Here is a 50,446-nt window from a genome sequence, read left to right as displayed (position 1 = left end):
CTAAAACCATAGTGGCAAAGGTAATGAGATATTTTGGGAACTGGAATTTTGAAGATCGTTATTCATTAAATTTAAAACACAAAAAAATAGCCTTTAATGCTAACTAAGTTACTGTTTAAGCAAACAAAGCACGTCTTAAAGGCTAACTAACAACTGCTTTAAGGCTAATAAGCAATACCCTAAAGGCTATGCTAGTTAGCCCTAAGGGTCAACTTAGTTATCGTTTAAGACATCACAGTTAGCCTTAAAGGATAACTTGATTATCATTTATACGTATTTAATTTACCATTAAGGCTATTAATCGGTACATATTGCTACTTACTCCATCGATTGATCGCTTGTTTTTGCAAAGGATTATTGAAAATAAAAAGATTTAGAGCGAAGACAGCTACAACTTTTTCTAAAATGCCCAAGCTCCAGAAGCTTCAGGAAAGCTCCTAATTTTGCTTTATAGAAATGATGATTACAGTTGAGTTTTGGGCTCTGAATTGTTATCTTTGCGCCAAATATTTACAAAATGAAGAATCTAGTTGAAGAATTGAAGTGGCGTGGGCTGTATGCCGACAGCATGCCGGGAACGGAAGAGCAATTGCTAAAGGAAGCCACGACGGCCTATATTGGCTTTGACCCGACGGCCGACTCGCTTCATATTGGAAGCATGGTTCAGATTATTTTGCTGGTGCATTTGAAGAATTCGGGACACAAACCGATTGCCTTAGTGGGCGGTGCGACGGGAATGATTGGCGATCCTTCGGGAAAATCGGAAGACCGAAACTTGCTGAACGAAGAGACTTTGGCGAAGAATGTGGCCGGTTTGAAACGTGTGTTGTCGCGCTTTTTGGATTTTGATTCCACAGACAAAAACGCTCCCTTGATGGTGAACAACTACGATTGGATGAAGGAATTTTCGTTTATTGATTTTGCGCGTGAAGTGGGAAAACGCATCACGGTGAACTATATGATGGCGAAAGATTCTGTAAAGAAACGTTTTAGTGGCGAAGGCGAAGGGATGTCGTTTACGGAATTTACGTACCAGCTGATTCAGGGATATGACTTTTACCATTTATACAAAAACCACAACTGTTTGTTGCAGATGGGCGGTTCGGATCAGTGGGGAAATATCACTACAGGAACAGAATTAGTTCGTAGAATGGGTGGCGAAAATGCCAAGGCGTATGCTTTGACAACGCCATTGATTACAAAGGCTGACGGATCTAAATTCGGAAAATCGGAGGGTGGAAACATCTGGCTGGATGCCGATAAGACTTCGGTGTATAAATTCTACCAATTTTGGTTGAACAGTACCGATGTGGATGCGGAGAAATATATTAAAATCTTTACTTTCTTGGATAAGGAAGTGATTGACGGCTTGATTGAAGAGCATAAAGTGGCGCCTCATTTGAGAATTTTACAAAGACGATTGGCAGAGGAAATCACCACTTTTGTACACTCGAAAGAAGAATTGGAAAAAGCGATTCAGGCTTCGAACATCTTGTTTGGAAATTCGTCTTCGGAAGATTTGAAACAATTGGATGCAGAAACGTTCTTGGAGGTTTTTGATGGTGTTCCGCAAGCAGAAATTGCGAGAACAGACATCGAAAACGGAATCAACATCGTGGATGTTTTGAACGAGAAATCAGGTTTCTTGAAATCGAATGGTGAAGCTAGAAGGGCTTTATCAGAAAACTCAATTTCGGTTAATAAAGAAAAAGTGACGGAAGATTTTAGTCTTACTGCAAAGGATTTGATCAACAACCAATTTGTATTGTTACAGCGAGGAAAGAAAAATTATTTTGTTTTGAGGATTGTTTAGATAAAAACAATTTCGTTAAAATATTTGAACCATTAAGGTATTGAGGCAATTAAGCGTGGCTTTATTAAACTTAATATTTTAATGGTTTTTTATTAAGTTATGGTTTCTAAATCGGATTTATAGATTCCCTTTTTTACTTCGGAGTTATTATATTATTGTAAATTGATAAATTAAAACAATACTATTGTTTTCAAATCTTGTAATTTGCCATCCTATTTGCAAAGTCATTTTCCCTAATGAAGAAGAAATTAATCCAGGATACGAAATCTTATTTCACACAAACATTTCAAGACGATGCCCAATATATTTTTCTTTCGCCGGGAAGAATCAACATTATTGGCGAACACGTAGATTATAACGACGGTTTTGTGCTTCCGGCCGCCATCAACAAATACATTTGTTTTGCGGTTTCTAAATCTGGTAACAGCAACTGCACCATCATTGCAAAAGATCTTGACGAAAGGCACGAATTCGACCTTAATGATGCTTTGCAGCCGATTGACAAGATGTGGGCCAATTATATCCTTGGCGTTTTGCATCAGCTTAAAGAACAAACCAATAATCTCGAAGGATTCAATATCGTTTTCAGCAGTTCGATTCCCATGGGAGCTGGGCTTTCCTCTTCTGCCGCTTTGGAATGTGGTTTTGGATATGCGATGCGGAAATTGTTCCATCTGGATTTATCCAAGGAAGACATCGCCTTGATTGGCCAGAAATCCGAGCATACTTTTGTGGGTGTCAACTGTGGCATCATGGATCAATTTGCAAGCGTCTTCGGAAAGAAAAACAAAGTAATCAAATTGGACTGCACGACATTGGAATATGAATACCACAAAGCCGATTTCAAAAATTACTCATTACTTTTATTGGACAGCAAAGTAAAACATACGCACCTTACATCAGGTTATAACACGAGAAGAGAGGAAGTGGAACACGGATTTTCGATCTTGAAACAACAATTTCCATCTATAAAATCATTCCGGGATTGCACCGAAGCGATGGTTTTGGAAACACGCGAACTTTTGGGCGAGCTCCATTTCAAGAGATGCTTTTTTGTGGTAAAAGAGATTCAAAGGGTTTTGGATGCTGTCAATACTTTAGAGAACAGCAACTTCAAGAAACTAGGCGAATTGATGTATGAAACCCACGAAGGCCTTTCAAAGGAATACGAAGTAAGCTGCGAAGAATTGGACTTTTTGGTTGATGCCGCGAAAAATGAAGAATCTGTTTTAGGTTCCCGAATGATGGGTGGTGGTTTTGGTGGTTGCTCCATCAATTTAGTAGAAAAAGGAAGCGAAAAGGAAATCATCAAGACCGTTTCGGAAAAGTATAAGAAAGCTTTTGGCATTGATTTACAATCGTATAAAGTCAAAATATCAAAAGGCATATCGCTTTATAAAAAATAACCTATGGAAACATTCAACAATAACGAACATCCGCATAGACGCTACAATCCGTTGACAGACGAATGGATTTTGGTTTCGCCACATCGTTCGAAAAGGCCGTGGCAGGGACAAAATGAAGCTGTTTCCACAAACGCACTTCCAGAATACGATCCTGAATGTTATTTGTGCGCAAGAAACCAACGGTGGAATGGCATTCAGAATGACAACTATACGGATACTTATGTTTTTGAGAATGATTTTGCCGCCTTGCTTGAAGATGAAGTTCAGGACAATACGCCGCAATCGGATTTGTTCCAATTCAAACCCGAACGAGGCATCAATAAAGTCATCTGCTTTTCGCCAAAGCACAACCTTACGATTCCAGAAATGGATCTTGAAGGAATCCAGAAAATAATCGAAACTTGGAAAGCCGAATACATCGAATTAGGGAGCAAGGATTTCATCAACCATGTACAGATATTTGAAAACAAGGGAAGTATCATGGGATGCAGTAACCCGCATCCACACGGACAAATCTGGGCACAGTCCTCTATTCCTACTCAAGTAGAAAAAACGCAGAAAAGCCTCAAGAATTATTACGAAAAGCACCAAAGAAGTTTATTAAAAGAGTACGTAGAAGAAGAACTTCGGAGAAAAGAACGCATCGTTTCAGAAAACGAACACTTTGTTGTCTTGGTTCCGTTTTGGGCAATTTGGCCTTATGAAACGTTGATTGTAAGCAAAAGACATTTCGGGAATCTCACCCAAATGACGCAAAAGGAAATCTTGGCTTTCGCCGAAATAATAAAAACGATAACCGTAAAATACGACAATCTTTTTCAGACTTCTTTTCCGTATTCTTCGGGAATCCATCAAACTCCAACGGATAACGAAGAGCATCCGGAATGGCATTTTCATATGCATTTCTATCCACCTTTGCTTCGTAGCGCAAGCGTAAAAAAATTTATGGTAGGTTATGAAATGATGGGTGAAGCGCAGCGTGATATTAGTCCAGAAAAGAGTGCGGAGATTTTAAGGAATTTATCCGATATTCATTATACGACTAAAGCTTTTTAATGACATAGGTTACAATTCCCCAAATGACGAGCTGATTTTCGTCGGTTACTCTAATTGGCGAATAACTAGGATTTTCAGGCATCAGCCACAAGCAATCTACATCTACCTTTATACGCTTTACGGTAAATTCGCCATCAATAAGGCAAATGGCGATTTTCTTGTTAGCGGGTTCAATGCTTCTGTCCACCACCAGAATATCCTTGTCCTGAATTCCCGCATCAATCATCGAATTACCATCTACTTGGACATAAAAAGTCGCTATTTTATTTTCAATTAGAATTTTATTCAAGTCGATACTCGTTTCCATAAAATCCAAAGCCGGAGACGGAAATCCTGCCGAAACTCCGTGACTAACATACGGAATTTTGATTTCGCTCTCCAAATCGGGTTTGAAAAAAGTAAGTTTTTGTTTTTTCTCTATTGACATTTCACTTTCAGCATATGGTTAATCCTTGTCGTGTATCTTGGCGACAGCAGGTTCTGTTTCATATCCCACGTTATTTTTCCTTGTGTTCCTAATTTTACCTTTCTTTCTCCTGCTTTTTTATTAATGAGGTCAATGGTTTTCATTAGGGCTAAATGCTTCGGGTTTTCTTCTTCAAAAAGTTGCAACTGCTTCTCACTTTCCTTCGTCAATTGGGTCACGATTACACCTGCTTTGTTAAAACGGTGTCCTTTATTTTCCTCGTATAGTTTTTCCAGAATCTTAACCGCCACATTCGCAATGGTCAAACCCGAATTTGTCGCAAACGGAAGCGTCATTGCCTGCTGGTAATACATCTTTTGATGCTCGGTTTTGTGTTCCATCGTTCCCAACATCACGATAATCGTAGCACAACACGATTCTTGTTTCCTTAATTTTTCCCCACATACCATGGCGAAAGTGGAAACCCTCTCGCGAAGCGAATCGAAATCCGTCAATTGCTTTGGAAAACTCCTGGTGATGGCGATGCTTTTTTTGGTCTCAGGCTGTTCCATTTCTAAAACCGGAATGCCTTTCAGCTCACTTATAAGTCGTAATCCTACAACACCCATTTGGTTTTTAATGAAATCTGTATGATGGGGTTGTATAAAATCAAATGCTGTCATAATTTTCCGAGCCTCCAATTTCTTCTTCATCCGATAACCAATACCCCAAACGTCGCCAATTTTAGTCCATTTTAATGCCTTGATTCGTTTTTCATCGGTATCAATCACATAAACACCTTTTGTTTGTTGAGGATATTTTCGTGCAATCTTATTTGCCATTTTAGAAAGGGTCTTGCTTGATCCAAAACCAACACAAACAGGAATGCTTAGCCATTTCATAATCCTTTGCTTCATTTCCATTCCATATTCTTCAAAACCATCCTCCTTAACACCACTAAAGTTCAAAAAAGCTTCGTCAATGCTGTACACTTCGATATTTGGCGTAAACATTTCCAAAGTCTTCATAACCCTATCACTCAAATCACCATACAAAGCATAATTTGAAGAAAAAACTTTGATATTGTTTTCCTTGAGCATTTCACGGACTTTAAATTCTGGAGCGCCCATTTTCACTCCCAAAGCCTTTGCTTCATCACTTCTGGAAATAATGCAACCATCGTTATTGGACAAAATAACCACAGGTTTCCCTACGAATTCAGGCTGGAAAACCCGTTCGCACGAAGTATAAAAGTTATTGCAATCGACTAAAGCATACATTTTGTAAAATTACAGAATATGCTTTCTAGCGAAGAAATACAAAAGTTAATTTTAGGGCATTGTTGATAAACTCTTCTGATGGACTATATAAAAAAAGCTATCCAAAAGGATAGCTTTTTTTTATAATATTGGAATTATTATTTCTTAATCTACAAGAATAATAATCTTATTGTCATTCATTTCCAAAGTACCAGAGGTAATAGACAAGTGGTGCTTTTTATCAGCTCCAACGAAAAACTTTGCCTCTCCTTCTTTTGTAGCTGTGAAGTTAACCGCTTCAATCTTGATGTCACCTTTAGCAAGGATCGAAACAATTGCTGCGTGATGGTTCAACATTTGAAACTCACCATCAACTCCTGGAACAGTAACAGAAGTTACCTGTCCTGAAAATAATTTTGCCTCTGGCGATACAATTTCTAAAGTCATAATTTTTGAGTTATGAATTATGAATTATGAATTATAAGTTAGAGTAAAAACTCATGACTTATAACTCATAACTTATAACTATATTAAGCTTCCGCCAACATTTTTTGTCCCGCTTCGATAGCATCTTCGATAGTTCCTTTCAAGTTGAAAGCAGCTTCTGGAAGGTGATCTAATTCTCCGTCAATGATCATGTTGAATCCTTTGATGGTATCTTTAATATCAACCAAAACTCCAGGGATACCTGTAAATTGCTCCGCTACGTGGAAAGGTTGAGACAAGAAACGCTGCACACGACGTGCTCTTGAAACTGATAATTTATCTTCTTCAGAAAGTTCTTCCATACCAAGGATCGCGATAATATCTTGCAATTGCTTGTATTTTTGAAGAATTTCTTTTACTCTTTGTGCACAGTCATAATGCTCATCACCTAAGATATGCGGCGTCAAGATTCTTGAAGTAGAATCCAATGGATCCACTGCAGGATAGATACCTAGCTCAGCAATTTTACGAGACAATACTGTTGTTGCATCAAGGTGGGCAAACGTTGTTGCCGGTGCTGGATCCGTTAAGTCATCCGCAGGAACGTAAACCGCCTGTACAGATGTGATAGATCCTTTATTTGTAGAGGTGATACGCTCTTGCATCGCACCCATTTCTGTTGCTAATGTTGGTTGGTAACCTACCGCAGAAGGCATACGTCCTAGAAGTGCAGACACCTCAGAACCAGCTTGTGTAAAACGGAAAATGTTATCAACGAAGAAAAGAACGTCTTTTCCTTGGTCAGAACCAGCTCCATCACGGAAATACTCAGCGATAGAAAGACCTGACAAGGCAACACGTGCTCTTGCTCCTGGTGGCTCATTCATTTGTCCGAAAACGAAAGTTGCTTTAGAATCTCTCATTCCCATTTTATCAACTTTAGAAAGATCCCATCCTCCATTTTCCATAGAGTGCATGAATTCTTCACCGTATTTGATAATTCCTGACTCCAACATCTCACGAAGCAAGTCATTTCCTTCACGTGTTCTTTCCCCTACTCCAGCGAATACAGAAAGACCACCGTGACCTTTTGCAATATTGTTGATCAACTCCTGAATCAATACTGTTTTACCAACTCCAGCACCACCAAACAATCCAATTTTACCACCTTTTGCGTAAGGCTCAATCAAATCGATTACTTTGATACCTGTAAATAAAACTTCAGTAGAAGTAGATAAATCTTCGAATTTTGGTGCCTGACGGTGAATAGAAATTCCATTGTTACCATCTTTAGGCAATTCCCCTAAACCATCAATTGCATCTCCAATAACATTAAACAAACGTCCGTAAACATCTGCTCCGATTGGCATCTTGATTGGATTTCCAGTTGCAACAACTTCGTATCCTCTGCTTAAACCGTCAGTAGAATCCATAGAAATTGTACGAACTGTGTTCTCTCCGATGTGAGATTGTACTTCAAGCACCAATAATGTACCATCTTTTTTAGTGATTTCTAATGAATCATAAATTTTTGGAAGTTCAACATCTTGACCGTTGAAAACAACGTCCACTACTGGACCAATGATTTGAGCAACTTTTCCTATTACTTTTGACATTACTTATGTATTTATTAAATAGCTATTTAGGTTTGTGAAAAACACCTCTTTTTTCAGAGTGCAAAGATAATTTTTTAAAATATAAAATCAATATTATTAAGCTATTTTTTTACTTAGAAATTATGATTTTATTAATGTCCTGCTCAAACACAAAGAATTATTCATTTTAAAAACTAAAAAAGCCATCAACATAGATGGCTTTTAGAAATTTGAAAAACTTTTTTATTGTAAACCTGCAGGATAACTTATAGGGAAATCCCCTGGCTTGTATGATCTCAATGTTGACCCATAAGTCGCATTGATTGATTTAATGAATTCATTTGCAATATAAGCATTTGCTCTAGCCGTCAAGTGAATACCATCCAAACCAAAAGCACCTCCTTGAACGAAAGCACCTGTCATGTGAAAATTATCAAAACGGATACCTCCGTTTGCTACTTGCTTCAATATTGCATTAGCATCAACAAAAGCCAAACCTGCTTGATCAGCTGCGGCTTTTATTATTAAATTGAAAGCATTTGTAGCCAATCTAATTTCTTCTTGTTCTGACGGAAGCAACACCCATTTATCTTGCAAAGGATATGTAATACCATTTATAGATAATTGCCCTGCTGTTGCCGCAGGCACACCTTGCCCAACCAATGCCGCATAATACTGCGTATTAACTGTTCCTATTACACTTGATGCTGGCAAAACAAATAAATCTTTTGGAGTAGCCTGTCTTGATTGTCCAAACTGAGTTGCCAACAAACCTGCCGTTGGTGCCGGCAAGCCTAAGGCCATTAATTTAGGAATAAGCAAAGAAGTCAAACTAGACAATGATTCATCATGAATAACCGAGGCGCTATTTACTGTTGTGGAAAAAACGATTGAACGCTCGGAAGCTTTAGTAGCCGGACTGTCTGCCTCTATACTTGCATAAGCAGCATTCAATGCCGCAAAAGTTGCATTAAGAGTCGGAATTTGCGGTCCAAATGCAGGATTTGCCGGGTTCAATGGATTAAAAGGAACCACTTTAAAATGAGGAACAGCACTCACATCAGGGATATTGGCAACTACACCTTTTGCCCCATTGGAAGTTAATGTTGTTACCAAAGTATTGTATGCTGTTGTAAACATTCCTTCATTAGTGATCGGGTTTGTACCATCCCCACCTGTAGTAGCATATCCTAAAACATCATTATTACCAATCCATAAAGAGAAAAAAGTTGGGTTTTGTGCCATTGCATCGGCAATCACTGATGTCTGGGCACTCGATCTAAATCTTACAAAATAAGGGTTCGCTGTTCCTGTCATTAAACCCGCTACATCACCATAATTAGGTGCTAATAAATGAAAACTTTTTGCCCCTGGAACACCTAAGTTGTTGAACGGACCTGCCAAAGGAATCCCAATTTCAGTAGTTGGAACTGCACCAGGAAGTGGAATTGGCGCCGTACCGTTAAATATTAATCTAGGTCCAGAGATAACATTCCCCCCTAAAAGCAATCCGCCAAAATTATCATTTGTATAAGGAATTTTAAATTCGCCTCCGCCAACAGTAGCAAATTGATCTGCTAATAATTTTGGATATGCATTTTGCTGACCTGCAATGAATAATGCATTATCACTAAATCCTGCAGTAAGTGAATTTCCTAAGGCAACATATTTTGAAAAATCTGCAGAACCTGCCGTTAAAGGCAACTCCTCAACAGATGCACCATTATCGTCAGAGCTACATGCTGTAAAGGTCAAGGAAACCAAAAGCAGCCATTTTATATTTTTTATCATGATCTTTGTTTTTTTATATTATTGACTAAGATTAATTACGGATTGATTGTTAAAGATGCAAATACCTGTTGACCAATCAAACCAGCTCCAACAACTTGCATGTAATCTTTTCCAAATAAGTTTGCCGCTCCAACTTTCAAAACAGATTTAATTGCCGGAATTGCATAATTGATTTGTGCATCAAGAACAGTGTTTTCTGGAACCATACCGTCAGCAAAAGAAGCTTGCCATAAATATTCGCTATTCCATCTTACATTTACATTGAAACCAAAGTTTTTAAAGAGTTTTGTATTTCCTAAAGAAGCTTTAACTCTGTGCTTTGGAGTATTAAAACCAGCTATGAAAGCAGGATCTTTTTCTTGATCAAATTCAAATTGAGAGTGGCTATAGTTTGCTCCAAGTTCAAAATCCTTATATACTTTTTTAGACAAACCCAAACCAAATCCCATTGAACTTACCGTTTCAGATGTATTGGTATAAACTTGAAATACTCGTCTATCACCATTTGCAATAGCTTGAAGACCTATCAAATCGCTACTTCCAGAAGTAACATAATCTGACCCAACAGTCCCATAATATGGAGTAATTACTCTAGAAGTACTCATAAAGTCATTGTAAATATTGTAGTAAACATTCGCATCGACTGAAAGTCCATTTTCTAAAACCGTTTTGTACCCAACTTCAAAAGCCTTTACCTGTTCTGGCTTCACAAGATTAACACTTGTTATTTCCAAGTCGGCTACATTTCCTGTTTGCGCAAATCTTGTTACAGATGGCACAGAGTAAACCGGAGTGTTATAAGCATCCCTACCCGTCAATTCTTTAGTAGCCGCAAAACCTAAAGCTTGACCTGCTGCACTCACATTCATAACCTCTACATACCTATCAAGATTTGCTTCAGCAGAACCAATTAAAGCAAATGGACCTAGATCTAAACCAATATATTGATCTTGCGTAGTTGGATTTCTAAAACCAGTTTGGAATGAAGCTCTGAAATTATGATTCTTTTGTGCTCCTGCAGAATATACAAATGAAATTCTTGGCGATACTTGTCCTTCAAAATTTTGAGATTTATCATAACGTAGTGATCCAGTAAATTTTAATCTATCATCCATGAATTTCTTCTGAACTTGAGCGTATACGCCATATTCATTGTAAGTTATAGGCCCATCAAAGTCAGTGAAAATTGTTCCATTTGAATTTAATTCATACTGTCTTACTGAGCCACCTGCCTGAAATTCAGCAAATCCAATCAAATCTTTAAAATTGTAATTAGCATCTGCATGATAAATTTTTGATTGATCTTGAAACTTCGCTCCGTTTCTTAAATCAGGATTACTGATTACACTTGACAATGCATCTTTAAATGCAGCTGTTCCTGGTTGATATTGAGCATCTCCAGAAAATGCAGGTTGCATTGCAGCAGGCAATCCCGGAATTGGGATATTGTTATTTGCAAAATTTCTTGCATTTATTGCCGCTTGATTTGCATCGGCTCCTAAAAACAATTGCGACAATTGAAATGCTGTTCCATAATCTGTGAACCAACCTATATCAGATTTGGCAGCTCTATTGACATTCCATCCTGCAAAACGCATATCATAAGAATTTCCAGCATCTTCTGTTGTCATATAACCTCTAACAAAAAAGTTCTTTCCCTTTACTTCTACTTTTGTTTGATCCATGTAGAAATCTTTCAGAGAATAGCGGTTTGCTCCTTGGTAGATTGTATTTCCGAAACCTAGTTTATGTTGCAAAATGATTTCAAAATCATTTGCCCAAGGCTTGATATGTACTGAGAAATCTGCTTTTACACTTTCTATTTTATTATCGCTCAAATCACGTTCTGCATAACCTGTTCTACTAACCTGCCCGATGTTAGGAATAAATGTAGTTACTTCGTCTCCATAAGTATTCAATCCATCATAGTTTTGATTATCGGCATGGCTTGTTCCTCCTGTCATACTTCTTCTATCATCAGCAATCCACTCAGTACCATTCATGTAATTAAAATTTGTCTTTACAGCAAAGTGTGGCGTAAAAGCATGTGCCGCTCTAACTCCTAAATCTCTGTAAACATTATCTCCAGCAGCTTCTTGAGAAGTTATACCTTGCTTGTAATAAGCACTAAGACCCTGACTCGTAAAAGGGCTTCTACTATTCATAAACAAAATACCGTTGAATGCATTTGCACCATATAGTGCAGAAGACGCTCCTGGCAAAAGCTCCACACTTGCTACATCAAGCTCCGATAATCCAATTAAATTACCAAGCACAAAGTTCAATGCTGGTGAAGAGTTGTCCATACCATCAACCAACTGCATGAAACGTGTATTTGCTACAGTAGCAAATCCTCTAGTGTTTATAGATTTGAAAGACAAACTACTGGTATTGAAATGAACTTCCTTTAAATTTTCTAAACCATCGTAAAAAGATGGTGACGAGGTATTTCTAATTTCTTGAAGTCCCATTCTTTCAATCGTTACTGGTGACTCAAGAACTCTTTCTGGGGTTCTTGAAGCAGAAACCACAATTTCATTCAGTTTGTTTTCCTCTTCCAAGAGCTTAACATTTACTTTTTGATTATTACTGGTAACATTAATTCTTTGAGTAAGAAATCCTACACTTGAAATATCTAAAGAATAAGGTGGCTGTTTTGATGTTTTTAGGATAAATTTTCCGTCAGAATCAGAGATTGTTCCAAGGTTTTCTCCTACTATGGCAATATTTACACCAGGAATAGGCATTCCATTGTTATCTGTAATTGATCCCGAAATTGAATTTTGCGCAAAAGAAATGCCACAAAAAAACAATGACAAAATAAAAAAGTACATTTTCATTAGTTTTGATTTTGTTGGTTAGTATAGCCAAAGTACAAAACTTTTTGATATTAATAAAAATACAGAAACTTTTTTTGATAATTATTAAAAAAACAAAAGGTTGATTATATAATCATCATAAACGAGTTTTTATGCTTTTGTTAACGTTTTTCATTTAAGCTTGATAAATATATTATGCAAGCATATAAATTAAGAAAAAAAATATGTTTTCAATAAAAAGTTATTTGTGGAATAAAAATAAAAAAAGGCGAGAAATTCTCGCCTTTTTGATTTACTTAACGTTAAAATATTATTCCACCGTTACCGATTTTGCTAAATTTCTAGGTTGATCAACATTACATTCTCTCATAACTGCAATATGGTAAGACAATAATTGCAATGGTATGGTTGTCAATAATGGAGATAAAGCATCAACAGTATCCGGAATTTCAATTACATAATCGGCTAATTCGCGAACTTGCGTATCACCTTTAGTTACTACTGCAATGATTTTTCCGCTTCTTGATTTGATTTCTTGAATATTACTCACAACTTTGTCATAATGACCTTGCTTAGGAGCAATTACAATAACCGGCATGTGTTCGTCAATCAAAGCAATTGGACCGTGTTTCATCTCTGCTGCCGGATATCCTTCTGCGTGGATATAAGAAATCTCTTTTAACTTCAAAGCACCTTCTAAAGCTACCGGGAAGTTATAACCTCTTCCTAAATACAGGCAGTTTGAAGCATCTTTAAACTTGGCCGCTATTTCTTTAGCAACATCATTTGTAGCCAATGCTTCCTGTACTTTTTCTGGAATTATTTCTAATTCTTGTAAATATCTATGGAAATCTGAATTTGAAAGTGTTCCTTTTGCCTTAGCAATTCTCAAGGCAATCATCGTTAATACGGTAATTTGTGTTGTGAATGCTTTTGTAGAAGCTACTCCAATTTCTGGTCCAGCATGAGTATAAGCTCCAGCATGAGTTTCTCTAGAAATAGAAGAACCTACAACATTACAAACTCCAAAAACAAATGCGCCATTTTCTTTAGCCAACTTAATTGCCGCCAAAGTATCCGCCGTTTCTCCAGATTGAGAAATTGCTATTACTACGTCTTTTGGTCCGATGATTGGATTTCTGTATCTAAACTCTGAAGCATATTCTACCTCTACAGGAATTCTTGTAAATTCTTCAATGACATATTCTGCCACTAAACCAGCATGCCATGAAGTTCCACAAGCAACGATCAGAATTCTATCAGCATTTAGGAATCGCTCAAGATTATCCTCAATTCCTGCCATTTGGATAATTCCTTTATTAGCAAGTAATCTTCCTCTGTAAGTATCTTTGATTACACTTGGTTGCTCATAAATTTCTTTAAGCATAAAGTGGTCATAACCGCCTTTTTCAATCTGCTCAAGATTCATTTGTAATTCCTGAACGTAAGGATCTACTAATGAATCATCTTTGATTTTTCTTATTTTCAAGCCTTTGCCCAAACGAACAATTGCCATTTCTTCATCTTCTAGATAAATCGCATTGGATGTATATTCGATGAATGGTGAAGCATCCGAAGCTATGAAAAACTCATTTTCGCCCACACCAATTGCCAAAGGACTTCCCAAACGGGCCACAACTATTTCATTTGGTTTTTTCTTATCAAAAACACAAATTGCATAGGCTCCCACAACTTGATTTAGCGCTACTTGTACCGCTTTACCAAGCTTTAAATTATCTTTTTTCTGAACTTCTTCAATAAGATTTACTAAAACTTCAGTATCTGTATCAGAATTGAATACATATCCTCTTTTGATTAATTCTGTTTTTAATGGTTGATAATTCTCAATGATACCATTGTGAATTATTGCCAACTCTCCAGAATTTGACAAATGGGGATGTGAGTTTACATCATTTGGGACACCGTGTGTAGCCCATCTTGTATGCCCCATTCCAATATTAGCATCGGTCGTGATTTCCTTCGATGATTTTTCTTCTAGATCTGAAACCTTTCCTTTGGTTTTAGACAGTTTTAGATTTTCTCCATCAAAAAGCATCACTCCCGCGCTATCATAACCTCGGTATTCCAATCGTTTAAGACCTTTAATCACAATAGGGTAAGCTTCTCTATGTCCTATATAACCTACAATTCCACACATATTCTTTAATTAATTAGGTTTTGTATAATAAATTTCAAGTTTAACTCTTTTTTCAAGCGGAACGTTATCTCCAGTTCCGAAAAGAACAGTTCCTAAAGGATTCATTACAGATCCCTGCGGAACTTTATTTATAGAAGCACCAGGCCTTACAGACGGTGTTCTAAGCCACGCATTCTGAATATTTTCTATGTATTCTGTAACAACTAATCCCAATCTAACATTGGTTGAATCTTTTTCTTGAACCAAATTTCTTATATGGTTTGTGATTCTCACCCTATATTTTATTCCTCTTCCTCCGGCAACTTCCTCTCTTTTAATGAGTCCGTCATGAACATATTTATTGAATTTTGGCAAACCGGAAATTGAGCTACCATCATTGAAGTCTATCAATGGTCGATTATTATCTAAGTCAAACAAATAAACTCTTTGAGGTTCTCTAGGCTGTTGAATAGCCGGAAGATCTTTGCCCATCTTATCTTCATCTATGTAAAATGTTAGATTTGCCTCATTAATCAACCATCCGCTGTTTCTAATGATATCAAGCTCATCTGGAACTTGGTTTGGTTGTCCGGTCATACCATCATTACCATAATTATCTACCGATCCAAATAAATCTATTACCGCCATTGATCCTTCTCCTCCTTTTACATACAAGTTATTGTCTCCAATGGTCGTATTAGGATTCTGCATTGCAGCACTGTATAGCGGATCTGCATCGTTTTTATATAAGTTGACACAGTTACCACCCATTTTTAGAACAAAAGTCTTGGCAGACATTATTTTCTCACCTGGATAAAGCGGATCATTGTCTGGAAATTTTGTCGGAATTTTAGGCCCATTCGGATTGTTAGGATCTTCTTTTAACTCTGAATATTCTCTGTAATGAAGGGTTATATCTCCATCAGAGAATCTTAATTGCATCATTTTTCCTGGGTTATCCTCAAATTGGGCAACCTGAAAATACAATCCTTTCATATATTCTTTAAAAACACTATTGTTTATTAACTTTCCTTGGGGAGCATTAATAATCTTATCTTTAAAGAATTGCGTATTTAGATGAAGCCTAACTCTAGGCGTCAAGCGGGCTTCAATATTAGAAATATCTTTATCAACCTGATTAATCCTTAATCCCTTATCTCTTTTATAAGTAATAATTTCCTTGTCAATTGGTTCAAATTTATCATTTTCAATTACATTTTGACTATCATTCAAATGATTACCTATTTTGAAAGTCTCAAATCTATTGTCATCAGAATAATATTTTTGAGAATCTTGAAAATTAGGTGGCGCCAAATCATTTAACAACACGCCAGATTCAAAAACCTTCAAACTTATCGCTCCACTACCGTAGATAGAATCCAATTCATATATTCCCTCACCATTGGCTCCAGTGCTTTTCTTAGTGCTGAAATAAGGAATTGAAAGCACGACGCTATCCAATTCAATAAATTTCTCCTGATCAAAAGTTGGATTTGCAGTTGCCATCTGTAACTCCGTTACAAAATTGGCTTTCGTTTTTCCAAAAACTGGATTATCATAAATCCCTAACGAATTTATGAGCATATTATTAGTTTGCACAGCCCCCGTAGGCATATTGAACGCTACTACGGTTGACAAATTGTCTGGAACAAGATCAAAATGATCGTCTCCAATTACATCCGAACCAATTTGGTTAAAATCTTTATCACAAGAGGCAAATAAAAATAATGTTGATATAACGAGTAATATCGACCTAAAAATGGAACTCTTATTCATGCTTAATTTTAAAAATAATTATTTATAGAACCTTGGTTTTGTAGAAGTTAGTATACACCTCTGCAAATTTTTCTTTCGGCGTGAAAGGTAAAAAAGGTTTTCCCGATGATTCTATAAATTTTGTTAAACTTGGAGAGACCCCTTCAGAAGCTATAATCACTGCATCTGAGTGCATTACCGAAGTTCTTAGGATGTTTTCGTAGTTTGGAATTTCTAAATCTGCAATTGCATCTGCTGGAACACCATCAAACTTCACTTTATTAATCATTTCTGTATTTAAAGTTCCGTCGAAAGACTGGCTGTAAACCGATGTGACAATTTTTGTATCTGCAAATAAGGCTTCATCCTTATAATAATGCTTCATATAAATTGGAAGCATTCCTGCCAACCAACCGTGAACATGAATAATATCTGGAACCCAATTCAATTTTTTCACTGTTTCAACAACTCCTTTTGCAAAGAAAATCGCTCTTTCATCATTGTCAGGGTATAAAACCCCTTCTTCATCTGTAAAAGTTGCTTTCCTTTTAAAATATTCATCGTTATCAATAAAATAAACCTGAATTCTTTCTTTTGGGATCGAGGCTACTTTGATGATCAACGGCATATCCAAATCATTTACAACCAAATTCATACCCGAAAGACGAATTACTTCGTGCAACTGATGCCTTCTTTCGTTGATATTGCCATACCGTGGCATAAAAATTCTAATTTGTCCTCCTTGGTCGTTGATCATTTTCGGAACATCATAAGACGTTGACGAAACCTCGTTTTCTGCCAAGTAAGGCACCACTTCAGATGATACGAATAATATCCTCTTTTCCTCCATATTGTGTTGTACTTTGTATATTGCCAATAAATAACGTGCAAAATTACAAAATTTTATGCAGTTATTAACTAATATATTAAGTTTGCACTTTATTTAATGTTAAGCTCATGCTGATTTTCACAACACAAACTGATTTGAAAGCCCATTTAGAATCGGTTTTGTCTTCAAAAAAAACAATTGGTTTCGTGCCAACAATGGGAGCCTTGCATAAAGGACACCTCTCGTTGATGGCGGAATCACTGAAAGAAAACGACTTGACGGTTGTGAGTATTTTTGTAAATCCGACACAGTTTAACAATAAAGAAGATTTGGAAAAATATCCTCGGACATTAGAAAGCGATGTGGAGAAAATGAAAACCTTAAATGAATCAATCATCGTTTTTGCGCCAACCGTAGATGATATTTACGAAGGCAAAACCATCTCTCAATCATTTGATTTTGACGGATTGGAAAACCAGATGGAAGGCAAGCACAGACCCGGACATTTTGATGGTGTTGGAACCATCGTAAAGCGTCTTTTTGAAATCGTCAAGCCAACTAATGCTTACTTCGGCGAAAAAGATTTCCAGCAATTGCAAATTGTAAAGAAGATGGTCGAAAAGGCTAAACTTCCCGTAAATGTTATTGGAAGACCCATTTTCAGGGAAGAAAACGGACTGGCGATGAGCTCCAGAAACGAGCGATTAACTTCAGAAGAAAAACAAAAAGCATCCTTCATACATAAAACACTACTGGAAGCAAAGCAACAATTTGGTACAAAAAATGCAAAAGAAGTTGTCGAATGGGTTGAAAAAACATTCAGCCAACAGTCTGATTTTCAGTTGGAATATTTCGAAATTGCAGATGAATCTACATTATTGCCAATAGAAACAAAAGAAGAAGGCAAAAAATACAGAGCTTTCATCGCTGTTTTTGTTAACGAAATCAGATTGATAGATACCATTTCATTAAATTAATTACCTTTGCCCCATGCAAATTGAAGTAGTAAAATCCAAGATTCACCGTGTTACGGTAACTGGAGCAGATTTAAATTATATAGGAAGCATCACTATAGACGAGGCTTTGATGGAAGCTTCAAACATTATTGAAGGTGAAAAAGTTTCAATCGTCAACATTAACAACGGCGAACGTCTTGAAACCTATGCTATTAAAGGAAACAGAAACAGTGGCGACATTACTTTAAACGGTCCAGCTGCAAGAAAAGTACAAAAAGGAGACATCATCATCATCATTTCATACGGAATTCTTGAATTTGAAGAAGCAAAATCGTTCAAGCCGACTTTGGTTTTCCCTAATGAAAAAGACAATTCTTTAACCTAGACCTTGAAACAGAAAATAAGCAATCTGCTGTCTATTATTATCCCCCTTTTATTAGGGATTGGATTGATGGTTTATTCTTATAATTCTTTTACAGACGAGCAATTAGCCAAAATGAAGGGCTATTTCTTAAGTGCCGATTACAACTATGTACTACTTTCGTTGGTCATCGCATTTTTAGGCTATGTTTTAAGGGCTTATAGATGGAAATATTCGCTTACTCAGATTGGTTATGTTCCCAATTTCAAACTTAACTTTCTAGCTGTAAGCATCGGTTACTTTGTCAACCTGACGATTCCCCGTTCTGGAGAAGTTTCAAGGGCTCTGATACTTAAAAAATACCAAGATATTCCATTTGACAAGGCTTTTGGAACAATCATAGGAGAAAGAATTGTAGATTTTATCATTCTATTATTCTTTATTTTCCTTTCCCTTGTTGTAGAATTCGACACTCTAAAAAATTTCCTTTTAAGCTATATATCCATTGAAAAACTAATACTTTTAATTGCTGTAGGTCTAATAGGATTTTTACTTTCGATCTACCTGTATTTTTATTCCAAATGGAAATTCATCTTAAACCTAAAATCAAAAGTAGAGGGTCTAAAAGAAGGCGCTCTAAGTATTTGGAAAATGCCTCACAAATGGGAATTTCTAGTCTACACTTTTTTGATTTGGCTTTCGTATGTATTGATGTTTTATGCAACCACATTTGCGCTACAAGAAACAAGCTCTATTGGCTTCGGAACAACTTTAGTGGCATTTGTTATAGGAAGTTTGACCGTCTCTTTCACTAATGGTGGTTTTGGCTTTTTCCCTTACTTAATTGGACAGATTTTAGTTCTTTACTATATTCCTCGTGAAGCAGGTGAGGCATTCGGATGGATTGCTTGGATATCGCAATTTATCATCACTGTTACTCTCGGCCTTTTTTCCTTTTTAGCATTGCCGTTTGTACGGAAAAACAAATAATTTACTATCTTGCTCATCTGATTTAAAACAAAATTAAACTTCAGTTGAGTATGAAAAATCTTTATCTGTTTCTCGCCCTAATCTTTTGTTTTCCTGCATTTTCTCAAAAAAGCATTGACACTATTCATTCTGCAAAAATGAATGAAGACCGTGTATTTTCATTTTCTCTTCCTGCTTCCTATAATAAGAATAAGGATAAAAAATATCCGCTTCTTGTTTTGTTGGATGGTGATTATCTTTTTGATCCATTCAGTGGAACTTTATCTTACGGGAATTATTGGGACGACTTACCGGAAGTGATCATCGTTGGAATACACCAAGGAAAGGAAAGGGAATATGATACAGATGTTGAAGTAGAATCTGGTCTTCCGATAGAAAAAGGAGCCAAGTTTTTTGAGTTTATCGGTTCTGAGCTTATTCCTGCATTGGAAAAAAAATACCGTGTAGCCCCTTTCAAAATTATTGCAGGACATGATGTAACTGCGAGTTATTTGAATTTATTTTTATACAAAGACAACCCTATTTTTGATGCCTACATTTCGTTAAGTCCAGAATTGGGAGTAGATATGGAAACGAGAATCCCTGCACGTTTGGGATTGACCAAAAAACCTCTTTTCTATTATCAATCGGTTGCCGATGGCGACTTGAAGAAAATGCAGAAGCGTATAAAAGATTTGGATGCCAATATCAAAACAGTTAAGAATCCGAATCTATATTACCTTCTGGATGAATTTAAAAATGCTTCTCATTATTCGTTAGTGGTGCATTCAATTCCAAATGCTTTGTATCATTTATTTGGTGCCTACCAACCGATTTCAAATACAGAGTTCCAAGAGAAAATCGTCACGCTTCCTAGCGACTACGTGGGTTATCTGACCAAAAAATATGATTTGATTGAAAAATCTTTTGGTATAAAAATGCCAATACGAGTTTCCGACTTTCAAGCTATTGAAGCCGCGATTTTAAAAAATAATGCTTTCGCAGAATTTCAGCAGTTGTCTGCACTTTCGAAAAAAAGCTACCCGAAGGCTATGTTGAGCAACTACCACTTGGGGATGTTTTATGAAAAAACAGGCGATACTAAAAAAGCGTCCAAAGCCTACATGAATGCCTATATGCAAGATGAAATTGGCGATCTGACCAAAGATTTTATGCTTGAAAAGGCAGATGAAATGAAGACGAAATAATATATGTCAAAAGTAAAAACGGCCTTTTTCTGTCAGAATTGTGGCACTCAATATTCCAAATGGCAAGGCCAATGCAACGCCTGCAAGGAATGGAACACAATTGTTGAAGAAATTATCCAAAAAGAAGACAAGAAAGACTGGAAAGCAATTACTTCTCCAGACTCAAAACGCGTTACAAAACCCTTAAAGATTCACGAGATTGACAGTGCCGAAGAAATTCGATTGGACACTCGTGATGGTGAATTGAACCGTGTTCTGGGTGGCGGCATCGTTCCGGGATCTTTGATTCTTTTGGGCGGAGAACCAGGTATCGGGAAGAGTACGTTGCTGTTGCAAATTTCTTTAAAATTACCTTACAAAACTTTATATGTTTCGGGCGAAGAAAGCCAGAAACAGATAAAAATGCGTGCCGAGAGAATCAATCCGCTGAGTGATAATTGCTACATTCTTACTGAAACCAAGACGCAAAACATCTTCAAACAGATTGAAGCCATCGAACCTGAAATTGTCATCATTGATTCTATTCAAACACTCCATACGGATTATATAGAATCTTCAGCAGGAAGCATTTCCCAAATCAGGGAAACCACCGCTGAACTTATAAAATTTGCAAAAGAAACCAATATTCCGGTCATTCTGATTGGTCATATCACCAAAGACGGAAATATTGCTGGTCCGAAGATTTTGGAACACATGGTCGATACGGTACTTCAATTTGAAGGTGATCGAAACCACATTTATAGAATCCTTCGTTCCTTGAAAAACCGTTTTGGCTCTACTGCCGAACTTGGAATTTATGAAATGCAAGGTTCGGGTTTGAGAGAAGTTTCAAATCCATCAGAAATCTTGATTTCACATAAGGAAGAAGAACTTTCAGGAACTGCAATTGCTACTACAATGGAAGGCATGCGACCGATTATGATTGAAATCCAAGCGTTGGTGAGCACGGCCGTTTATGGAACGCCTCAACGAAGTACGACGGGTTACAATGCCAAAAGGCTGAATATGATTCTGGCTGTTTTGGAGAAAAGAGCCGGTTTTAGATTAGGAGCCAAGGACGTTTTCCTCAACATTACTGGAGGAATTTCTGTTGATGATCCTGCGATTGATTTGGCCGTTGTGGCTGCAATCCTTTCTTCCAATGAAGATATTCCTGTTGGAAAAGACTTCTGTTTTGCGGGAGAAGTTGGACTTTCGGGCGAAATCCGACCCGTAAATCGTGTGGACCAGAGGATTCAGGAAGCAGAGAAATTAGGTTTTTCAACGATTTTTGTTTCGAAATACAATAAGATTACGTTGAAAAATACGTTTATAAAAATTCGTCTGGTTTCGAAGATTGAAGATGTGGTTGGAGAATTATTTGGATAGTAAAGCCTTTGTTAATTCTGCTTATTTAGTTACTGTTTTTCTATTTATAAATTATATTTGCGAGAACGAATACCCCTAACATACCCCAATGAGAACTAGAAAACAAAAAATAATAAGAGTTGTAATAGGTATCGGAATTTTTCTTGTGCTGTTAATCCTTTTATTTTTTGCTTTCAGAAATACCATTTTAGACAAGGCGATTGAAAAGATTTCTACTAAATTGGAAACCGATTACGACAGTAAATTTTCTGTAAAAGAAGCCACTTTCCAAGGATTGACAGGTGTTTCGATGAAGGAAATCACCTTGGTTCCAAAAGGTCAGGACACGCTTTTTAGTATTCAAAAGATGGAAACGAGTGTCAGTTTTTGGCACATTATTGTGGGCAAGGTCCAATTGGGAACGCTTCATGTGGACAATGGTTTTGTACAATTGGTAAAAAAAGGAAATGTCAAAAACTTTGAGGCTTTCCTAAAAAGAGATACACTATCGACTAATACTTCGGAGAAAAGAGATTATGCTGAATTGGCCTACAACCTTATTTCAAAAGGGCTCAACCTGATTCCGACGGATATGAACGTGAAGAATCTTGCGTTTCGTTTGGACGATAACGGCAAGAAATCCAATATCAAATTCAATGAATTGCGATTAGCCGATAAGCAACTCGAAACTTCCATTCGGGTGCAAACGAATACTTTTACACAGCGTTGGAAAATAAAAGGATTTGCCGACCCACGAAACAAAAGGGCCGATATTGCCTTTACCAATATTGATACCGGAGCCATTAAACTTCCTTATTTTGACGAGCGTTTCAACTTGAAATCGAGCTTTGATTCGATTCGTGTGAATGTGGAAAATATTGACATGAGTGGTGGAGAATTGCATATTGACGGTTTCTCTTCTATAAAGAATTTGAAAGTAAATCATGCGAAGATTGCCAAGAAAGATGTGGTGATTAAGGATGCTCGTTTTGATTATCGTTTGCTTCTTGGGGAAGATTTTGTTTCGGTGGACAGCAGTTCGACGGTGCAATTGAACAAGATAAAATTCAATCCGTTTTTGGAGTTTAATACCGAGGAGGATACAATTTACAAGATGAAAGTGGTGATTCCGCAGATGAAGGCACAGGATTTTATTTCGTCGCTTCCCGAAGGTTTGTTTACGAATTTTGAAGGAATGGAAGCCGAAGGAAACTTTGATTTCAATTTGAGTTTTATATTCAATAAAAACAAGCCTAATGATTTGGTTTTTGACAGCAAGCTCAACAAGAATGGGTTTAAGATTACCAAATATGGTGAAGCCAATTTGAGCAAACTGAACGGAGAATTTGTATATCGGGCAATTGAAAATGGTCGGGCGCAACGTGGTGTTTTGGTTGGAAATGCCAATCCGAATTATACGCCGTTGAGTGATATTTCGCCTTATTTGAGGAAAAGCGTGTTGACTACCGAAGACCCGTCGTTCTTTTCGCATAAGGGTTTTATAACGGAGGCCTTCAAGCAATCCATCATTCAAAATATAAAAACGAAGCGGTTCAGCCGTGGTGGAAGTACCATCAGTATGCAACTTGTGAAGAATGTTTTCCTGACAAGGGAGAAGACGCTTTCGCGAAAGCTGGAAGAAATTCTGTTGGTTTATATCCTCGAAAACAACCGAATTGTGAGCAAGGAACGCATGCTTGAGGTGTATTTTAATGTGATTGAATGGGGACCAAACGTTTATGGAATTGGCGAGGCTTCGAACTTTTATTTTCAGAAACATCCTTCGCAATTGAACTTGAATGAATGTTTGTTTTTGGCGAGTATTGTGCCACGTCCGAAGGGGTTTATGTGGAAATTCAATGACGAAGGGAACTTGAGGGATGGTGCGGTGAAGATGCAGAACTATTTGACGAATTTGATGTTGAGAAGAGGGGTTTTGACGGCTGATGATACCATCTATAAGTCGTTTCCTGTTCATGTTTCGGGCAGGGCTCGATCGTTTATACGCATAAAAGAAGTCGATTCTACTGTTATTGATTCGGTTGATGTGTTGGATGAGTTTGATTTTTAGGCTTTACAATATTTACTATACACTAAGAGGTGTGGATTGATTTCTGCAACTTTTTTTTGCTTGAAAGCCTTTACTGTCCCTCGACTGCGCCCGGGATGACATCAATATTGAGGAATTGGTTTGTAGAACGGTATTGGAGGTCCACTATTCAGGATTTTAGTTCCAGTAACGACATTTTAGTTCTACTATTCAGGATTTTAGTTCCAGTAACGATATTTTAGTTCAACTATTCGGGATTTTAGTTCCAGTAACGACATTTTAGTTCAACTGTTCAGGATTTTAGTTCCAGTAACGATATTTTAGTTCCACTATTCGGGATTTTAGTTCCAGTAACGATATTTTAGTTCCACTATTCGGGATTTTAGTTCCAGTAACGACATTTGAGTCCTACTATTCAGGATTTTAGTTCCAGTAACGACATTTGAGTCCTACTATTCAGGATTTTAGTTCCAGTAACGACATTTTAGTTCTACTATTCAGGATTTTAGTTCCAGTAACGACATTTTAGTTCTACTATTCGGGATTTTAGTTCCAGTAACGACATTTTAGTTCCACTATTTAGGATTTTAGTTCCAGTAACGACATTTTAGTTCAACTATTCAGGATTTTAGTTCCAGTAACGACATTTGAGTCCTACTATTCAGGATTTTAGTTCCAGTAACGATATTTCAATTCCAGTAACGACATTTTAATTCCAGTAACGGCATTTCAATTTCAGTAGCGCACTGCTTTTTATCTTATGTAAAAAAAATAATCGTTCTTCCCAACCTTTTCTGTTTTTTGATGCTCTATATAAAAAAGATCGTTTTACTTTTAAAAAAATTAGGCTATGAAAAAGACATTCAAATTAGAGATAAAAGCGCCCTGCGATGCTGATTTAGACGGAATGCAGAAAACGAACACGGGTTTCTTTTGTGATTCGTGTGCAAAGAACGTGATTGACCTCAGCAACAAATCCAACTATGAGGTTTCGAAATTTATAACCGAAACCAAGGACCGAGGTTCTATTTGTGCACGTTTAAAAACGACACAATTGGAAGAAGAATTTTCTATTTTGGAACCTACCAATCCTGTTTCGAGTTTGAAATATGCGGTGGCAGTGGCGGCTTCTGTTTTACTGACAACGAATGTTGCGGGTCAGGAAAAACCGGCTCCACAAGTAGAACAGACGCAACCGAGTGAATCATTTGCTTTGGGGAAAATTGCCTATCAGCAACCTGCTCAACAGATGGTTTCGTTTGTTTTGAAAGGAAAAATTATAGATGCCACAACTAAAAAACCAATTGACGACAAGCGGTTTTCAAAAATCACGGTATTTGTTTCGGGAGCTGAGAAAATGGTAGAAATTGACCCAAAAACGGGTGCTTTTTCGGTTCCGCTGACGGTTGATAAAAACCTGAAAGAACTGAGTATCAACTTTTCGAGCAACGATTATTATCTGGATAAAAGCTATAAAATTGATTTGAATGCGATTCGAAAAAACACCTTGACACTCAGCTTTGCGATTGACCCAAAAGATTTCAGAATGCTGAAAATTGCAGGCGGAATGGGAGTTATCTTTCAAAATAAATCACCGAATCCATTGGTTATAAATAATAAAAATATTTAACCACATAGAGACATAGGAAAAAAAGAACTGGATTAGACCAATTCTTGGCTTCACATAGCTATGATGACCTTTGTAAAATGAAATTTCTATTCTTATTTAGGCAGTAGACTATGTTTCTATGTGGTAAAAAAAATGGGATTACATTCTATAAGTTGAACCAAAACAAATTCTTAAAAACATGAAAAAGATTCTTCTATTGCTATTATTTCCGGCATTTATACATGCCCAAAAACCTGTCTTTACTACTGCAAAAGTAAAGGGCGCGACGGTTTATTTTAATTCTGCCGAAATTTCGCAGACCACATCGGCGGTTTTACCGAAAGGCACCAGTGAAATTGTGATTAAAAATGTAGCGGATTATTTGAACGAGAACACGGTTCAGATTGGAGCGCCATCGAACGTGACGGTTCTTTCGGTTCAGTTTACGAACAATTATATTTCGGAATATGAAATTGATGAGAATTCGCCGCTGATTAAAAAAGTGCGCGACAGCATTAATTTGGTTGAAAAAGAGCTTTTGAAAATCAATAATGCGAAAGATTCTGAGGCCAAAACCATTGAGTTATTGGACAAAAACCATCAGGTGAACGGCGTGAATTCCGGCTTGAGCGTGGCAGAATTGATGAAGATGGTCGATTATTACAAGGCTAAAAGAACGGAAGTGAGTAATGCGTATGATGCTTTGGAAGAGAAGGTAAAAAAGCTGAATGTTGTACTTTCTCGTTTGAAAAACAAACTGGAAATCAATACGCAGAAAGAAGACAAGACTTCCAAAGGAAAATTGGTGCTTCAGGTGATGAACGAGGTGGCTGGAAATGTGGATTTCAGCATCAATTATCTGACGAACAATGCAAACTGGAAACCGTTTTATGATTTGAGGGCCAACAGTGTATCGGCTCCGATTGAGATGATGTATAAGGCGCAAGTGGTACAGAACACGGGTATCGATTGGAACCAGGTGAAGCTTACGTTATCGAGCGGGAACCCGAATCAGAACAATCAGGCTCCTCTTTTGAGTGCTTGGTTTTTGAGGTATGGGTATGAACAAGAATATGGTTATTTGAATGATGCAAAGAGCAATACTTTAAATGAGGTTGTTGTTGTGGCTTATGGAACTCAAAAGAAAGCCAATCCTCAAGCTTCCGTCTCCAACTACACCACCATCCAAGAAAACCAGCTCAATATTTCGTTTGATATTGACATTCCGTATGATATTTTATCGAATGGAAAGGCGCATAGTGTGGCGTTGAAGGAAATCAATTTGCCGGCAACGTATAAATATTATGCGGCGCCGAGGGTGGAGAAAGAAGCATTTCTTTTGGCAGAAATCAGCGACTATTCTAAATACAATTTGTTGCAGGGAGAAGCGAATATCATCTTTGAAGGCATGTATGTAGGCAAGACATTCATCAACCCTAACCAAACTTCGGACACCTTGAATTTGAGTATGGGACGCGACAAGAAAATCTCCATCAAGCGGGAAAAAGTGGTGGACAAATCGGGTGTAAAATTCCTTTCTTCTAAAAAGGAACAGACTTTTACATACGACATTACCATCCGTAACAACAAGAAAGAAGCGGTGCAATTGTTGTTGAAAGACCAATATCCGTTGAGTTCCGACAAGGAAATTGAGATTGAATTGAAGGAAAGCGATGGTGCGAAAGTCAATACAGAAACGGGAATATTGACTTGGGATTTGAATCTGAAACCTAATGAAACCAAGAAAATCCGCATCAGTTATAGGGTGAAATATCCGAAAGACAGGATTATCGATAATTTATAATTGCAAAAATGGTGTCGCTCAAACGGCACCATTTTTTTCTTTATCTTTAGGCATCAAAACACACAGATGACTTTTCTTAAGATTACACTCTATATTTTTTCGGTTCTTGCATTGCTCACGGTACTTATTCCTTTTATCAAAAAAGATTTCTGGATGTTCCGGGTGTTTGACTATCCGAGATTGCAAAAATTCACCATCATAGGAATCGTATTTGTTTTGTGGATTGTATTTTTCCCAGAAACAGAAATCATATTTGATATTGTGCTGATGGTTTCACTTGGCGTTTCGTTTTTGTATCTCGGCTATCTGATCCTGCCGTTTACGCCTTTGGGAAAAACGATGATTGACCGTGTGAAACAGCCCGATGGAAAACAATGTTTGAACCTTTTGGTGGCCAACATTTACCAACACAATCGGAATTATCAGAAGCTATTGAACTTGGTTGAAAAGCGAAATCCCGATGTAGTTTTCCTTTTGGAAACCGACCAAAAATGGTTGGAAGGTGTGAAAACGCTTCGCGAAAATTATCCGTATCATATTGAAATCCCACAGGAGAATACCTACGGATTATTGTTTTACAGCAAGCTTCCGATAAAGCACCAGGAAATCAATTACCTGATTGACGAAGAAATCCCTTCGATAATTGCCGATGTGGAATTTGACAATCAGATTGTTCGTATCTATGGTTTGCACCCAACACCACCTGTTCCTCAGGAAAATCCGCACAGTACCGACCGTGATGCCGAGATCTTGATGATTGGCAAGATGGCGAAAGAATACGACAAGCCTTGCCTCGTAATTGGTGATTTGAACGACGTGGCTTGGAGCTACACTACAAAACTGTTCCTCAAATCGAGCGAGTTGCTCGACCCTAGACGCGGACGCGGTATGTACAGCACCTTTCATGCAAAATACAAACTCCTTCGCTGGCCTTTAGACCACTATTTTGTGAGCAGCCATTTCAGGTTGGTCGACATGAAAGTAGAAGAACACATTGATTCCGACCATTTTCCCATCAGTATCTGCCTGTTTATTTCGCACGAAGATGAGGAAGACAAGATGACCGCCGATGCAGAAGAGAAGGAATTGGTGGAGGAAAAGATTGAAGCCGGACTGAATGACGAACCTTTGTAGAAATTAACGTAACTATAAGAATTTTAGACAACTATATTGACTAACTTTACTCAAACCCCTTACTTCTATCATATGAAAACAACACTACTTTCTTTATTATTTTTCTGTTTCAACCTATCGATTGGCCAAACCCTCGGTCTTACTTCCTTTGCTACAGGGTTTACTGATCCGGTTGAAATTGTAAATGCAGGCGATTCCCGACTTTTTGTGGTACAGCAAAGCGGGCAGATCAAAATTGTCAGCGCTACGGGAGCAGTTACCGCAACTCCTTTTTTAAACATTTCTACACTTATAAGTACCGGTGGCGAAAGAGGTTTGTTGGGATTGGCTTTCCATCCTAATTATGCTACGAATGGTTTCTTCTATGTGAATTATACCAACACCGCTGGGAATACGGTAATTGCACGATATTCCGTAAATCCGAACAATGCCAATCAAGCTTTAACAACCGGAACGATTTTAATGACCATCAACCAGCCTTTCTCGAATCATAACGGAGGAACTATAAAATTTGGTCCTGATGGTTACCTGTATATCGGGATGGGCGATGGCGGCAGCGGTGGCGACCCGCAAGGTCACGGACAGAACAAAAACAGTCTTCTTGGAAAAATGCTTCGCATTGATGTCGATTCGGGAACGCTTTATACTTCTCCTTCTTCAAATCCGTATGTAGGCATTGATGGTGCGGATGAAATCTGGGCGATTGGATTGCGAAATCCTTGGAAATTTTCGTTTGACAGTCTGAACGGTGATTTGTGGATCGCCGACGTAGGACAAAATGCCGTTGAAGAAATAAACAAGGAAAGCGGCACTGTGGCAGGACTAAACTACGGCTGGAAATGCTATGAAGGAAGTGCGCCTTATGCTACTGGCGGTTGTGCTCCTATGAACACGATGACTTTTCCTTATGCCGAATATTCCTCTGCATCTGGAAGTCCGTACTGCTCTATTACGGGAGGTTATGTATATAGAGGGAGTACTTATCCGGCGATGCAAGGCAAGTATTTCTTTGCCGATTATTGCTCAAACAAGATTGGAAAAGTGGAGCTAGATGGTGCGTTGACGTTTTCAGGGACGATGCCTGGAGGAGGTTACACTTCTTTTGGCGTAGACCAGAATGGCGAAATCTATGTGGCTTCCGCTGATAATGGAGTAGTGTATAAACTGGTGGATACGAACCCGCTTTCGGTTACGGATAATGAATTGAAAAAATTTAAGATGCATCCAAATCCAGCCGAAGATGTATTGTATGTTTCGAATGTAAATTTTCCTGCAACCATCAACATTTATGATGTTACAGGAAAATTATTGGTTGATACCAAAGTGCAAAGCAACGAAACAGCCATCAATACCAGCGGATTGGATGCTGGAATTTATATGGTGAATGTTACCGATAATGCAGGAGGTAGCTCAACCTCCAAGTTGGCAGTGAAATAATATCTTTTTTAGCGGTTAAGGTGCAGGGTCTGGAATAAGACTTTGCACCTTTTCTATTTCCAAAAGAATTTCATCCGACAGGGTAACTTTCGTAGTATTGATATTTTCCTCCAATTGTTGCAAAGTAGTAGCACCTATTATGGTGCTAGAAACAAATTGTTGCTGTCTGATAAAGGCAAGCGACATCTCGGTTAAGGTCAAACCATTATCCTTTGCAATTTCATTGTATAGTGCGGATGCCTTTCTAGTATTTTCAGAATTGTATCGGGAGAAATTGGAAAACAATGTAATCCTTGCATTTGGTTGTGGCTCTCCCGTTAAAAATTTGCCTGATAAAACACCGAATGCCAAAGGAGAATAGGCCAAAAGCCCGACGTTTTCGCGGTGGCATACTTCGGCAAGACCCACTTCAAAACTTCTGTTTAAAAGCGAATATGGATTTTGAGTCGTAACGATTTTAGGCAGATTATGTTTCCTGCTTTCTTCCAAGAAACGCATCAATCCCCAAGGAGTTTCGTTTGAAAGCCCGAAGTGTTTTATTTTTCCTTCGTTGATTAATGCCTGAATGGTTTCTAAAACCTGTTGAATATTATCTTCCCAAGCTTCATCTTTTACTTTAAAACCGCGCTGTCCAAAGAAGTTTACATTGCGTTCCGGCCAATGAAATTGATACAAATCGATGTAATTCGTCTGAAGGCGTTTCAAACTTTTTTCTACCGAAAGACGGATGGTAGTATCATTAAACTGCAAATCTTCACGGATGTAAGGAAGTCCGCGATTAGGTCCCGCAATTTTTGTAGCCAGTACAATCTCGTTTCTCCTTCCAGATTTTTTGAGCCATGTTCCGATGATTTCTTCGGTGCTTCCGTAGGTTTTTTCACGGGCAGGAACGGCATACATTTCGGCCGTATCTATAAAGTTGATGCCCTTGTCTAATGCAAAATCAATTTGAGCATGTCCATCGGCTTCAGAATTTTGCTGACCAAAAGTCATCGTTCCCAAACAAATCGTACTGATTTTTACATCAGTTCCAGGCAATACAGTGTAGTTCATCTTTGTAATTTGAAAGTAGGCAAAAGTACTGTTTATGCCACTCTTTCGAAAGCAATAAAGTGGGAGAGTTGTCCTTTTTTATTGAAGACGGGAAAACCTTTTATCAAACAATCATAGGTTTCGCCCGATTTTCGGTAATTGACGATTATTTTTTCGAACGGCTTCTGGCTTTTGATTGCCTTCCTGATTTCCTCATTGGTTTCTTGTGAAGTGGCTTGGCCTTGGAAAAATTTCGGCGTTTTCCCAATTACTTCGGTGCTTTCATAGCCCGTCATCTTATTGAGATTATGACTTGCAAACACGATTTTCAAGGTGGAATCGGTAACCACGATTACATTTTCCTGTTGCAGTTCTTTTTCAAAATCAAATTCTGCAATCCAGTTATGCGAAGCGGTCATGCTCTCCAGTTCTTTCAAATCTGAGAAATCTTTATTGATGCTTTGAAGGAATGCTCCATAGAAATCCCACGAAACCAAAGGTAACCTGTTTACACTTAAATTGTTTAAGTAGTCGGATTTTGCTTTTTCATATTCAAGGAAATCATTCATAATAAGGATATTCTTTCAAACAAAGTTAGATTTAAAATCCATCTAAAAGGAAAATAAACACAAGTTTAACGGTTGTTTAGACTTGCTTAAAAGTCAAATTTCAATTGAACGGCAACGGTTTTCTTTTGTTCCGTATTTAGGTTATTCAACGAAATGCCTAACAGCCTGACGGAATCTTTCATGCGTTCCTGATACAACAATTCTTTTGCCGTTTCGAGCAGGAGCGATTTATCAGCTATAAAATAAGGCAAAGTCTTGCTTCTGGTTTGCTGTGTGAAATCGCTGTATTTTATCTTTAGGGTTACGGTTTTTCCGGCAACGTTGTGTCTTTTCAATCGCTTTTCGAGCTGTTCGGCAATGGCTTCGAGTTTTTCCATCATAAAAATCTCCGACGAAATGTTTTCGTCAAATGTATGCTCAGTTGCTACTGATTTTGCAATACGTTCGGCCTTGACCTCGCTGTTATGGATGCCACGAACCACATGATAATAATATGTTCCCGACTTCCCGAAATGTTTCTCCAAATATTCCTGCGATTTTGCCTTTAAATCAGCACCTTTAAAAATCCCGAGCTGATACATTTTTTCGGTGGTAACTTTTCCAACTCCATAGAATTTCTTGATGGGAAGTTCTTCCAAAAAGTCTAATATTTCATCAGGATTTACAGTTTTTTGTCCATTAGGTTTGTTGATATCCGATGCGACTTTGGCTATGAATTTATTGACTGATATTCCTGCAGAAGCCGTCAATCCGACTTCATAGAAAATCCTTTTCCGGATTTCCTGGGCAATCAAAGTGGCACTTGGATTTCCTTTTTTGTTTTGGGTCACATCGAGATAGGCTTCATCGAGCGAAAGCGGTTCGACCATATCCGTATAATCCCGGAAAATCTTGTGGATCTGTCTTGAAATTTCCTTGTAACGCTCGAATCTGGGACGTACAAAAATAATATGAGGACAATATTTCTTGGCCAGAACGCCGCTGATGGCACTTCTCACACCGAATTTTCGTGCCTCATAACTCGCCGCCGAAACCACGCCACGGATTTCGCTTCCGCCAACCGCTACGGGTTTTCCGCGAAGTTCAGGATTATCCATTTGTTCTACAGACGCATAAAAAGCATCCATATCTACATGAATAATTTTCCTGTCGGTGTTAAACGGATACATCTTTAAACTTGTTATTCTTCGTGGTGAAGGTAATTTTCCTCTACGGTTGTCTTTTGTTTCTTTTCAGTCGGAAAGAAGAAACTCATCGGTTTTCTTTTAAAGTGGTTCCAGATGGCGCTCGTAACAAAGCGAAGCTCAAAAATTGAAATATCTCTGGAACGGAAAGCCAATCCTAACGACAAACTGAAACTCACTAAAAAGTTCACCAATCCGATGACTCCTATACCGAAAATCCCCCAGAAAAGCATACTGTTGCTGACGATATGATTGGCACCATACAGTCCGAGTGCGAGATTTCCACTGACAAAGGTAATGTGTCGGATATCCAAATTAAGTCCTAAAAATAATCCGATGATGGCGGTGCTTCCCATAAAAACTCCAAACCAGAAATTGGAAATAATGCCGGCCCATCTTTTTTCATACAAATTAGCAAGCTTTAATGTTCGTTTCTTGCCTAACGTTCGTTTCAAGAAAGGATGTTCCTGGATCCTGAAATATACCTGACCATGTTTGTCCCTATTGGCGACACTTCCCGAGATAATTCCCGACAAGAATAAGAAGACACCTGCAATCGCAGCGTGGAAAATGGCTGCGGAATGTATCGGACTGATATCGGTGATAAGCTTCTCCCATTTCGAAGCGGCAATATTATAATCAAAAGCATAATCGATGAGCCAAATTCCCAAAAGCGAAACTGGGAAAGCCATAATCACATTCCCCACGAATGCTATGAATTGTGAGCGAAAAACCCTTGCAAAAAGAACTGCAAAAGCGCTGTATTTCTCAGTTTTAGTGCCCTGTTTTTTGTTGCCTTCTTCCAATGCCCTAACTAATGCAGTGGCCGTCATTGCAGGTTGCTTGGTTGCAAGTGTAAATCCCAATATGTAAATGGCGATGAACCCAAACGAATAGTTCATACTGTACAGAAATGCATGACCAAAATAACTCGTTTCAATTTTTCCGAGCAATACCTTGATGATGCAAAGCACTCCTACAATCAAACCACCACCGAGTGCGGCCAAAAACATCTTGAAATATTCCTTTCGGCTTTCGGTGATGTAATGTTCGCCTGTTTTGGCGGTGTGCTGTGTAATTTCATACGAAATCAATTGGGTGCTTTCGTTGATAAATTTTCTTACATTGTTTTTATAGCAATTGTATTTGATGAGTTCCAAAGCCAATAAAATACTGTTTTCTTTCTCATCCTTTTTATTTTCGACAACCAAAAGCGGAAGCAACACTTTCAATCGTTCCAACTGTTGACGGATCCTTAAAAGATTTTGATTTACGCGAAGTGAAATTCCGTATTTGGACGTATTACTGAAGGCTTTCTCTACAAAATCTTCACATTGCTTGTGCAAAACCTGTAATTGTTTATATGACAAATCATCCGGAGAAACCGAATAGATTGGACCAATTTTAATGCGTTCTTCAATTTCTAAAAGTTCCTTTTCAAAAGCGGTAAACGGGCTTTCATAACCATCAAATTCTGGAACCATTTTGATGACATCGGTTTCCATCGCACGACCGCTTATTCTTTGCGTAATCAAAGTCATCGAAATCATCAATTCTGAAAGTGGCGAAATAGGTTCGGCGGTTTGATAAAGAGAATTAAATTCTAGAACAGCATAAATCGCTTCCAATTGCTCAAAGGGAATTTTCTTCACCCAGATGATATCGGTTGCCTTATAAAAAACCTGGTTCAACACATATTCAACCGTATCTTTTTGTGGCTGATTGGGTAAAATCTTAGCGAAAATTCGTTTTTTTACCTCGAAAATAAAGTCGACATCTTGGAGGATGGCCGCGTCTGATAAAATTTTATGGAACTTCTTGTTATCTAGAACTTCTTTTATATAAGTAGAGAGGTTTTGGCTGTACGTTTTATTGACTTGCAGAAACAAAATCAATTCGGACAAATCGACCGTTGCTACTTTATTGGTTTTCAGAGGCCTTATAAAATGAATAAGTTGTACGAATAGCTCAAGGTTATCTTCTCTTTGACGCCATTCTTCCCTTTCATTAAAATTAGCGGCGATGAATTCCGTTATGGTCGGCTTGGATTTTGATTTTAAAAACTTCATTTTAATAGCGATTTCTGTAAAAATACAAATCCAAGCTAATAAAATTATTAACTTGCCCATAAAATTTATCAGACTTAGAAATGATTGAAATCGAACGTAAGTTTTTAGTTACATCAAAAGCTTTTAAAACTCAGGCTTCCGCCGAAAAAAAAATCTCGCAAGGATATCTAAATTCTGATCCTGAGCGAACAGTTCGTGTTAGAATTGCAAATGACAAAGGCTTCTTAACCATTAAAGGCAAAGGAAATGAAAGCGGTATGTCGCGATTTGAATGGGAAAATGAAATTCCGGTTGATGAAGCCAGCGCTTTATTAGCCTTGAGCGAAAAAGGCGCCATCGATAAAACCAGATTTGAAATAAAAGTTGGAAATCATACTTATGAAGTCGATGAATTTTACGGTGAAAACGAAGGTTTAGTCATTGCCGAAATAGAACTTTCTTCAGAAAATGAAGCTTTCGAAAAACCGGAATGGCTGGGTGAAGAAGTGACCAATGATGAGCGTTATTACAATGCCTACCTCAGCAAAAATCCATTTACATATTGGAAATAATTTCATAATTTCCTTTAAAATTTCATACAATATCTACAGTTCTACTACAATTAAAAAGCTTTCTATATTCCTAAGAAAGCATTTTAATCGTAGTTTTTTGTTTTTTTAAATGTGAGAACTATAAAAACACCCCCATTTTCTTTATTTCCTGTAATGGTAGTTTCTATTACGATTTCGGGTGCTTCAAAAATCGCTCAATCCCTTTAAAATCAATATTTGTCACTTTATTTCTTTAAAAATGTCACAAAATTTAGGGCATCAATTTTACCATTATGGTTAATTTAAATGCAACTTTGGAAAAGATTTTTTATGAAATGCCTATAATATTTCACAAAAATTTTTATTCCAACCTTTTTAACCAAAAAATTAATATTGATGAAAAAAATTACTTTTTGCGTACTGATGGTTCTATCAGTGTTCATGGGATTTTCTCAGGTAAGTATTGGTGTAGGCAACACCATCTACACAGGGCTTCCTTTTGAGCCCGTAAACCTGTACAGCTACACCCAAACCATCTATCGGGCTTCGGACATTAATGCTTCCGGAACAATTTCTTCACTGAAATGGCAATTTACTGGTGTTGACCAATTGGAAAACAGCCAAGATGTTACCGTTTACTTAGCTCATACCACAAAGAACTCTTTTGCTTCTGATGATGATTGGGTTTCTTTGAATGATTTGACTTTGGTTTATACCGGAGGTTTAGAAATAAATGAATCGGGATGGGTTGAAATTCCTTTCGATCAAGGATTTGCCTACAATGGAACCGATAATCTTGTTGTTGCCGTGAAGGAGAATCATCCAGGGAATGACAGTAACTACGATGAATTCTACAATAGTGTTGGTCCTGCCAACACATCGATTGCATCGTGGTCGCATTTTGCAGACATCAACCCTAATCCGGCAAATCCACCTTACGGAAATCGTATGCCGTATTATCCTAACATTATATTTGAAGGAATAACGCAGGCTTGCCCTACTCCTTTCGCAGTTCATGCTCATGCAGAAAATATCGGAACTACTACTGCAACTATTGATTGGGAGGCTCCTGTAAATATTCCATCAGGCGGAAGCCAGTATTTTATTTCAACAAGTGCTTTACCTCCTACTGATGACACTGAACTATCTGGAAGCATTGCATCTGGAAACAGCATCAGTTTGGAAAACCTAATTCCGGCAACGGCTTACAATATTTGGATAAGAAGTGTGTGTGCAAATGGTGTTTTCAGCCCATGGTCAACGGTACATACTTTTGTAACGGTTTGTACTCCAACAAATGCATTCTTTGAATCTTTTGATGAAGTTGCAACACCTGCATTGCCAACTTGCTGGACAAAAATTGTTAGGGGTGATAATTTGAACGAGTTTGCACGCGTTGAAACAGAAGGATATGGCGACACGCAGGTCATTCGGATGACAAACGGGAATTCGCAAGACCCGACAGATGAATTGTTGCTTATTGCTCCTGAAATTGGCAACCTAACAGCCGGAACACACCGTTTAAAGTTTTCTGCTTGGGACAAAGGTGGTGGCGGCGCTTTGATTAATGTACAAATAGTTACGCTTAGTGATAATACTCCTGATGCAACTTATACGCTTTATACCACTATTGATACGGAAAGTTCTTTTACGGGAACTGATTATATAGTAGATTTCACGAATTATGACGGAACAGATACCTTTGTTGGCTTTAAATTTAATGCTGCCAGCTGGGGTTCAATCGTTCATTTGGACAACATCCGTTGGGAACCAATTCCTCCATGTCCAGATGTAGATGCTACAACCATAGAAATAGATGAACTTGTTACGACAGAAAATACGGCAAGCATCTATTGGGGTACTGATGAAGTTGAAAGTTGGGAAGTATCTTATGGCGTTTCAACGCTTACCAACCCTGATGCGGGAACAATTGTTCCTGCTGCTGAACCTGCAAAAGAATTGACCACATTGACTCCAAATACTGACTATAATGTGTGGGTTAGAACTGTATGTGAAGAAGGAAACGGACATTGGATTGGACCAATAACCTTCAGAACACAATGCGAGGGTGTTGATGCCATCAATGAAAACTTTGATTCTTTGGAAGTAATTCCCGATTGCTGGAACAAACTTATAGACGGACCAACATTAGGATCACCAAGCATTTATTTGGCTTCAATCGATTGGATTTCCTATTCAACACCAAATACTATTAGTATTGGAAGTGGATATTCGGATACAGCTGGTGCAGACAATATTATTTTTGTTTCTCCAAAAATATCCAATCTTGGAGCCGGGACACATCGCTTTAAATTCCGTGCTTTCTCTGGCGGGCCATCTGCTGATGACATTCAAGTAGTGTTGCTAAACAGCAATAGATCGACAGAGGGAATGACCGTTGTAGGAACTTTTACTTCTACTTCTGGTATGTCTGGAGACATGATGGAATATGTGGTTAACTTTGATCAACTTGAAGGAAATACTGAGAGTTACATCGGAATACGCATGAATTCTTCCCTTCCAAGCGGAACACTTTATCTGGATAACATTGTTTGGGAGCCAATGCCTCCTTGTGCAGATACAGGAATTGTGAGTATTTCGAATATTGAAATTGACAGTGCAAAATTAAGCTGGACTCCTGGTGGAGACGAAACAATGTGGCAAGTTGCCTACGGACTTTCTACAGCAACTGATCCCGAAGCTGCAACTTTATTTACGACTACGGCTTTCGATGAAGAGAATTTAGTAGCAACGGCTAATCTTTCAGGGCTTGAAGCCAGTACAATCTACAAAGTTTGGGTTCGCTCAATGTGTGGAGAGGACGGAAATGGACAATGGTCGGTTCCAGTTACCTTCAAAACAGATTGTAACCCTATTGATGCTATAAACGAAAATTTTGACACTACAGCCAACAAAATGCTACCAGAATGTTGGTCAAAAATCTTAAGAGGTGAAACTTTAGCAAACGATGCAGTTGTTGAAGTAGCCCCAGTTCCAGCAAACTTGCTTCAAACGGCTCCTCACACGATTAATATTTTTAAATCAACCTCTGGAGTTGACGATGATATGATTATTGTATCACCTGAATTGACAAATTTGAGTGCAGGAACGCACCGTCTTACCTTTTTTGCCACTTATCTATATGCTCAAGGTTCTTTGCAGATAGGAACTCTGAACAGCAATAACCCAGATGCGGTTTTCACGCCTCTTGAAGATGTTGCAATAACCACAACTTCTGAATACTATACTGTTGATTTTGCTAATTATAATGGAACCGATACCTTTTTTGGTATTCGATTGAACAGTTCTGGAGCAAACACCGTTGCTTTGATTGACAATTTGAAATGGGAGCCAACTCCTTCTTGTGCAACGTTATTGAATGTTGAAGTTGTTGACATTACCGATGTTGGAGCAGAAGTTATCTGGACCACTCCTGGAGATGAAAATTCTTGGCAGGTAGTTCACGCACTTTCAACGGTAACAAGTCCTGAAGGATTAAATCCTGCTACAGCTACATTAAACCCGATGGCTTCCTTGACTGGTTTGGAAGATGCTACACAATATAATGTTTGGGTACGTTCGGTTTGTGGTGATAATTATGGCGCTTGGTTTGGGCCTGTTACGTTCAAGACGGATTGTACAGCTGTGACTGCCTTTAGCCAAAACTTTGACACGACTGCAACACCTGCTCTTCCAGAATGTTGGAAATCGATCAAGAGAGGAAACACATTATCATCAATGGCAGTTATTGAAACCAGCGGTATTGGTGCTTTTTCTGCTCCAAATGTTATCGTAATTTATAAAGGTACAAATGGTGTTAATGATGACATGATTATTGTATCGCCAAAAGTATCAAACGCGGCCGCAGGAACACACAAACTGATGTTTAGCGCGATGATGCAGAATGGTGCTGGTGCGTCATTGGAAATTGGAACATTGGATGGCTATACTGCCGATGCGGTTTTCACTCCTTATGAAAATGTTTCGCCAACGGCGGCCTATCAACAATTTTCTATTGACTTTAGCCAATATTCAGGAAGCGATCAATACATTGGTATCCGATTAAATTCTACTGCATTCCATACGGTTGCCTATATGGATAACATTGTATGGCAACCAGTAGCAGAAATGATTTGTCCTGCTGTAGCAACCATCAATGAAAACTTCGATACTACGGCTGTAAATACCTTGCCGGAATGTTGGACTGAAATTGTTAGAGGACCATCTGCAGAAACTTCGCTTGATGCGGTTACGGTTAAGGAAAGTACGGCAGGATCAGCTCCTAATGCAATAAATTTCTTTAAAGGTCTTTCGACACCTTCTGATGAGCAGATATTGGTATTGCCTCAGGTGAGCAATCTTGGTGCGGGAACGCATAAATTGAGTTTCGATGCGGCAGGACCGCCTTGCCAGATTGAAGTGGGTACTTTGAGCAGCAATTTGCCAGGAGCAATATTTGCTGTAAAGGAAACGATTACCATAACAGGTGTTTTGACGCAGCATATCGTTGATTTTACTGACTATGTAGGAACAAATTCTTACTTAGGACTTCGATTGGTTTCTGGAGATTCGCCTTTTGTATCGATGTATGTTGACAATGTGGTTTGGTCTTCGACACTTTCGACAGTTGGATTCAATACTGATAACTTCCGTTATTATCCTAACCCCGTTAAGGATGTCTTGAACCTATCTTATGATAAAAACATCACGAAAGTAGCTGTTTATAATGTCTTGGGTCAGGAAATAATGATCAAGAATATTGATGCAAATCAATCTCAACTGGATATGTCGTCGCTTGCGAGCGGTACTTATCTGGTAAAGATTATGGCAGAAAAAGCCGAAAAAACAGTTAAGGTAATTAAACAGTAAAGTTGGTTTTTGTCTTAATTATAGCCTCCGAGAGTTTTACTTTCGGGGGTTTTTTTATTTTCGTTTACCGAAGTCAATAGGATATTTGTTGCTGGTAAAAGCACCTACTACAAAACGATTGTCTGAAACTATTTGTTTGTAAAGCTCTTCGGGCAAATCATTTTTATACCGTTCTTTTGCCATTACCATTGTAATCTCAAAAAAGTAGTTGGTCTTTTCATCCAGGTAATATTCGATATCATGGGCTTCGTAATAACGTCTTCTATCCCAAAAAAAGATTTGTTCAAAGTAGCGCTTTTCCTTAGGATTGATATTCTCTAGATGGGCAAGGATTGATTTCGGGTTTTCCTTTAAAAAAGCCTTTTGAGTGTCGTTTAAAGGTGCTTCCCTTTTGTTGGGAGTCATCTTGCGCCAACCGTTGAAGACATTCCTTTCGATCAATATTTCTTCTTCAAATACTTTAAAGTAAGGCTTGCAACCAGTAGCACCCGCTATGCTTGGCACTATGCCATCAAGGTCTTGAAAAAACAATATTGTTTCCTCAGTAAGATTTTCGAGAACGTATCGGACTGTAAATGTTCGCTCATGGTTATCGCTGTCGTCTACAATTATGGAGTCTATCTTTAATTCCAACTGTTGTGCATTTGCCGAAAGGCCTATAAAAACCAGCATCCAGTAAAATCTAATCATAAAATTTTATTTAAACGGAAAACGAAAATACAAACACTTTGAATAATCACAAATTTGGTCTTAATAATTTATCAAAATCATAACTAAAAATCTATATCTTTGAGAATCAAAACCCACCAACTCATAACTTATCTTACTTATATGAAAAAAAACTACTTTACCGCACTATTGGTGCTTTTCTTGGGATTATGCTTTACCCAAAAAGGGTTTGCACAGCTTCCTATCGTTGCGAATGACGATGTGTTGGACAACATCAACGCTGCTCAAGGAGGTTTTTTCTATAATACCTTTCTTGGCAATGACACTTTAAATGGAAACAGCGTGAATACCTTTTCGGTAAATATTGAACAGGTTTCTACCACCGATCCGGGTGTTTATGTAACGCAAGGAGGTGTGCTCAATGTGGCTCCAGGAACTCCTGCAGGAACTTACACTATTGTATACAAGATTTGCCAATCGAATTTTACTTCTAACTGCGATACGGCTTCCATTACTGTAAATGTTTGCAATGTGCCTGCTCCAACTATTTTACCGCAAACATGCAGCATGCCTGCAGATGAAATTTCACTTAGCGACCTACCTGCAACCGGAAATTGGACCTTAACCCTGACTACACAGTGGCCATCATCCATACAAACTTTTTCAGGAACGGGCACCACCTTTACGATTCCTAATCTTGCCAATAACTATTATACAATTCAGGTAACCGACGCCGGCGGATGTGTCTCTCCTAATAGTGGTGTATCTGTAGGCTATTTGGGTGGTATGGATACTTCGATAGCAGGCACTTATCAAGACCTAAATGGAGATGCTATTGTAAATATTGGCGATATTATAAACTATCAAATTATCATCAATAACACTTCTACTTGTGAACTGAATGATGTGGCAGTCACCTATGAACAATGGGAAGGTGTTGCAACTATTTTTGGAAGTCCGGTTGCCTCAATTCCTGCAGGAGGAAGTGCGACTGTAACTGCTTTCTATCCTATTACGCAAGAAGACATCAATACCGGAGCGATAAACTTCAATTGGTTTGCCGTTCGAGGCGATTTGAATGGATATGAAGTATATTCAAAAGCTTTCGATCAGAACAGTATTCCGTTGAACATCCCAGACGGCTTTAAATTCAATGCTTTTATTGACAGTAACGGAAATGGCACGCAGGAAACCAATGAAGCAAATTTTACTTTAGGTTATTTTCAATATACCGTTAATGACGCTGCTACGGTGCATACACTTTATGGAAGCGACCCAATTGTTTATGAAAGTGGCCCTTTTATGACCTATGATGTAAACTTTGTAATTTATCCTGAATATGCAGGCTTCTATAACTTGGTTACGGCTAGTTATATGGACGTTTCCATTGTTGGAAATCCAGGCGTTACGACTTATAATTTTCCCATAACCGCTATTCCTTATCAAGATGTTGCCATCCATATGTATAATGGCACGACGGCAACTCCAGGTTTTCCGTATGTCAATTACATTACTTATACCAATAACGGCAACCAGACCATACCATCTGGAATGGTCTCTGTTTTGGCCGATGTTGCTTTTCCGATAACTGCATCTGAAACGATAACTGCAAATGTGAATGGTTTTACCTTCAACTTTACGAATCTTTTGCCTTTTGAAAGCAGAACGATGACCTTTTCAATGCAAGTCCCAACTATCCCGACGGTGGCTTTGGGCGATATTGTAGGTACTGTTGCAAGTATAACTTTTGAAGAAGCCGATGCTGTGGCAGGAAACAACTATAGCGTGGTGAATACAACCATCGTAGGTTCCTACGACCCGAATGACAAGGCCGAGAGCAACAATGGCAAAGTAATGCACGAATTATTTACAGAAGATCATTATTTAAATTATACCATCCGTTTTGAAAACACGGGTACAGCCAATGCTTTTACCGTTAAGGTTACGGATGTTTTAGAAGACAAGCTCGACGAAACTTCCGTTAGGATGATTGGAGCGAGCCACAACTATACTTTGACAAGAATTGGCTCTGAGCTGACGTGGACGTTCAATAATATTCAGTTGCCACCTTCGGTAATCAATACTCAAACAGGCCACGGTTATATTGCCTTTAAAGTAAAACCAAAACCAGGTTATGCGGTGGGCGACATCATCGAAAACACGGCCGACATTTATTTTGATTTCAATCCGGCGATTGTAACGAATACGGTCAATACCGAGTTTGTTTCGTTTTTGAATATCGATGATTTTGTTTCGAATGAATTGAAGGTATATCCAAATCCTGTGAAAAATTTGTTGAACGTTGTTTCAAACAAATCTACCGTTGAAAGCATTATGGTCTATGATCTTTTGGGAAAAACAATCCTTAGCAAAACCGTAAACGGAACGAATACAATGATAGACCTTTCTGAATTAACAGCAGGAATGTATATTGTAAAAGTAATTTCCGCTCAAGGCGAAAAAACAACAAAGATTGTAAAACAGTAATACCTTTTTTAATTCGAACAAAAAAACCCGTCTTGTTAATAACGAGACGGGTTTTTTATTCGATTTTTTCTACACGACTTACATTCTTGCTGACACTATTTACATTGTTGGCTGCGCTACTTACATTCTTGCTTACACTACATACATTGTTGCTTGCACTATTTACATTGTTGGCCGCACTACTTACATTCTTGCTTACACTATTTACATTGTTGCTTCAACTACTTACATTCTTGCTTGCACTACTTACATTCTTGCTTGCACTACTTACATTCTTGCTTCCGCTACATACATTGTTGCTTCCACTACTACAAAAAAATAAAAACCTCCTACAAATTTCCAAAGTATTGTTTTGTATAATATTATAATATCGATAATGAAAAAGTTTCCTCTCCTTTGTAATCGCGCCTGATTCTAATACGGTATGCTAAGTTTCCTTCCTTAATCATTGTCCTTAGTAGTCCGTTCCCACATCTTACAGGACTGCCCCAAGTTAATTTTTTACCTCTGTATAGCCCTGAAAACGAAAATGATGGAGCGTACCTCAATCCTTCTATAGGGAGTTCCATAACATAAACAGAATCAACCTCAATGTTTCCAAGTTCGAGCGTTCCAATCGTACAATCTTCAAGTCGCGCACCTGTATCATTGCGAAATGATATTCTTACTTGGGAAAAGATGGAACTGCAACAAAGCAATAGCATGATAATAACTGTCTTTTTCATTTGCATGTGTTTTTACTTGAGACGAGGCTAAAACCTTATTGTAACTTTTGATTGAAAACTTTATCCGTAAAAAAAATCCCGCTTATGGCTAAGCGGGATTCTTCAGTATTATATCTAAAAACAGTAAATCGCTATTTTTAGTTTTTGATGATTTTTTCAGTTTTTACAATATCTCCAGCATTTACTTTTACCAAGTAGGCACCAGATGCTAAGTTAGACATATCAACAGTGATTTGATTTGAATTTGATGTTTTTATCAACACTTCTTGCCCCAATAAATTATAAATCGAAATCTTCGTAATTTCTCTCTCAAACGAAATGTTCAGTATATCTTTCACTGGGTTTGGATAAAATTTCATTGCTGTTGTTGCAAACTCTTCAACATCCAAACTAGGAGAACAAGCAATAGACACCAATGTCGAACTATTTACTGTTGAACCATTCCCTAATTTACCCGATCCGTTTGCACCGCATGCCGAAAGTGAACCATCTGTATGCAATGATACGGTATGCTCAGTTCCTCCTGCAACCATCTGATGGTTGTTCGAATTGGTCACTTGAATTGTATTGCTATTGGTGGTTGTTCCATTACCAAGTTGTCCAAAAAAGTTGTTACCACAAGACCACATGTTTCCAAAAGTTGTAGTTCCTGCTGTAAAATCAGATCCAGCAGTGATATTTTGAACCTGGTCAAAAACCGGATTCGGTGATGATTTCGAAACATTGGTATTATCTCCAAGTTGTCCCCACTGATTGTGTCCCCAAGTATACAGCACCCCATTTATTTTTAATGCAACGGAATGGTTTGCACCAGCTGCAACACTTTTCCAATCGGTTTCAGTACCAATTTGAACAGGAGAAAATCTAACGGCTGTAGTTCCGTCTCCCACTTGACCATAGGTATTGGTTCCCCAAGCCCACAACGTACCATTTGTTTTCGTAGCAACGGTATGAAGATTTCCTAAATCAACACTTTGCCAGTTGGTTGCTGTTCCTACTTGATATGGGGTAGTCTTATTATTCATTGTGCCATCACCAAATTGTGCATAACCGTTATAACCCCAAGCCCATAGCGTTCCATTTGTTTTTATTGCCAAAGTATTTACATCTCCCGCACAAACACTTTTCCAGTTCGTTGCTGATCCTATTTGAGTAGGGAAAAGTTTACCGGTGGTTGTTCCATCACCTAGCCTACTATTACCATTGATTCCCCATCCCCAAAGTGTTCCATTATTTTTAATGGCCATGGTATGTAATGTACCAGCGCTTACACTTTGCCAATCATTAGCAGTACCAATTTGAACCGGAGTTGATTTTGCAATTATAGTTCCATCCCCTAACTGCCCAAAATCATTTGCTCCCCATGCCCAAAGCGTTCCATCTGATCTAATAGCCATTGTATGGCTCATACCCGCACTAACACTTTGCCAGCATCCAGTAGTTGCAACAGCAGGTGTTGTAAAAGAACCTCCCGAAACCCAATTCGATTGTGTATTACCACAATTAGATTTTACCCAGAAATAATAGGTTGTGTTTGGCGTTAAATTACTTAAAACGGCAAATGTCTCCGTAGTAGTTCCTATGATTGCTCCTCCAGAAAAGGGATCATTAACAGTGCTGTAACAATAAATATAACCATTACTTGGTGCAGACGTTGGAGCTAGCCACGCAATATTATTCGATGTAGAACTCAAACCATCGTAGAATAGTTGTGTTGGAACATTACAACCTGAAGCCGCAGGTGTTGTAAACGAACCTCCAAAAGCCCATTCGCTGTCAGATGTAGTACAGTTCGATGACACCCACCAGTAGTAAGTAGTGTTTGGAGTTAAATTGTTTAATTCTGCATTTGTAGAAAAAGTACTTCCATAAATACCACCAACTCCAATTGTTGGGGTCGTATTATAGGCGTAAAAGTAACCTCCATTTGGTGCCGATGTTGATGGAATCCATCCGATTACGGCTGATGTTGAAGAAATTACTTCATTTCCAAAATTAGTTGGAGGATTACAAGAAGAGGCAGTAACACACTTTACAGAACGAATTCTGGACGTGCTTTGTATTCCACAACTTGAATCAGAGTTGATATGGTATCTTACAACTCCAGTTGTAGAAGCAGAATTCCAAATCAAAGGGGTCAATCCGCTTGCCAAAACCGAAGTTCCGTTAGCATTTGTAATCGTAATATAATCTGTAGCGATGGAACTTGTAAAGGTATATTGTTTATTTGTCAATACGTTTACATTAGAATACTCTCCAGCCCAAGCATTTTGTATAATTTGCTCAAAATTACCCGAACATGATGGCGTAAAAGTATCGACAGGATACAATCCATAATATGCACCATTACAAATTAAATTTGCAACTGTAGTAAAACTTCCTCCTGAAACCCAGGCACTTTTGGTTCCGTTACAGTTAGAGCGCACCCAGTAATAATAAGTTGTAGCTGCCGATAAACCATTTATGTATCCTACAATATTAGCAGTGCTTGTTTGGGTAGCATTAGTTGTAGCCAAAGGCGCAGTACTGCTTGTACTCATATAAATGTCGTATGAATTTGCCGCTGGTGTAGGAGAATTCCAAAACAATCTACAAGAATTAGAAGTAATGTTTGAAACCACTAAATTAGATGGCAAACCGCAACTTGATGTGGCAGTACATTGAATTGATTTAATTCTTCCGCTGTTTTGAATACCACAATTTACATTGGTATTAAGGTGGTATCTTACAACTCCAGCTGTAGCATTCGAATTCCAAACCAATGGCGAAGTTCCACTAGCCAATACCGACGTTCCTGAAGCGTTTGTAATGGTTATATAATCAGTAGCAATTGAGCTTGAAAAGGTATACTGATGATTAGACGTTACATTAACATTTGTATATTCTCCGGCCCAAGAATCTGTAGCAATTTGCTCAACATTTCCTGTACATACTGGTGTAAAAGTCGTCTCCGGATATAATCCGTAAATGGCACCGTTACAATTTAAAGCGGCAATAGTTGTAAAACTTCCTCCAGATACCCAAGCACTTTTGGTTCCATTACAATTAGAGCGTACCCAGTAATAATAAGTAGTAGATGATACTAAATTATTTAATGCTCCTACAATATTGCCATTGCTGGTTTGTGTTGCAGCTGTCGCAGCGAGTGGAGCTGTATTTGTAGTACTAACATAGATATCATAGGAATTAGCCACTGGCGTTGGCGCATTCCATGTCAATCTGCAAGAATTAGAAGTGATATTGGAAACCGCTAAAGCACTTGGCAATCCGCAACTTGCTGTTGCTGATGTACATTGAATGTATCGTGTTCTGTCTATATTTTGAATTCCACAATTAGAATCTGTGTGCAAATAATAGCGTATAACTCCTGAATAAGCTTGAGAAGCCCAACTCAAAGGCGAAGGTCCCGAAGCTAAAACTACATTTGAATCATTGGTTATCGTAATAAAATCTGTTGCAACTGAACTTGAAAAAGTATATTGTCTGTTGGCCAATATATTTACGTTGTTGTATTCACCAGCCCAAGCATTTATATTAATCTGTTCGATACTTCCAGAACATGACGGTGTATAGGCTGATGTAGGCCATTGACCATAATAGGCTTGATTACAACCTGCTAAAGCATTTGTAACAAAGTTTGTTACTAGTGACCAGGCGCTTTTCGCACCGCCACAATTTGACCGAACCCAACAGTAATAGGATGTTGCAGGCGATAAACCATTAGGAATGTTTACACTTGTAGTAGTACTTGTATAGGTGGCTGTCGTATTTGCACCCGGCGCAACACTACTTGTTGCCAAATAAACTTCATACCCTGAACTAGGTGCTGGTGTTGGTGCTGTCCAACCAATCAAACATGAAGTAGATCCTAAATTATAAATCATTGTATTTGTTGGAGCATTACAAGTAGTTACTACTTGTGGCGTATGAAACAAACCACCATATACCCAGCTGGATTGCTGTTCTCCACAAACTGAGGCAATCCACCAATGATAATCGGTGTTTGGTGTTAAATTACTTAAGGACAAAGATGTAGAAGCTGTAGCATTCTGAACACCGCCAAGTACGTTTGTGGTGTTATATCTAATTACATAACTACTTGGAGCTGGAACTGCCGCAGCCCAATTAAGAGAAGCAGTGGTTGAGGTAACATTTTGACTCCAAAACTGTGAAGGTGCATTACAAGTGGAAGCGATTGGTGTCATCTTTACCAAACCTAATTGCAATGTTCCTGCCCAAACTATCCCAGATGTTCCTGTTCTAACAGTACTTATGTAATTATCTGGCAAGCCTGAATTACCAGTGGTGTAAGAATAGCAATTCGTAAAATTTTGCAAGCCATCTCCTTGAAATGCAACCCAAACTTTATTAGCACTATCCACATCTACATCATTATATTGGTAACCTGCCAAACAAGAATTGCTTTGATATTGCATATTCAAAAAGGTTCCCGCCGTTGAATACGTCAAAAACCCATCACCAGTGGTAGCATAAATCGTATTGTTTTCTATGTGTAGGATCTTATACGTTCCTTGATCAATCAAGTTAAAATCAGTACCATTGAATTTATACATCATGTTGTCATTGGTTACCCAAACACCATTATTGCTATCTGTAGCCAGAGAGTTTATATTGGTTAAAGATGCGTAGGTAGTCCATGTAGTACCATTAAACTTTGTGAGCCCTGAAGAAGTTGCTACCCAAAGGTTATTCAAAGCATCTACTGCAATATCATTGATGGTATTATTAGGTAGTCCGGAATTGGAGGTTGTATAGTTGGTCCAAGTCGTGCCGTTATATCGAATAATTCCGTTACTTTCAGAAGCCATCCATTTTCTATTCAAACCATCAATTTCAATTTTTTTAATGGCGTTGGATGCAATGTTAGAGTTGTTAACTGTATAATTGGTAAAGGTGGTTCCGTTAAAAGTAGAAACGCCGCTGTAGGATGAAATCCATAACGTTCCATTGGCATCCATTTTAATATCGCCTATATAATTGCTTAGAATACCCGAATTGGAGGTATCATAAATCGTGTACTCGTAGTTTTGTGCAAAAGCAGAAAACGTTAAGAGCCATAATAATAAAAAGTAAATTTTTTTCATAAGTTGTTAATGGTGGTTTTTGTTAATGATTGATTGATGGTTTTTAAAAAAGCATACAAACGTAATTAATTATCTGGGATTACAAATAGCAAATCAGTAATGAAAATGTTAATATTTGATTCTCTAGAAATCGCAATACAATACTAAAACAATCAAAAAAGATAATTTTGAGCAATGAACTAACGTAACCAAATGAACAACTAACGTTGTGAAATGCTATACAACCGTATTTCATAAATGCTTAAATATTATCTAGCAGTACCAAGAATTCTTCTTTTTTTCGAACCGACAGTGGAATGGAAGTTTTATTTTTCATCACAATCGTGTTGCCTCCTTCTGATTTTATAAAATGATCAAAAAAAGCCAAGTTGATCAAGTGTGATTTATGGGTTCTAAAAAAATTATGCGGCGTCAACAGTGTTTCATATTCTTTCAAATTGGTAGAAACTACAAGAGACGGAGCATTGATAAAATAAAACGTAGTATAATTTTTATCCGATTCGCAGTTGACGATGTCTTGAATATTGATGGAATAAATTTTATCTGCTGTTTTTAGAATCAGTTTTTGCAGGTTTTTTGGACGCTCCAGATTTGCAAATAAATTGTGGAGTTTCATATCGAAAACTTCTTTGCTCAAGGCATCTTCAGCTTTCTTCACGGCTTCTGCCAATTCTTTTCTGTCTAATGGTTTCAACAAATAATCAATTGCCGAAAAACGAAAGGCTCTGATGGCAAAGTCTTCATAACCCGTAATAAAAATGACTTTAAAAGAAATTGGACCAAGCTTTTGTAATAAATCAAAACCGGTTCCATCAGGCATTTCAACGTCAAGAAAAACCAAATCAGGGTCAAGCTGTCTGATTAATTTTATTCCCGAATCAACAGAATCTGCTTGACCAATAATTGAAACGGTAGGACAAGAAGATTTGATTATAGCTATATTCTCTTTCCTGATTTTTTCGATGTCGTCAATAACAATGGCTCTTAGCATGGCTGGTTAGTTTTCATAAATATAAGGAATTTCAAAAACAACTTTTGCT

The 50,446-nt window shown here is 38.0% G+C and carries 34 protein-coding genes (1 of these 34 running past the window's edge); 16 read left to right on the top strand and 18 right to left on the bottom strand.

Features of this window, described 5'->3' with window-relative positions; all coding sequences use genetic code 11:
* Positions 1-517 precede the first annotated feature (517 nt).
* The 3 genes from tyrS to ACI6PS_RS08375 all read left to right on the top strand — a co-directional run bounded on the left by tyrS (position 518) and on the right by ACI6PS_RS08375 (position 4,275).
* The gene (tyrS, locus tag ACI6PS_RS08385; protein ID WP_421012108.1) at positions 518-1,813 is read left to right on the top strand and encodes a tyrosine--tRNA ligase; all 1,296 of its coding nucleotides are present in this window, start codon (positions 518-520) and stop codon (positions 1,811-1,813) included.
* Between the two features lie 236 nt (positions 1,814-2,049).
* Positions 2,050-3,219, top strand: coding sequence for a galactokinase (galK, locus tag ACI6PS_RS08380; RefSeq protein ID WP_421012107.1), 1,170 nt, complete (start codon positions 2,050-2,052; stop codon positions 3,217-3,219).
* A gap of 3 nt (positions 3,220-3,222) precedes the next feature.
* A complete protein-coding gene (locus tag ACI6PS_RS08375) occupies positions 3,223-4,275 on the top strand; it encodes a UDP-glucose--hexose-1-phosphate uridylyltransferase (protein ID WP_421012106.1) in 1,053 nt (350 codons plus the stop codon).
* On the opposite strand, the gene ACI6PS_RS08370 is transcribed toward ACI6PS_RS08375, so the two are convergent.
* From ACI6PS_RS08370 to ACI6PS_RS08330, 9 genes are all read right to left on the bottom strand, one after another.
* On the bottom strand, positions 4,262-4,702 hold the full coding sequence (locus ACI6PS_RS08370; RefSeq protein WP_421012105.1) for a LexA family protein: 441 nt from the start codon (positions 4,700-4,702) through the stop codon (positions 4,262-4,264). The two genes, ACI6PS_RS08375 and ACI6PS_RS08370, sit on opposite strands and share 14 nt — an antisense overlap.
* Positions 4,693-5,961 carry a Y-family DNA polymerase gene (locus ACI6PS_RS08365; RefSeq protein ID WP_421012104.1) on the bottom strand — a complete coding sequence of 423 codons (1,269 nt, stop codon included), beginning with the start codon at positions 5,959-5,961 and terminating at the stop codon, positions 4,693-4,695. The genes ACI6PS_RS08370 and ACI6PS_RS08365 overlap by 10 nt, the downstream gene beginning before the upstream one ends.
* 144 nt (positions 5,962-6,105) lie before the next feature.
* Positions 6,106-6,387 (bottom strand): F0F1 ATP synthase subunit epsilon, encoded by a 282-nt coding sequence (locus ACI6PS_RS08360; protein WP_421012103.1) that lies wholly within the window; start codon positions 6,385-6,387, stop codon positions 6,106-6,108.
* 83 nt (positions 6,388-6,470) lie between these two features.
* Entirely contained in the window at positions 6,471-7,982 is a 1,512-nt protein-coding gene (atpD, locus tag ACI6PS_RS08355; RefSeq protein ID WP_421012102.1) for a F0F1 ATP synthase subunit beta, read from the bottom strand.
* A 222-nt stretch (positions 7,983-8,204) separates the two neighbouring features.
* On the bottom strand, positions 8,205-9,752 hold the full coding sequence (locus tag ACI6PS_RS08350) for a G-D-S-L family lipolytic protein (RefSeq protein ID WP_421012101.1): 1,548 nt from the start codon (positions 9,750-9,752) through the stop codon (positions 8,205-8,207).
* Between the two features lie 35 nt (positions 9,753-9,787).
* Positions 9,788-12,592 carry a TonB-dependent receptor gene (locus ACI6PS_RS08345; protein WP_421012100.1) on the bottom strand — a complete coding sequence of 935 codons (2,805 nt, stop codon included), beginning with the start codon at positions 12,590-12,592 and terminating at the stop codon, positions 9,788-9,790.
* Between the two features lie 289 nt (positions 12,593-12,881).
* Positions 12,882-14,729 carry a glutamine--fructose-6-phosphate transaminase (isomerizing) gene (gene glmS / locus ACI6PS_RS08340; protein WP_421012099.1) on the bottom strand — a complete coding sequence of 616 codons (1,848 nt, stop codon included), beginning with the start codon at positions 14,727-14,729 and terminating at the stop codon, positions 12,882-12,884.
* Between the two features lie 9 nt (positions 14,730-14,738).
* Positions 14,739-16,484 (bottom strand): DUF4270 domain-containing protein, encoded by a 1,746-nt coding sequence (locus ACI6PS_RS08335; protein ID WP_421012098.1) that lies wholly within the window; start codon positions 16,482-16,484, stop codon positions 14,739-14,741.
* Positions 16,485-16,506: 22 nt separating this feature from the next.
* Positions 16,507-17,313, bottom strand: a complete 807-nt coding sequence (locus tag ACI6PS_RS08330) for a glycogen/starch synthase (protein WP_421012097.1) — start codon at positions 17,311-17,313, stop codon at positions 16,507-16,509.
* 107 nt (positions 17,314-17,420) lie between these two features.
* On the opposite strand from ACI6PS_RS08330, the gene panC reads away from it, so the two are divergent.
* The 10 genes from panC to ACI6PS_RS08280 all read left to right on the top strand — a co-directional run bounded on the left by panC (position 17,421) and on the right by ACI6PS_RS08280 (position 30,167).
* Positions 17,421-18,269 (top strand): pantoate--beta-alanine ligase, encoded by an 849-nt coding sequence (gene panC, locus ACI6PS_RS08325; protein WP_421012096.1) that lies wholly within the window; start codon positions 17,421-17,423, stop codon positions 18,267-18,269.
* 13 nt (positions 18,270-18,282) lie between these two features.
* Entirely contained in the window at positions 18,283-18,633 is a 351-nt protein-coding gene (gene panD / locus ACI6PS_RS08320) for an aspartate 1-decarboxylase (protein ID WP_421012095.1), read from the top strand.
* Positions 18,634-18,636: 3 nt separating this feature from the next.
* Complete coding sequence (locus ACI6PS_RS08315; protein WP_421012094.1) at positions 18,637-19,599, top strand: lysylphosphatidylglycerol synthase transmembrane domain-containing protein; 963 nt, start codon at positions 18,637-18,639, stop codon at positions 19,597-19,599.
* Between the two features lie 50 nt (positions 19,600-19,649).
* Positions 19,650-20,786, top strand: a complete 1,137-nt coding sequence (locus ACI6PS_RS08310; RefSeq protein WP_421012093.1) for an alpha/beta hydrolase — start codon at positions 19,650-19,652, stop codon at positions 20,784-20,786.
* A gap of 3 nt (positions 20,787-20,789) precedes the next feature.
* The gene (gene radA, locus ACI6PS_RS08305; protein WP_421012092.1) at positions 20,790-22,154 is read left to right on the top strand and encodes a DNA repair protein RadA; all 1,365 of its coding nucleotides are present in this window, start codon (positions 20,790-20,792) and stop codon (positions 22,152-22,154) included.
* A gap of 88 nt (positions 22,155-22,242) precedes the next feature.
* Positions 22,243-24,204 (top strand): transglycosylase domain-containing protein, encoded by a 1,962-nt coding sequence (locus ACI6PS_RS08300; RefSeq protein WP_421012091.1) that lies wholly within the window; start codon positions 22,243-22,245, stop codon positions 24,202-24,204.
* Between the two features lie 829 nt (positions 24,205-25,033).
* Complete coding sequence (locus ACI6PS_RS08295; protein WP_421012090.1) at positions 25,034-25,813, top strand: hypothetical protein; 780 nt, start codon at positions 25,034-25,036, stop codon at positions 25,811-25,813.
* Between the two features lie 178 nt (positions 25,814-25,991).
* A complete protein-coding gene (locus ACI6PS_RS08290; protein ID WP_421012089.1) occupies positions 25,992-27,596 on the top strand; it encodes a DUF4139 domain-containing protein in 1,605 nt (534 codons plus the stop codon).
* A 66-nt stretch (positions 27,597-27,662) separates the two neighbouring features.
* Positions 27,663-28,730 carry an endonuclease/exonuclease/phosphatase family protein gene (locus ACI6PS_RS08285; RefSeq protein WP_421012088.1) on the top strand — a complete coding sequence of 356 codons (1,068 nt, stop codon included), beginning with the start codon at positions 27,663-27,665 and terminating at the stop codon, positions 28,728-28,730.
* 72 nt (positions 28,731-28,802) lie between these two features.
* Complete coding sequence (locus ACI6PS_RS08280) at positions 28,803-30,167, top strand: PQQ-dependent sugar dehydrogenase (RefSeq protein ID WP_421012087.1); 1,365 nt, start codon at positions 28,803-28,805, stop codon at positions 30,165-30,167.
* A 15-nt stretch (positions 30,168-30,182) separates the two neighbouring features.
* On the opposite strand, the gene ACI6PS_RS08275 is transcribed toward ACI6PS_RS08280, so the two are convergent.
* The 4 genes from ACI6PS_RS08275 to ACI6PS_RS08260 form a co-directional block, all read right to left on the bottom strand.
* Positions 30,183-31,220 (bottom strand): NADP(H)-dependent aldo-keto reductase, encoded by a 1,038-nt coding sequence (locus ACI6PS_RS08275; protein WP_421012086.1) that lies wholly within the window; start codon positions 31,218-31,220, stop codon positions 30,183-30,185.
* Positions 31,221-31,252: 32 nt separating this feature from the next.
* A complete protein-coding gene (locus ACI6PS_RS08270; RefSeq protein ID WP_421012085.1) occupies positions 31,253-31,768 on the bottom strand; it encodes a PAS domain-containing protein in 516 nt (171 codons plus the stop codon).
* Between the two features lie 86 nt (positions 31,769-31,854).
* Complete coding sequence (dinB, locus tag ACI6PS_RS08265) at positions 31,855-32,937, bottom strand: DNA polymerase IV (RefSeq protein ID WP_421012084.1); 1,083 nt, start codon at positions 32,935-32,937, stop codon at positions 31,855-31,857.
* A gap of 11 nt (positions 32,938-32,948) precedes the next feature.
* Positions 32,949-35,021 (bottom strand): recombinase, encoded by a 2,073-nt coding sequence (locus ACI6PS_RS08260; protein ID WP_421012083.1) that lies wholly within the window; start codon positions 35,019-35,021, stop codon positions 32,949-32,951.
* An 80-nt stretch (positions 35,022-35,101) separates the two neighbouring features.
* Here ACI6PS_RS08260 and ACI6PS_RS08255 point away from each other — a divergent pair, with 80 nt between their 5' ends.
* Together ACI6PS_RS08255 and ACI6PS_RS08250 are read left to right on the top strand one after the other, a co-directional pair.
* Complete coding sequence (locus ACI6PS_RS08255) at positions 35,102-35,572, top strand: CYTH domain-containing protein (protein WP_421012082.1); 471 nt, start codon at positions 35,102-35,104, stop codon at positions 35,570-35,572.
* Between the two features lie 375 nt (positions 35,573-35,947).
* Positions 35,948-40,420, top strand: coding sequence for a fibronectin type III domain-containing protein (locus ACI6PS_RS08250; protein WP_421012081.1), 4,473 nt, complete (start codon positions 35,948-35,950; stop codon positions 40,418-40,420).
* Between the two features lie 54 nt (positions 40,421-40,474).
* On the opposite strand, the gene ACI6PS_RS08245 is transcribed toward ACI6PS_RS08250, so the two are convergent.
* Positions 40,475-41,110, bottom strand: a complete 636-nt coding sequence (locus ACI6PS_RS08245) for a hypothetical protein (protein ID WP_421012080.1) — start codon at positions 41,108-41,110, stop codon at positions 40,475-40,477.
* A 141-nt stretch (positions 41,111-41,251) separates the two neighbouring features.
* Here ACI6PS_RS08245 and ACI6PS_RS08240 point away from each other — a divergent pair, with 141 nt between their 5' ends.
* Positions 41,252-43,576 (top strand): T9SS type A sorting domain-containing protein, encoded by a 2,325-nt coding sequence (locus ACI6PS_RS08240; protein WP_421012079.1) that lies wholly within the window; start codon positions 41,252-41,254, stop codon positions 43,574-43,576.
* A 362-nt stretch (positions 43,577-43,938) separates the two neighbouring features.
* Here the strand turns inward: ACI6PS_RS08240 and ACI6PS_RS08235 are convergent, their stop codons facing one another.
* The 4 genes from ACI6PS_RS08235 to ACI6PS_RS08220 all read right to left on the bottom strand — a co-directional run.
* Positions 43,939-44,301 (bottom strand): hypothetical protein, encoded by a 363-nt coding sequence (locus ACI6PS_RS08235; protein WP_421012078.1) that lies wholly within the window; start codon positions 44,299-44,301, stop codon positions 43,939-43,941.
* 137 nt (positions 44,302-44,438) lie between these two features.
* On the bottom strand, positions 44,439-49,406 hold the full coding sequence (locus ACI6PS_RS08230) for a fibronectin type III domain-containing protein (protein WP_421012077.1): 4,968 nt from the start codon (positions 49,404-49,406) through the stop codon (positions 44,439-44,441).
* A gap of 241 nt (positions 49,407-49,647) precedes the next feature.
* Positions 49,648-50,397 (bottom strand): LytR/AlgR family response regulator transcription factor, encoded by a 750-nt coding sequence (locus ACI6PS_RS08225; protein WP_421012076.1) that lies wholly within the window; start codon positions 50,395-50,397, stop codon positions 49,648-49,650.
* Positions 50,398-50,403: 6 nt separating this feature from the next.
* Positions 50,404-50,446, bottom strand: partial view of a tetratricopeptide repeat-containing sensor histidine kinase gene (locus ACI6PS_RS08220; protein ID WP_421012075.1) — the 3' portion only. The gene runs 1,937 nt beyond the window's last position; the window shows 43 of its 1,980 coding nt (coding positions 1,938-1,980); the start codon falls outside the window, past its right edge; the stop codon is at positions 50,404-50,406.

It is taken from the genome of Flavobacterium sp. PLA-1-15, assembly GCF_049060005.1.
Taxonomy (GTDB): Bacteria; Bacteroidota; Bacteroidia; order Flavobacteriales; family Flavobacteriaceae; genus Flavobacterium.
Note: the sequence above shows the minus strand (reverse complement) of the source record. Positions and strands in the feature narration are given on the sequence as shown.

Bases quoted from the DNA above. Each gene is read 5' to 3' on its own strand.
- tyrS (WP_421012108.1), top strand. From the start codon at position 518: ATGAAGAATCTAGTTGAAGAATTGAAGTGGCGTGGGCTGTATGCCGAC.
- galK (WP_421012107.1), top strand. From the start codon at position 2,050: ATGAAGAAGAAATTAATCCAGGATACGAAATCTTATTTCACACAAACA.
- ACI6PS_RS08375 (WP_421012106.1), top strand. From the start codon at position 3,223: ATGGAAACATTCAACAATAACGAACATCCGCATAGACGCTACAATCCG.
- ACI6PS_RS08370 (WP_421012105.1), bottom strand. From the start codon at position 4,702: ATGTCAATAGAGAAAAAACAAAAACTTACTTTTTTCAAACCCGATTTG.
- ACI6PS_RS08365 (WP_421012104.1), bottom strand. From the start codon at position 5,961: ATGTATGCTTTAGTCGATTGCAATAACTTTTATACTTCGTGCGAACGG.
- ACI6PS_RS08360 (WP_421012103.1), bottom strand. From the start codon at position 6,387: ATGACTTTAGAAATTGTATCGCCAGAGGCAAAATTATTTTCAGGACAG.
- atpD (WP_421012102.1), bottom strand. From the start codon at position 7,982: ATGTCAAAAGTAATAGGAAAAGTTGCTCAAATCATTGGTCCAGTAGTG.
- ACI6PS_RS08350 (WP_421012101.1), bottom strand. From the start codon at position 9,752: ATGATAAAAAATATAAAATGGCTGCTTTTGGTTTCCTTGACCTTTACA.
- ACI6PS_RS08345 (WP_421012100.1), bottom strand. From the start codon at position 12,592: ATGAAAATGTACTTTTTTATTTTGTCATTGTTTTTTTGTGGCATTTCT.
- glmS (WP_421012099.1), bottom strand. From the start codon at position 14,729: ATGTGTGGAATTGTAGGTTATATAGGACATAGAGAAGCTTACCCTATT.
- ACI6PS_RS08335 (WP_421012098.1), bottom strand. From the start codon at position 16,484: ATGAATAAGAGTTCCATTTTTAGGTCGATATTACTCGTTATATCAACA.
- ACI6PS_RS08330 (WP_421012097.1), bottom strand. From the start codon at position 17,313: ATGGAGGAAAAGAGGATATTATTCGTATCATCTGAAGTGGTGCCTTAC.
- panC (WP_421012096.1), top strand. From the start codon at position 17,421: ATGCTGATTTTCACAACACAAACTGATTTGAAAGCCCATTTAGAATCG.
- panD (WP_421012095.1), top strand. From the start codon at position 18,283: ATGCAAATTGAAGTAGTAAAATCCAAGATTCACCGTGTTACGGTAACT.
- ACI6PS_RS08310 (WP_421012093.1), top strand. From the start codon at position 19,650: ATGAAAAATCTTTATCTGTTTCTCGCCCTAATCTTTTGTTTTCCTGCA.
- radA (WP_421012092.1), top strand. From the start codon at position 20,790: ATGTCAAAAGTAAAAACGGCCTTTTTCTGTCAGAATTGTGGCACTCAA.
- ACI6PS_RS08300 (WP_421012091.1), top strand. From the start codon at position 22,243: ATGAGAACTAGAAAACAAAAAATAATAAGAGTTGTAATAGGTATCGGA.
- ACI6PS_RS08295 (WP_421012090.1), top strand. From the start codon at position 25,034: ATGAAAAAGACATTCAAATTAGAGATAAAAGCGCCCTGCGATGCTGAT.
- ACI6PS_RS08290 (WP_421012089.1), top strand. From the start codon at position 25,992: ATGAAAAAGATTCTTCTATTGCTATTATTTCCGGCATTTATACATGCC.
- ACI6PS_RS08285 (WP_421012088.1), top strand. From the start codon at position 27,663: ATGACTTTTCTTAAGATTACACTCTATATTTTTTCGGTTCTTGCATTG.
- ACI6PS_RS08280 (WP_421012087.1), top strand. From the start codon at position 28,803: ATGAAAACAACACTACTTTCTTTATTATTTTTCTGTTTCAACCTATCG.
- ACI6PS_RS08275 (WP_421012086.1), bottom strand. From the start codon at position 31,220: ATGAACTACACTGTATTGCCTGGAACTGATGTAAAAATCAGTACGATT.
- ACI6PS_RS08270 (WP_421012085.1), bottom strand. From the start codon at position 31,768: ATGAATGATTTCCTTGAATATGAAAAAGCAAAATCCGACTACTTAAAC.
- dinB (WP_421012084.1), bottom strand. From the start codon at position 32,937: ATGTATCCGTTTAACACCGACAGGAAAATTATTCATGTAGATATGGAT.
- ACI6PS_RS08260 (WP_421012083.1), bottom strand. From the start codon at position 35,021: ATGAAGTTTTTAAAATCAAAATCCAAGCCGACCATAACGGAATTCATC.
- ACI6PS_RS08255 (WP_421012082.1), top strand. From the start codon at position 35,102: ATGATTGAAATCGAACGTAAGTTTTTAGTTACATCAAAAGCTTTTAAA.
- ACI6PS_RS08250 (WP_421012081.1), top strand. From the start codon at position 35,948: ATGAAAAAAATTACTTTTTGCGTACTGATGGTTCTATCAGTGTTCATG.
- ACI6PS_RS08245 (WP_421012080.1), bottom strand. From the start codon at position 41,110: ATGATTAGATTTTACTGGATGCTGGTTTTTATAGGCCTTTCGGCAAAT.
- ACI6PS_RS08240 (WP_421012079.1), top strand. From the start codon at position 41,252: ATGAAAAAAAACTACTTTACCGCACTATTGGTGCTTTTCTTGGGATTA.
- ACI6PS_RS08235 (WP_421012078.1), bottom strand. From the start codon at position 44,301: ATGAAAAAGACAGTTATTATCATGCTATTGCTTTGTTGCAGTTCCATC.
- ACI6PS_RS08230 (WP_421012077.1), bottom strand. From the start codon at position 49,406: ATGAAAAAAATTTACTTTTTATTATTATGGCTCTTAACGTTTTCTGCT.
- ACI6PS_RS08225 (WP_421012076.1), bottom strand. From the start codon at position 50,397: ATGCTAAGAGCCATTGTTATTGACGACATCGAAAAAATCAGGAAAGAG.